At 39.9% G+C, this 57671-nt stretch carries 51 protein-coding genes (1 of these 51 running past the window's edge); 6 read left to right on the top strand and 45 right to left on the bottom strand.

Annotated features, from left to right (window positions below):
• The 3 genes in view from hydE to hydF are tightly spaced (at most 13 nt apart) and all read left to right on the top strand, a layout consistent with a single transcriptional unit that may run on beyond the window.
• Nucleotides 1-441 carry the end of a [FeFe] hydrogenase H-cluster radical SAM maturase HydE gene (gene hydE, locus NHH15_RS05770; RefSeq protein WP_262065710.1) on the top strand. It extends 600 nt beyond the left edge of the window, so the window shows 441 of its 1041 coding nt (coding positions 601-1041); the start codon falls outside the window, past its left edge; it ends in the stop codon at nucleotides 439-441.
• Nucleotides 442-454: 13 nt separating this feature from the next.
• Nucleotides 455-1876, top strand: a complete 1422-nt coding sequence (gene hydG, locus NHH15_RS05765; protein ID WP_262065709.1) for a [FeFe] hydrogenase H-cluster radical SAM maturase HydG — start codon at nucleotides 455-457, stop codon at nucleotides 1874-1876.
• Nucleotides 1877-1886: 10 nt separating this feature from the next.
• Nucleotides 1887-3077, top strand: coding sequence for a [FeFe] hydrogenase H-cluster maturation GTPase HydF (gene hydF / locus NHH15_RS05760; RefSeq protein WP_262065708.1), 1191 nt, complete (start codon nucleotides 1887-1889; stop codon nucleotides 3075-3077).
• A gap of 2 nt (nucleotides 3078-3079) precedes the next feature.
• Here hydF and NHH15_RS05755 read toward each other — a convergent pair whose 3' ends face one another.
• From NHH15_RS05755 to NHH15_RS05660, 20 genes are all read right to left on the bottom strand, one after another.
• On the bottom strand, nucleotides 3080-4126 hold the full coding sequence (locus tag NHH15_RS05755; protein WP_262065707.1) for a type IV pilus twitching motility protein PilT: 1047 nt from the start codon (nucleotides 4124-4126) through the stop codon (nucleotides 3080-3082).
• A 16-nt stretch (nucleotides 4127-4142) separates the two neighbouring features.
• Nucleotides 4143-5819, bottom strand: coding sequence for a GspE/PulE family protein (locus NHH15_RS05750; protein ID WP_316044069.1), 1677 nt, complete (start codon nucleotides 5817-5819; stop codon nucleotides 4143-4145).
• Nucleotides 5820-5829: 10 nt separating this feature from the next.
• Nucleotides 5830-6507, bottom strand: coding sequence for a hypothetical protein (locus tag NHH15_RS05745; RefSeq protein ID WP_262065706.1), 678 nt, complete (start codon nucleotides 6505-6507; stop codon nucleotides 5830-5832).
• On the bottom strand, nucleotides 6508-7977 hold the full coding sequence (gene pilM / locus NHH15_RS05740; protein ID WP_262065705.1) for a type IV pilus biogenesis protein PilM: 1470 nt from the start codon (nucleotides 7975-7977) through the stop codon (nucleotides 6508-6510).
• A 20-nt stretch (nucleotides 7978-7997) separates the two neighbouring features.
• Nucleotides 7998-9200 carry a type II secretion system F family protein gene (locus NHH15_RS05735; RefSeq protein ID WP_262065704.1) on the bottom strand — a complete coding sequence of 401 codons (1203 nt, stop codon included), beginning with the start codon at nucleotides 9198-9200 and terminating at the stop codon, nucleotides 7998-8000.
• A gap of 33 nt (nucleotides 9201-9233) precedes the next feature.
• Nucleotides 9234-9989, bottom strand: a complete 756-nt coding sequence (locus tag NHH15_RS05730) for a prepilin peptidase (protein ID WP_262065703.1) — start codon at nucleotides 9987-9989, stop codon at nucleotides 9234-9236.
• A gap of 3 nt (nucleotides 9990-9992) precedes the next feature.
• On the bottom strand, nucleotides 9993-10424 hold the full coding sequence (locus NHH15_RS05725) for a hypothetical protein (protein ID WP_262065702.1): 432 nt from the start codon (nucleotides 10422-10424) through the stop codon (nucleotides 9993-9995).
• Nucleotides 10425-10447: 23 nt separating this feature from the next.
• Nucleotides 10448-10879: a prepilin-type N-terminal cleavage/methylation domain-containing protein gene (locus NHH15_RS05720; RefSeq protein ID WP_262065701.1), complete on the bottom strand. Its 432-nt coding sequence runs from the start codon at nucleotides 10877-10879 to the stop codon at nucleotides 10448-10450.
• Between the two features lie 141 nt (nucleotides 10880-11020).
• Nucleotides 11021-11563 carry a prepilin-type N-terminal cleavage/methylation domain-containing protein gene (locus NHH15_RS05715; protein WP_262065700.1) on the bottom strand — a complete coding sequence of 181 codons (543 nt, stop codon included), beginning with the start codon at nucleotides 11561-11563 and terminating at the stop codon, nucleotides 11021-11023.
• Between the two features lie 14 nt (nucleotides 11564-11577).
• Entirely contained in the window at nucleotides 11578-11886 is a 309-nt protein-coding gene (locus tag NHH15_RS05710; RefSeq protein WP_262065699.1) for a type IV pilus modification PilV family protein, read from the bottom strand.
• On the bottom strand, nucleotides 11883-12428 hold the full coding sequence (locus NHH15_RS05705; RefSeq protein ID WP_262065698.1) for a hypothetical protein: 546 nt from the start codon (nucleotides 12426-12428) through the stop codon (nucleotides 11883-11885). Before NHH15_RS05705 ends, NHH15_RS05710 begins: the two co-directional genes overlap by 4 nt.
• Nucleotides 12397-18810, bottom strand: a complete 6414-nt coding sequence (locus NHH15_RS05700) for a type II secretion system protein (protein WP_262065697.1) — start codon at nucleotides 18808-18810, stop codon at nucleotides 12397-12399. The genes NHH15_RS05705 and NHH15_RS05700 overlap by 32 nt, the downstream gene beginning before the upstream one ends.
• Before the next feature lie 124 nt (nucleotides 18811-18934).
• Nucleotides 18935-19867, bottom strand: a complete 933-nt coding sequence (gene pfkB, locus NHH15_RS05695; protein WP_262065696.1) for a 1-phosphofructokinase — start codon at nucleotides 19865-19867, stop codon at nucleotides 18935-18937.
• A gap of 11 nt (nucleotides 19868-19878) precedes the next feature.
• Entirely contained in the window at nucleotides 19879-20925 is a 1047-nt protein-coding gene (locus NHH15_RS05690) for a galactitol-1-phosphate 5-dehydrogenase (RefSeq protein ID WP_262065695.1), read from the bottom strand.
• A 12-nt stretch (nucleotides 20926-20937) separates the two neighbouring features.
• Nucleotides 20938-22455, bottom strand: coding sequence for a xylulokinase (xylB, locus tag NHH15_RS05685; protein ID WP_262065694.1), 1518 nt, complete (start codon nucleotides 22453-22455; stop codon nucleotides 20938-20940).
• Nucleotides 22456-23448 carry a LacI family DNA-binding transcriptional regulator gene (locus NHH15_RS05680; RefSeq protein WP_262065693.1) on the bottom strand — a complete coding sequence of 331 codons (993 nt, stop codon included), beginning with the start codon at nucleotides 23446-23448 and terminating at the stop codon, nucleotides 22456-22458.
• On the bottom strand, nucleotides 23448-24299 hold the full coding sequence (gene fba, locus NHH15_RS05675) for a class II fructose-1,6-bisphosphate aldolase (protein WP_262065692.1): 852 nt from the start codon (nucleotides 24297-24299) through the stop codon (nucleotides 23448-23450). Before fba ends, NHH15_RS05680 begins: the two co-directional genes overlap by 1 nt.
• Before the next feature lie 489 nt (nucleotides 24300-24788).
• The gene (locus NHH15_RS05670) at nucleotides 24789-25229 is read right to left on the bottom strand and encodes an RbsD/FucU family protein (RefSeq protein ID WP_262065691.1); all 441 of its coding nucleotides are present in this window, start codon (nucleotides 25227-25229) and stop codon (nucleotides 24789-24791) included.
• Nucleotides 25230-25244: 15 nt separating this feature from the next.
• On the bottom strand, nucleotides 25245-27047 hold the full coding sequence (locus NHH15_RS05665; RefSeq protein ID WP_262065690.1) for an L-fucose isomerase: 1803 nt from the start codon (nucleotides 27045-27047) through the stop codon (nucleotides 25245-25247).
• 14 nt (nucleotides 27048-27061) lie between these two features.
• Complete coding sequence (locus NHH15_RS05660) at nucleotides 27062-28543, bottom strand: rhamnulokinase (protein ID WP_262065689.1); 1482 nt, start codon at nucleotides 28541-28543, stop codon at nucleotides 27062-27064.
• 118 nt (nucleotides 28544-28661) lie between these two features.
• Here NHH15_RS05660 and NHH15_RS05655 point away from each other — a divergent pair, with 118 nt between their 5' ends.
• Nucleotides 28662-29507 carry an AraC family transcriptional regulator gene (locus tag NHH15_RS05655; protein WP_262065688.1) on the top strand — a complete coding sequence of 282 codons (846 nt, stop codon included), beginning with the start codon at nucleotides 28662-28664 and terminating at the stop codon, nucleotides 29505-29507.
• Between the two features lie 41 nt (nucleotides 29508-29548).
• Here NHH15_RS05655 and NHH15_RS05650 read toward each other — a convergent pair whose 3' ends face one another.
• The 23 genes from NHH15_RS05650 to sdaAB form a co-directional block, all read right to left on the bottom strand.
• Nucleotides 29549-30619 (bottom strand): substrate-binding domain-containing protein, encoded by a 1071-nt coding sequence (locus tag NHH15_RS05650; RefSeq protein ID WP_416386575.1) that lies wholly within the window; start codon nucleotides 30617-30619, stop codon nucleotides 29549-29551.
• Between the two features lie 115 nt (nucleotides 30620-30734).
• The gene (locus NHH15_RS05645) at nucleotides 30735-31736 is read right to left on the bottom strand and encodes an ABC transporter permease (RefSeq protein WP_262065686.1); all 1002 of its coding nucleotides are present in this window, start codon (nucleotides 31734-31736) and stop codon (nucleotides 30735-30737) included.
• A 10-nt stretch (nucleotides 31737-31746) separates the two neighbouring features.
• A complete protein-coding gene (locus NHH15_RS05640) occupies nucleotides 31747-33243 on the bottom strand; it encodes a sugar ABC transporter ATP-binding protein (RefSeq protein WP_262065685.1) in 1497 nt (498 codons plus the stop codon).
• A 15-nt stretch (nucleotides 33244-33258) separates the two neighbouring features.
• The gene (locus tag NHH15_RS05635; protein ID WP_262065684.1) at nucleotides 33259-34245 is read right to left on the bottom strand and encodes an ABC transporter permease; all 987 of its coding nucleotides are present in this window, start codon (nucleotides 34243-34245) and stop codon (nucleotides 33259-33261) included.
• A gap of 377 nt (nucleotides 34246-34622) precedes the next feature.
• Nucleotides 34623-35621, bottom strand: a complete 999-nt coding sequence (locus tag NHH15_RS05630) for a substrate-binding domain-containing protein (protein ID WP_262065683.1) — start codon at nucleotides 35619-35621, stop codon at nucleotides 34623-34625.
• Nucleotides 35614-37413 (bottom strand): sensor histidine kinase, encoded by a 1800-nt coding sequence (locus NHH15_RS05625; RefSeq protein ID WP_262065682.1) that lies wholly within the window; start codon nucleotides 37411-37413, stop codon nucleotides 35614-35616. The genes NHH15_RS05630 and NHH15_RS05625 overlap by 8 nt, the downstream gene beginning before the upstream one ends.
• On the bottom strand, nucleotides 37410-38999 hold the full coding sequence (locus NHH15_RS05620) for a response regulator (RefSeq protein WP_262065681.1): 1590 nt from the start codon (nucleotides 38997-38999) through the stop codon (nucleotides 37410-37412). Before NHH15_RS05620 ends, NHH15_RS05625 begins: the two co-directional genes overlap by 4 nt.
• Nucleotides 39000-39010: 11 nt before the next feature.
• Nucleotides 39011-39994 (bottom strand): aldo/keto reductase, encoded by a 984-nt coding sequence (locus tag NHH15_RS05615; protein ID WP_262065680.1) that lies wholly within the window; start codon nucleotides 39992-39994, stop codon nucleotides 39011-39013.
• A 77-nt stretch (nucleotides 39995-40071) separates the two neighbouring features.
• The gene (locus NHH15_RS05610; protein WP_262065679.1) at nucleotides 40072-40509 is read right to left on the bottom strand and encodes a MarR family winged helix-turn-helix transcriptional regulator; all 438 of its coding nucleotides are present in this window, start codon (nucleotides 40507-40509) and stop codon (nucleotides 40072-40074) included.
• Nucleotides 40510-40531: 22 nt separating this feature from the next.
• Nucleotides 40532-41587: an NAD(P)H-dependent flavin oxidoreductase gene (locus NHH15_RS05605; RefSeq protein WP_262065678.1), complete on the bottom strand. Its 1056-nt coding sequence runs from the start codon at nucleotides 41585-41587 to the stop codon at nucleotides 40532-40534.
• 12 nt (nucleotides 41588-41599) lie between these two features.
• Complete coding sequence (locus NHH15_RS05600) at nucleotides 41600-43276, bottom strand: acetyl-CoA carboxylase carboxyltransferase subunit alpha (RefSeq protein WP_262065677.1); 1677 nt, start codon at nucleotides 43274-43276, stop codon at nucleotides 41600-41602.
• A complete protein-coding gene (locus tag NHH15_RS05595; protein WP_262065676.1) occupies nucleotides 43267-44622 on the bottom strand; it encodes an acetyl-CoA carboxylase biotin carboxylase subunit in 1356 nt (451 codons plus the stop codon). Before NHH15_RS05595 ends, NHH15_RS05600 begins: the two co-directional genes overlap by 10 nt.
• Nucleotides 44623-44631: 9 nt before the next feature.
• Complete coding sequence (gene fabZ / locus NHH15_RS05590; protein WP_262065675.1) at nucleotides 44632-45060, bottom strand: 3-hydroxyacyl-ACP dehydratase FabZ; 429 nt, start codon at nucleotides 45058-45060, stop codon at nucleotides 44632-44634.
• Nucleotides 45061-45069: 9 nt separating this feature from the next.
• A complete protein-coding gene (gene accB, locus NHH15_RS05585) occupies nucleotides 45070-45495 on the bottom strand; it encodes an acetyl-CoA carboxylase biotin carboxyl carrier protein (protein WP_262065674.1) in 426 nt (141 codons plus the stop codon).
• A 13-nt stretch (nucleotides 45496-45508) separates the two neighbouring features.
• Entirely contained in the window at nucleotides 45509-46750 is a 1242-nt protein-coding gene (gene fabF / locus NHH15_RS05580; protein WP_262065673.1) for a beta-ketoacyl-ACP synthase II, read from the bottom strand.
• A gap of 12 nt (nucleotides 46751-46762) precedes the next feature.
• On the bottom strand, nucleotides 46763-47503 hold the full coding sequence (gene fabG, locus NHH15_RS05575; protein ID WP_262065672.1) for a 3-oxoacyl-[acyl-carrier-protein] reductase: 741 nt from the start codon (nucleotides 47501-47503) through the stop codon (nucleotides 46763-46765).
• Nucleotides 47490-48404, bottom strand: a complete 915-nt coding sequence (fabD, locus tag NHH15_RS05570) for an ACP S-malonyltransferase (RefSeq protein ID WP_262065671.1) — start codon at nucleotides 48402-48404, stop codon at nucleotides 47490-47492. Before fabD ends, fabG begins: the two co-directional genes overlap by 14 nt.
• Nucleotides 48397-49335: an enoyl-[acyl-carrier-protein] reductase FabK gene (gene fabK, locus NHH15_RS05565; protein ID WP_262065670.1), complete on the bottom strand. Its 939-nt coding sequence runs from the start codon at nucleotides 49333-49335 to the stop codon at nucleotides 48397-48399. Before fabK ends, fabD begins: the two co-directional genes overlap by 8 nt.
• Before the next feature lie 20 nt (nucleotides 49336-49355).
• Complete coding sequence (acpP, locus tag NHH15_RS05560; RefSeq protein WP_262065669.1) at nucleotides 49356-49580, bottom strand: acyl carrier protein; 225 nt, start codon at nucleotides 49578-49580, stop codon at nucleotides 49356-49358.
• 60 nt (nucleotides 49581-49640) lie between these two features.
• Nucleotides 49641-50570: a beta-ketoacyl-ACP synthase III gene (locus NHH15_RS05555; RefSeq protein ID WP_262065668.1), complete on the bottom strand. Its 930-nt coding sequence runs from the start codon at nucleotides 50568-50570 to the stop codon at nucleotides 49641-49643.
• Between the two features lie 149 nt (nucleotides 50571-50719).
• Nucleotides 50720-52006, bottom strand: coding sequence for an ATP-binding protein (locus NHH15_RS05550; protein ID WP_262065667.1), 1287 nt, complete (start codon nucleotides 52004-52006; stop codon nucleotides 50720-50722).
• 123 nt (nucleotides 52007-52129) lie between these two features.
• Nucleotides 52130-52999, bottom strand: coding sequence for an L-serine ammonia-lyase, iron-sulfur-dependent, subunit alpha (sdaAA, locus tag NHH15_RS05545; RefSeq protein WP_262065666.1), 870 nt, complete (start codon nucleotides 52997-52999; stop codon nucleotides 52130-52132).
• A gap of 13 nt (nucleotides 53000-53012) precedes the next feature.
• Nucleotides 53013-53687, bottom strand: coding sequence for an L-serine ammonia-lyase, iron-sulfur-dependent subunit beta (sdaAB, locus tag NHH15_RS05540; RefSeq protein ID WP_262065665.1), 675 nt, complete (start codon nucleotides 53685-53687; stop codon nucleotides 53013-53015).
• Between the two features lie 108 nt (nucleotides 53688-53795).
• Here sdaAB and NHH15_RS05535 point away from each other — a divergent pair, with 108 nt between their 5' ends.
• Entirely contained in the window at nucleotides 53796-54917 is a 1122-nt protein-coding gene (locus NHH15_RS05535) for a DUF4317 domain-containing protein (RefSeq protein WP_262065664.1), read from the top strand.
• A gap of 9 nt (nucleotides 54918-54926) precedes the next feature.
• Nucleotides 54927-56333 (top strand): DUF1266 domain-containing protein, encoded by a 1407-nt coding sequence (locus NHH15_RS05530; protein ID WP_262065663.1) that lies wholly within the window; start codon nucleotides 54927-54929, stop codon nucleotides 56331-56333.
• Nucleotides 56334-56398: 65 nt separating this feature from the next.
• Here the strand turns inward: NHH15_RS05530 and NHH15_RS05525 are convergent, their stop codons facing one another.
• Together NHH15_RS05525 and NHH15_RS05515 are read right to left on the bottom strand one after the other, a co-directional pair.
• On the bottom strand, nucleotides 56399-56683 hold the full coding sequence (locus NHH15_RS05525) for a type II toxin-antitoxin system HicB family antitoxin (protein ID WP_262065662.1): 285 nt from the start codon (nucleotides 56681-56683) through the stop codon (nucleotides 56399-56401).
• A gap of 287 nt (nucleotides 56684-56970) precedes the next feature.
• Nucleotides 56971-57671, bottom strand: a 701-nt coding sequence (locus NHH15_RS05515; protein ID WP_262065660.1) for an RNA-guided endonuclease InsQ/TnpB family protein, incomplete at its 5' end; no start/stop codon positions are given.

The following is a 57671-nucleotide window of genomic DNA, read 5'->3' as shown; positions in this document are numbered from 1 at the left end:
ATGGTTGGTTCCCCTTATCAAACCAATGAGAATTTAGCAGAAGATATGCTCTTTATTAAAGCACTAAATCCTCAAATGCTTGGAGTTGGACCATATATCACCCACCCTGATACACCTTTTTTCAATATGCCCTCAGGAACGCTGCACCAAACTCTTTTTATTTTGTCGCTGCTGCGCATTATGATTCCGGAAATATTGCTTCCCTCAACTACAGCTCTCGGCACTCTGGGAGAGGATGGCCGGATTTTAGGAATCAAGGCTGGTGCCAATGTGGTAATGCAAAATATTACACCGAAGGAAGCCCGTGTAAATTATACTCTTTATAAAAATAAGGAAAGAGCCGGTGATATTGACATTCGATTGGATAGTCCATTTTTTAAAGCATTAAAAAAGGAGGGTTATTATGCCGTAACAGATATCGGCGATTCACTAAATACCTAGGAGGAAATGAAAAATGTATGATGTAAACTCGAAAAACGCCCAAGATTTTATTCATCACGGTGAAATCTTGGAAACCCTGCAATACGCAGAGGAAAACAAGGATAATCTGGAGCTGATAAGCAAGCTGATCGAAAAGGCCAGAAAACAAAAAGGACTTACCCATCGTGAGGCTTCTGTACTCTTAGCCTGTACAGATGAGGAGAAAAACCAGGAAATATTTAAACTGGCAAAGGAAATTAAAGAAAACTTCTATGGCAACCGCATTGTTATGTTTGCCCCTTTATACCTTTCCAATTACTGCATTAATGGATGTACTTACTGTCCATATCATATGAAGAATAAGACCATTCCACGGAAACAATTAAGTCAGGAAGAAATCGCAAAAGAAGTCATTGCACTCCAAGATTTGGGACACAAACGTCTTGCCCTGGAAGCTGGTGAGGATCCCGTCCACAACACCATGGACTATTATTTGGAATCCATCAAAACCATTTATGGTATCAAGCATAAAAACGGTGCTATACGTCGGGTTAATATCAATATCGCCGCAACTACTGTAGATAATTACCGCTTGCTGAAAGAGGCGGAGGTTGGTACCTATATTCTCTTCCAGGAAACCTATAACAAAGAGAATTATGAGCTGCTTCATCCAACTGGTCCAAAAGGCAATTACGATTATCACACAGAAGCTATGGATCGGGCTATGGAAGGTGGAATTGACGATGTTGGACTTGGTGTATTGTTTGGTCTTGAACAATACCGCTATGAATTTGCCGGACTTCTTATGCATGCCGAGCATTTAGAGGCTGCTTTTGGCGTTGGTCCTCATACCATAAGTGTTCCACGACTCAAGGATGCTGATGACATTGACGCAAGTGAATTTAAAAATGGAATCGATGACGATACCTTTGCTAAAATTGTTGCTTGTATCCGCATTTCTGTCCCATATACTGGTATGATTATTTCAACCAGAGAAAGCCAGTCTGTTCGAGAACGCGTACTCAAGCTTGGTGTTTCTCAGCTTAGTGGTGGTTCGAAAACCACCGTTGGTGGATACAATGAGGAGACCGAATCCGAAGGGGATTCTTCCCAATTTGAGTTAAGTGATACCAGAACCTTGGATGAAGTTGTACAGTGGCTGATTCAGATGGATTATATTCCAAGTTTTTGTACTGCGTGCTACGGCCTTGGCAGAACTGGAGATCGCTTTATGAGTCTGCTGAAAAGCGGACAAATTCAAAACTGTTGCCATCCAAATGCCTTAATGACTTTACAAGAATATTTGATGGATTACGCTTCTCCTACGACAAAAGCTTTGGGAGAAAAATTGATTTCGAAAGAAATTGCCAATGTTCCCAGTGAAAATGTACGAAAAACTGTAGCTGAAAATCTGCGATTAATTCGGGAAATGAATCGTAGGGATTTTAGATTTTAAGGAGTTTTCTATGAGCATGCAAAATACCCCCGCCTCTGAGCGGATTCATATTGGAATATTCGGAAAAAGAAATGCTGGAAAATCAAGTCTTATCAATGCTTTAACCGGTCAAGATTTGGCTATCGTATCTGATGTAAAGGGAACAACTACTGATCCAGTTTTGAAAACTATGGAGCTGCTGCCTTTAGGCCCAGTTGTCATGATTGACACACCTGGGCTTGATGATACAGGTGTTTTAGGGGAAGAGCGTATCAAAAAGACTTATCAGATTCTTAACAAAACAGATATCGCACTGCTTATTGTGGATGCTTCTGAGGGCTTCTCTTCAGAAAACCAGCAGATTCTTAACCGTATAAAAGAAAAGGAAATCCCATATCTGGTTGTGTATAATAAATCTGATTTACTCCCGGAAGAGACTCCATTACCTATTGAATCTTCTATTTTAGTGAGTGCCAGAAATCAGGAAAACATCTTCCAGTTAAAGGAAAGAATTGCCGCTCTTCTTCCTGATGAAAATAGAGACAAGCCCATCGTCCGGGATTTGATCAATGAGAATGATGTTGTCGTTTTAGTGGTGCCTATTGATTCTGCTGCCCCAAAAGGACGCCTCATTCTGCCCCAGCAGCAAACCATACGGGATTTATTGGAGGCAAATGCCCTTCCCATAATTGCGAAAGAGAATACTTTAAGGGAAACCCTTGCTTCTTTACAAAAAGATCCTGCTTTAGTCATTACGGATTCCCAGGTTTTCCAAACAGTAAACAACATTCTTCCTTCTCGTATTCCTCTGACTTCCTTCTCTATTCTTTTTGCTCGTTATAAGGGAGATTTGGATGCATTAGTCGAAGGTGCTGACGCATTAGATTCTTTAAAAGATGGGAGTCATGTCTTAATCAGCGAAGGATGCACTCACCACAGGCAATGCGATGATATTGGAACGGTAAAGCTTCCACGGTGGTTAAAGGAATATACCGGAGCCAGCCTGCAGCTTAGCTTTACCAGCGGAACCGAATTTCCCATGGATTTATCTGCCTATGATTTGATTATTCACTGTGGTGGATGTATGCTGAATGAGCGGGAAATGAAATACCGGATTCGCTGTGCAAAGGATAACCACGTTCCCATTACGAACTATGGAACAGCCATTGCAAAAATAAAAGGGATTCTGGCAAAAAGCCTGAAACCCTTTGAAAATCAATAATCTTATAAGAATTGCTCTAAGTCTTTTTTATCATTGGAATATTGATATGCCTCCTGAATTGAGATGAATCCCTGGTTCACCAACCGGATTAAGTCCTTATTCAAGGTGTGCATTCCATAGGCCTGTCCAGACTGCATAATTGTGCTCATCTGGTGGGCCTTATTTTCTCGAATTAAATTCAATGCTGCATCCGTTCCAACGAGAATCTCTGTTGCCGGAACCCTTCCCTGTCCCCCCTGGGTCGGAATCAGACACTGGGTCACAATTCCTTTTAAAATTCCAGAGAGTTGTGTTCGAACTTGATTCTGTACATCTCCCGGACAAGCATCAATAATTCGGTCTACACTTTGAGCCGCTCCCGTTGTATGAAGGGTAGCCAATACAAGGTGACCGGTCTCTGCTGCCGTAATAGCTGCTCCGATCGTTTCATAATCCCGCATCTCCCCCACTAAAATCACATCCGGGTCTTCCCTTAATACGGCACGAAGGGCTGCTCCAAAGCTCAAAGTATCGATACCAACCTCTCTTTGATGGATAATGGATTTATCCCCCTCAAAAACATACTCAATCGGGTCTTCTATGGTCACTATATGCTGTGCCTTTTTCCGATTGATGTAATTGACAATTGCTGCTAAAGTGGTGGATTTCCCACTCCCTGTTGGCCCTGTTACCAAAACAAGCCCTCGAGGCTGATTTGCCAGCTCCTCCAAAACCCTTGGAAGATTTAATTCCTCCAGATTCGGAATATGATCATTGAGCAATCGTATCGTAGCCGCAATCCTTCCTTGTTGATAGAATACATTGACTCTTTGCCGGAAACCTTCCTGGCTTCTTGTAGCAAAATCCACTTCATGTCCTTCTGCCATATATTCCTTCTGTCTCTGGTTCATCATTTCAAGTATGATTGCTTTTGTCTCTTCATTTGAAAACTCAAACCCACTTTCTGCCAGCGTTCCATTTATGCGGAAATAAGTTTTCAGTCCTTCTGTTATATGTATATCAGAGGCTCCCTTTTCTCTGGCACTCCTTATGATGTCGTCTATTCTCATCTTGTATCTCCTTACCTTAGGAATAATATGCAATCTTTAATAATTCTTCTACTGTTGTAACTCCTTCTGCCACAAGCTGCTCTGCTCTGCTTGCCAGAGTATACATTCCTTGTTCCCGAATCCCGTACTCCACAATTTCTTCCACACTGGATCCTGCTGTAATCATTTTCCGCACCTGCTCATCAATCATCAGAATTTCATGAATCGCAATTCTGCCAGAGTACCCTGTGTTATTACAGCGGGTGCATCCATGAGCTTCTTGTACCACCTGGATTTCATCCCTTAGGAAGGCTCTTTCTCTTTGACTTACCGGCCTTTGGGTTCCACAGTGTTTACATACTTTTCGCATCAGACGTTGCGCCACTACTCCTACCAGAGAACTTGCAATCATGTAGGGCTCCATACCCATATCAATCAAACGAACTACTGTAGCTGCCGCATTATTGGTATGAAGGGTTGAAAGCACCAAATGTCCTGTAATGGCTGCACGTATTGAAATTGCCGCCGTTTCAGAATCTCTGGTCTCTCCTACCATAATAATATCCGGATCTTGTCTCAATAGCGCACGAAGTCCCACTTCAAAGGTTAACCCTGCCATGTTATTGGTCTGCATTTGATTGATTTTCGGAAGATTTTTCTCCACTGGGTCTTCAATCGTTGATATATTCACCTGTCTTTTGGAAAGCTCCTCAAGCACCATATACAAGGTAGTGGTTTTACCGGAGCCAGTGGGTCCTGTAAGGTATAGGATTCCATTGGGAGACTGAAGCATAGAAGAAAACTTCTCATAATCTTCATCTAACATTCCATAGGTTGCCGGATAATCAATGCTTCCTCTGGATGCCAAAAGTCTCAGGACTGCCTTTTCTCCAAATACCGTTGGTATCACAGACACACGCACATTTACATAGGTATCTCCAATTTTTGTTTTGAAATGTCCATCCTGAGGAATACGTCTTTCTGCAATATCCAGATCAGATATAATTTTTATTCTTGCAATCAGAGATGCATGAAGAGACTTCTGCAATGTAACGTAATCTACAATCGTTCCATCAATACGCATCCGGATATTGGATTGGGTTTCAAAAGGTTCTACGTGAATATCACTGGCATTGACACTATATCCCCTTGCAACTAACGAATTCAGAAGATTGACAATAGGGGCATCCCCATCCTCTTCATTAATATCCAAATCGATTTCATCGATTTCCACCGAAGTTGTATTGGCTTTTTGTGCCGCCCGTTTTGCAGAAACTTCTGAATAAAAGTAGTTAATCGCCCCTTGCAAAACACCTTTTTCAGAAAGTACTGTCTCCAGATCCATTCCGGTTACTTGCTTTACATCCTCAAATCCATAAAAATCCAAAGGATCATTGGTTGCAACTGTTAAAGACTGCTCATCTTGTTTAATTGCCAGCATATGATATTTCTCCGCCAGCTGTTTCGGTATTTTTGCTACCGCTTCAATGTCCACTTCATAATTACCCAGATCTACAATGGGTAAATCAAAACGTTTAGCCAATGCCTCTAACGTCTGTCTTTCTGTTACAAATCCCAGTTCAATCAAGATTGCTCCAAGACGCTTCCCTCTATTTTCCTTTTGATAAGCGAGGGCCTTTTGAATCTGTTCTTCGGTTATATAACCACTTTCCTTAAGGAGCTCTCCTATCGGTATATTTTTAATATTTGCCACGATTTTTCCCTCATTTCACCATGTATAATTCCAGATTAATGGTTTGCTTATCATCCTCTGAAACACTAATTTCTGTTACCTGCATTTTCTTCTCAGTTTTTGATATTCCATCAATCAAATTCCAAAATCCATCTACGCTCCCGGCAACCGTCAGTTTTACCTTTGCTCCGTAGACTTCCTTCGTCTGGGTAATTGCTCCCTCTGGTTTATCTGCCGTTACAGCATCCTCCTCTTCATAAGTATCGGTTTCACTCGAATCTTCTGCTTCTGCCGCAGCCGCTTCTTCTGCTGCTTTTACAGACTGTGCCATTTGTGAGTCTTGAAAAGGTATCACCCAAAGGGGATCCGTTGGCATTTCTATTTGCATATCTTCAATACGAAGTCCTCTGTCTATGACCATTTTGGTAATTGCTTTATCGATGTCCTGGCTTTCCATTAAAGGATAGAACTCCTCTTGTACTTTTGCCACTTCTGCTTCTTTTTTTCCAAGATTTTTTTGGACAGCCTGGTGTCTTGCTATCCGTCCTTCCATCTCGCCTTTTACCATCTCTTCTTGCTGAACCTGTTCTCCTTTTTCAAATCCTTTTGACCAAATCGGCCAAACCACAAAAAAGCCTAATATTGTAACAATCACAAAGCATGCCAAAAAGGAAAGGAGCTTTTTATCTTTTTCTGTAATCGTGCTCATTTATTCTTCTCCCCTTTCTGTCAAATAGCAGCTAATACTCATAGTATATTCATTATCACTCTCCATATAAGTGTAACCGGAATACTCGATTGTGCTAAACAGGTTCGTGTTTTTCAACGCTGTTACGTAGCCGTTAACTGCTGTAATCTGTTTTGCTTTTACATCCAGAGTAAGCTTTCCTTCTTCTGCAAGATATCCTACGATTTGTCCCGAAATATCACCGGTGTTCTTGCTCAGGATTGTATGGACAACACTCTGGTTTAAAAGAGGATAAGATGAAATCATTTCTTTTGTTAAATTCATTTCATTTTCCTTTGAAGCGATTACTGCAAGTTTGCTTTCCAGCTCAATTACTTCGTCGGATTTTGCACGATTTGACGGGTCTGTCGTATATTCCGCCACCTGGTTGTACTTATAACTGTTCACACCGTAAATCACACCACCTATACCCACACCAATGAGGCATATAATCAATGCCACAATTCCTGGCAGCATAAGTCTCATTTTCTCTCTTTCCTTAGAAATCGACTCCCGGTTCTTTTTATAGGTATTCAGAAGGTTGATGTCTTTCTTTCTGGGAATCAAGGCTCCATATGGGTAGATATAGTCTGCCAGCTTTTCGGTCTTTCCGATTCCTTTCACCTCTGATGCCACATCCAATGGATGAATTTGCAGATTCATCTCTGCTTCATCTGAAATCTCTCTAAACAGCTGAATTTCATTAGCAGTAGCCCCACAAACCAGCATTTCAGTAATTGGGATATCCATTTTCATCGATCCATAGAATTGCAATACCGAGTTCGTATGACGAATCACCTCTGTTCCAAATTCTCTGGAGCCGGGAGCGGCGAACACTCTTCGATTCATTGAATACTTGTATTCTCCCTCTACCCAAAGTATACTTTCGAGATTTGCTCCGTCTACCACTTGTACAATGCAGCTTCTACGATTTAACTGTTTTAGATTCTCCAGGGATTTTACAGCCGCACCAATGCCATTGATGATACCAGACAGCTTAATTCCAAGCCTTTGAAACAATTCAATATACTCCGTTACAAAGTTTCTTTCTGCCATAACACCCAAAAGCTCTTCCACGTTTTTATTGCCACTTTTTGTTTTTGGCATCAACATGTAGTCATAGACAGCCTCTTCATATCTTTCTACATCGGAAAACTCTAAGGGCAGCATTTGTTCCAGCTGCTTTTTTGATCCGCCTGCCAGAGTCAGCTGCTTGGAAACAAACTTACTGCTGTGGACTACAAGAAAAACATCTTTCACAGCGAGCTGTTCTTCTTTCCAAATAGTCCGAAGCTCTTCTTCTAAGTCTTGATGATTCGTAATAACACCATTAATCAAGCTTCCTTCTGGAATATTTCTGGTAATCTCTTTCTTTATTTCAATGTTTTTACCGCTTCCTGCTCCCACGATAATCCGAATAATATTATTGGATAAATAAATTGATGTTGACATACGTTTTATCCTTCCCTTTCCTACATTCCCATACTTCCAATTGCATCATATGATCCCATTAACGGAAGCATTACGGATATGATAATTGCCCCTACAATAATCGCCATAATAATAATCATAACCGGTTCTATAAAGGTCATCATTCTTCCAATTGCCATCTCTGATTCATAATCTAAATCGTTTGCAATTGAGTCTAGCATACTGTCTAAGCTTCCTGTCTCTTCTCCCACCATAATCGAAGAAATCAGTTTTCCAATAAAACCATTTATTTCTGCCAAAGATGTGGATAGATTTGCACCGCCTCTTACCTTGGCAATTACGGACTCAAACTGTCCTTCTATGTATGCATTTCCAATTGTAGTAGAAGCAATCGGCAAGGACATTGTAATGGGAAGTCCTGCTGAATAAAGAGAGCTCAAGGTTCTTGCAAATCTGGCCGTATAAACCACCTTCAAAAGTTTTCCAAATAGTGGTAAATGGAGTTTGAGCTTGTCCTTTTGATATTTTACTTCTGGAACTTTAAATAAGATACGAATCAAGTAGATTAGCAGTGCTGTCCCAAGGATAATTACCCACCAAAACCTTTGGACCACGCTGCTAATTCCCATCATAAGCCTGGTAATCCAAGGAAGCTCTCCCATGGTATCAAATAATTCCTTAAACTGAGGGATTACAAAGACAAACAAGATCATTACCACTGCAACAATTAAAACTCCTAAGATACACGGATAAATCATGGCGTTTTTCATCTTTGTCTTCATTCTGCTTTCTTTTTCATAGTGGATGGCCATTCGTAATGCGACCTTATCCAGTTCTCCACTTGCCTCGGCAGAACGATACATATTGATAATCAACGGCGGAAATGCTTCTCCCTGATCCTCCATGGCATCCGAAAGAGTTGTTCCTTGTCTTACACTTGTTAAAACCTCATTATAGATGCTTTTGTATTTCTTTTTAGTTAACTCGTCTCCCGAAATAATTCCAAGAGCACGTACTAAAGAAACACCTGCTTTGAGCAATGTTCCAATCTGTCTTGAAAATTCTGCCAGAACTTGGGTTGGAATCTTTTTTTTATTTCCTTTTGCTCCTCCCAAAGTAAAAGACAAGACATATAGATTCTGCTGTCTCAGCTTCTCATACAAGGCTTCTTCTGTAGCTGCTTCCATAATACCACTTACCTTTTTCCCAGAAGCATCGGTTGCCTTAAATTTATATTTTGCCATATTTCCCTCCAGTTTCCTCTGCTAAATACTTGATCACAAGGACCATATACTTAAATAAACTCTCAAGATCTCCCCGCCCCACAAAAAGGCCGCGCCTACCCCAATACAGAGGAAGGGGCCAAAGGCAAAATGATCTTTTCGGTTCACTTTTTTTCGAATCAATAAAACGATGCCATAAATTCCTCCCATCAGCACTGCAAGAAACAATGCCAGAAGGGACATTTTCCACCCTAGTAAAATGCCAAAAGCGGCCATCATTTTTATGTCTCCCCCTCCAAATGCTCCTGGGACAATCAAGGTGATAATCAAAAGAATCAAAGCCGCTGAGAATATCCCAATGATTCTCTCATACCACATCAGACCTGGGAAAAGCACCCATGAAACAAGGCTCAAAAGCAATCCAAACACTACAAATCCATTTGGAATTTCCATCGTGTCTATGTCCACGAAAGCAATCAAGGTCAAAAGAGCAAAAAGAACAAACACAAAAAGGGTTTGAATACTCCATTTATACAAATAAAAAAAGTAGACGGAGAATCCTCCCCCCAACGCTTCAATTAACATATATCTGGAAGAAATTTTTTCTTTACAGTATCTGCATTTCCCACCTAAAAATATCCAGCCAAAAACCGGTACCATATCCAAAAAGTTCAGCTCATGCTCACAGCTGGGACACATGCTTCTTCCACTTACATAATTCATCTTTCTTGGAACCCGATAAATTAAAACATTCAGAAAGGAGAATACTGATGCTCCCATCATAAAAATCAATAGGTATATAATTGCCATAGTTTAGCCTGCCTTATTCTTCAGTATTGTAAATCCCCTGTAGTATACCCGGTATGCATTCAGATAATCATTATCTCCCTCTACAATAACTTGAAATCCGTTCTTTGAATAGTAGAATTTTATTTCCCCATTATTCTTCGGATAAAAATAAATCAAATTAATTTTCACATTTTCGTCCATGTGCCAATTCAATTCTTCTTCTGCCCACTTTGAAATTCTTTTTGTCTGAGCAGAATCAACAATATATTCATCCTCACCGATTGCCTGAATACTCAGCAAATTCAGACACAGCTGTATACTTTTGGCCTGGCCAAGCACAGTACGGGCTTCCTGCCTCAAACCAAAATAAGTGGCAGCGGCCCCAACCGCTGCCACACTCATGACAATTATCAATATATATCGTAAAAAACTTTTAATACTGATATACTTTTCCACTCATTCCACCAATTCTTATAAATTTATTTTACTTCCCACTTGCTATCCTTATACGTTGCTGTCTTTCCACCTTGTGTATAGGCAAATGCACTAATCTGCTTCTTGGCATCTAGCGTTACCGTTGCTGAATAAGTCTTTTTAATGCCTGCATTTTCATATACCTCGCCAACAAAAGTATCTGCTGCGCCACTTGAGTTAATTGGAATCTCACCAGATGGAACATCTTTTTCTTTATCCTCAGATACAAATTCTGCAACTGTAGTCTGAACTGCATTATAAACTGCACGTCCTTCTGACATAAGTTGGCGGTCTTTTGCTTTATCCATCCACTTAAGTGCTGATGGTACTAAAATCGCTGCCAAAATACCAATAATAACAATTACAACAATAAGCTCTACAAGGGTAAAACCTTTTTTGTTTTTCATCGCTTTTTTAAATCTGTTTAATACTTTCATTCTTTCTCCTCCATATCATCCCAATGCCTCTAAATGCAATGTATCCTAATAAATTTATGCTATCATATTTTTTTTGATTTCACAATGCTTTATGCGCATTTATTACATAAATTACATTTTATTCATAAATACTTTATATTTTTATCGGAAATCCATATTTATTGCTTCTAAATTATAAAATGTGATTATTTTTTTCGTTGTGTACTCAAAACCTGTCTTTTCGTTTTTCAGCTTAAGGGTAACAGATACTCGATTCTCTCTCTCCTTTTCAAAGCTTAAAGATTCAATCCGATTATTCATATAAGACTTTTTACCGTAAGACCAGTCAACATTTTCATCTCCTGTATTGTATTTCAAATTCAATAATCCCTCATCCGTTACAGAAAGTACAACGGGAATCCCATTCTTATCTGTAAATTCCGTCATTCCATTTTGACTTCTTATGGCAATATCACTCCCTGACTCTAAAGGGCGTTTCGTTGCCGGTGCCAGTTCCGATATAACGGTATCCAGAATCGTTCTGGATACAACTTGAGCATTGGACAAATTTTCTACTCGATATTCCACCCGTATTGAGCTTGCAATAACTCCTGTCGTTATAATCATAATGATACCAATTAATGCAAAGGTGACGATAAGCTCTACAAGAGTAAATCCCTTTTTACTTTTCAATCTCTTAATCATGTTCTCATCCCCTGCTATTTAAAGTAATAAACTGCCAATTCCTCTGTCTCCTGCTGATACGCATCTCCCTCTAATGAAAAACTCTTGGTTTCCTCGTCCTCCAGATAAATTTTATTCCCTGCATTTAAGATACTGCTTCCTGCTGGATCATTCGTATAATACTCATAGAACGCTGCATCGGATCTTTTATTCAAGCTGTTTGCCACCTGAATCGTCTGCACAGCAGAGTAAATCGATGTCGAAAAAATAGATAGCCCTATCATCAAAACAGCAAACGCAATAAGAACAGATACCATAGAAGAACCTTTTCTATTATTTATCATCTTGATTCCTCCTTTTCCCAGCGCCACGTTGCATCCTCATTATCATACCTCATAATATAGCTGGTTTTAATAATGTATTGCTCTTCATCCTTCTTTGCTGTCATCGTAATGAAAAGCTTAATACCTGCGTAATCCTCCAGCTCCTGGTAATTCTGATAGTCATCTCCTGACCACTTCATCTTTACATCTACCGTATAACCTTCTGTTAAATCCTCCATAGAGGTGAGTCCATTTGTAATTTTCAAGCTTCTATCTTCGTCATTTTTCCATGCTTTTGATGTAATCTCTGTCTTTATATATGTCTTTATTTCTGTTTCCTCATCTGAGACCACTTCCTTTGTTATGGTCTCATTAAAGGAAACAACCATAGTTCTTAATCTTTCGTGTATCACATTTTTTCTGGCAGACCCTAGCAAGGTAGACGCAGAAAGCAGGATTGTAAGACTTAATACAACCAGGATTGTCATGACCACCAATACGACAATCATGGCATCCCCCTTTTTATCCTCTCTAAGGGAGTGGATTGTTTTTCTGATTTTCATAAGGCAACTCTCCCTGCTCCTTTTTCCATTTAAACGGAAGGTATATTTCTTCTGATTCAAAAGCTCCATCCGAACGTTCTTCTGGCTTTAATTCTCGTAGCCTCAATCCTAATTCATCACTATTATAGCGGTTTATCTGACGTATCCACTGACTTCTTTCGGATTCTATAAAGTTAGGATTTACACTTTCCTTTTGTCTTACTGTCACATTTCCCGTGTACAAATATTCATTTGCAAAGTTCTCTTCACCAATCTGGATCCACCTGACATCTGGCAACAGAATACGATAATAAACCTCGCCATTTCTTGTTATCTTTTGAACCTTAATGCTTTGCATATCCAAAGTACGCTCTTCATCCAAGGGAAGTATATATCCATAATTCTTGATTTCTACTTCTTCCAAACGTATTGGCATCTCATCTTTTTCATATTGTTCTTGTGTCACATATTCCGGGGAAACATCCTGAAAGTTTCGTTTCACTAAAACCCATTTTCCCGTTTCTTCATCCCACTCACGAACTGTAACGCTGCCTTCTGCATCGTCAATCTCCAGATAATAGTCACCTTCAACAACATCCGGCATCAAATCACTTGGATATCCGAGACTGGTTATATAAGCTTCATATTTACTTGTGTCTGTATTATGCTTCCATAAAACCCCGTCTCGCCATATGTGAATTGGATTTTCTCCTGACAATTCCGGATAAACATCTTCGTATTCCTGAGGAACTAATTCCAACGCATCCATACGTACTTTTGGTAACGTGAAACGATACTCTTCTTCCTCTATCAAAATCCCAATCTCTTGTCCAGCCTGCTCAACTGGAATGCCTGTGATTGAATAACTTCCCTCCAGGGTAAATGTATCCTCTATCAATGTATCACCAATAACAATTTTCACTTCTCTGCTTACTGGGTTTCCTTCTTCATCAGTAAGAGTCAGCTGTACCCCTTCATTTGTAAATTCCTCTGTAGAAAGAACTGCTGCTTTTGCTGTGACCATTACATTTAACTGAAGCTCTGGCTCGGGTTCCATTGGTTCATTTGGTTCATTTGGTTCCACTGGCTCAGTTTCCGGCTCTGCCGGTTCTGCCGGCTGCTCTACACTTCCTTGATTTTCTTCTTTTTGTTTTATCTCAGGAATTAAATCCTTGGCCTCAATTGGGAGAACACTTTCGGTAACACCTTTTAGGCTTTCGGTTAATGGCTCCATCAGGCTCCTCGTTTGATAGTAGCTTTTTATTGCCTCATCGATTCCTACGTATAACTCTTCTCCTGTCAGTGAAGGCGCTTCCGGATCCACATCCATCCCTTTAAGGATAAGGATATCCTCAGCTTTTCCATCAAACTTACTGCCATTTCCTACAACCACTAAATGAGTCTCCACCGTGTCTGCGCTCATTCCTGTGTTGAAATAGTAGCTTCCCTCTACAATGATTCCGCTGTTTTCAGTGAGGGCAGAATAATATGGGGTTGTGTTGTCAGAAACAACCTCTGTTATGGTAGGAATCTGGAAAGAATCTTGTATCTTTACATTATGATCAATCGTTCCCAGCAGAGTGGGCTGTGCTGTACCTTTCCCATAGTTACGGCACTGGATTACTTCCAGAGCACCTGAGCTTTGTCCAACCAATCCTCCTGTAAGATTCACATCACCTGTTACATTTCCATAATTAATGCTATTTTCCAAGATCAGCTGGGTTTCAGCTGGATTCTCATTATACCCAATGACCCCTCCTGCATTTTTCTTAGCTGCCTGTACATCATTTCCGTTAATCAATCCTTCCATTTTTCCACTGGCTTGATTATACCCAATCAAACCTCCAACACGATTGGTTCCGGTAACACTCCCTTCTTTGGTTACTATATTGGAGAATTCACCAGCATTCCAGCCAATCACTCCACCTACATTGTAAGTTCCTAGAACATGAAGTCCTTGAACCGGTGTTTTTCCATTCCCAATGCTTAAAGTGCCTTCTGTATGGTTCCGTCCAATGTATCCACCTGTAGCCCCATACAGTGCTGAACTTACTGTATTTTTTCCTTCTATCACGGTGCTGCTTTCTACGACATATCCTGACACTTCTCCTGCGTTTTCTCCTACAATACCACCGACATAGCCACCCACATAGTTTTCTCCAATGGAGGCATTTTCTACCTTTATATTTTCCTTTTTATTGCTGACATTACTTAAAACACCTGTATTTCCACCAATAATACCACCTAAAGGACTTGTGAAATTGTGGTTGGAGATTGAGTAGTTCCCGCTCACTACATAGTTTTTGCCAATTCCATAGTTGGAAACAGTTCCATCATTTTGTCCAACCACGCCTCCTACCATGCTAAAGCCTTGAACAGTATTTCCTTCCAGCTGGATGATTTCTTTTTGAATTTGCTGGAGTACTCCTGTCTCTGTATTATAGCCAATTACACCACCTACATTTGCCACACTTCCAGTTCCCGTTTGTGTTATGGTAGACTGATCCACTCGATACCCCAAAACAGAAGATGCATTTTGCCCGATTAGCCCACCAATATTCGATCCACTTCCCTGAACACTAATATCAAAGATACTGACTAATCTTTTCTCCTTATTTTTAGCACCGTCTTCCAAATCACCCTCGTTCCAGCCGATGATTCCACCTACATTGTGAACACCTTTTATTTCCAGTCCCATAACGAGAGTTTCTGTTTTCTCGTCTCCAATGCTTAGACTGGCACCTACATGATTTCTGCCTACATAACCTCCTGTAGCACTATAGCTTTTTGAGCTCGCCTGGTTTTTTCCTTCTATTGCAACCCCTTCACCCACTTCATATCCTGAAACTTTTCCTGCATTTTCTCCTACAATTCCACCGACATAGCCACCCACAAACTCGGCTCCAATCGACGTATTTCTAACCGGTATAGCAGTTTTTTTGTTGTCTACATTTTCCAAGGTTCCCGTGTTTCCACCAGCAATACCACCTAATGGACTGGTGTAGCTGTTTGACGGGCTCGTATAATTTCCCTTGACAATATAGTTTTCTCCTACTCCATAGTTTTGTAAGAGTCCATCATTTTGTCCAACCACGCCTCCTACCATGCTAAAGCCTTGGACATAGTTTTCTGTAAGTTGATAGATTTCCTTTTTGATGGGCTTTAACTTTCCACTCGTTGTATTGTGTCCAATCATCCCACCTACATTCGCCACACTTCTTGTTCCCGTTTGCTCAACATGGGAAGTATGCACCTGATATCCTTCTATCGTTGTTGCATTTTGTCCAATTAGTCCACCTACATTCGAATCCGTCCCAATGACCCTCATACTGCTGATTACTGTGTTGGCATTTCCTTTTGCAAAAGTTCCTTCATTCCATCCAATAACTCCACCAACATTTGACACTCCATTTACAGTCAAGCCATTGGCACCAATGTTTCCATCGCCTATTGTGAATTCTCCTCTGTTTCTTCCAACCATACCGCCCGTTGCAGAATTGGTCACTCCCGGATTCCCATTTCCAGTGATGGTTGTTCCTTCTGTAACAGTATACCCTGAGGCTTTCCCCTCATTTTCTCCTACGATACCACCTACGATATCCATTCGATTTCCCTTGTTATTAATCTGCGGTTGGTCCACTGCTCTTATTTCCCCACTGCTTTCAAGGGTTCCACTATTAATCCCGATTACTCCACCAAGAACACGGTAATAGCCTGAACTATTGAGAGGATAACTTCCATCTATACTGCAGCTGCTGTCAACCGTATAATCCCATACAGAGCCAAAATTTTCTCCAACAATACCTCCTGCTGCTGCAAACCCAGAAACATATACATTTTGCAGTACATTGGGTCTGTTCGCTCCTGGTCTAACAGTTCCATTGGCATTGTTTTTCCCAACCAATCCTCCTACTCCGCCGCTTAGATAAGTTGACGTTCCGCTTACATCTGCATGATATAAGTAATATCCTTCAACAAGAGAATCGTTCTGTCCAATAAGCCCTCCAATGTTACTACCTATCCCGGTAACAGAGATATTATGTATATCGATTCCACTTCCATTGGCCAAACTTCCTTGATTATATCCGATAATTCCCCCTGCATTGTGAGGACATTCTATAACATAGTTGGAAAGTTCTGTATTTCCATCTCCAACCACCACCGTCCCCAGGGCTTCATTTCGTCCAACGATTCCCCCTGCTGCACATGCCGTTGCTCCTGCGCTGACTGCTGTTCGAATGGTCACATTGCTTCCGATGGTATAGCCTGATACACTACCAACATTTTTTCCTGCAACTCCTCCCATTACAGCACTGTCCGTTATGCTAAAATCAACAAGCTTTATCTCATCTATTTCTCCCTCAACACGAATAGCTGCACCTTCAAGATTTTCTCCTGCAATTCCTCCCGCCGTAGAATTCCCGGTTCGTTTCCCTGTAATACTGGTTGAGCCCTTAAAAGAAATATTGCTGATTGTTCCCTTATTTACTCCAGCAGCTCCCCCTATTCCTGTATTACCATTCACACTGCAATTCTCTAAGATTCCGGTGCCTTTTTGCGTTTTAATGGTTCCATCATTTTGTCCCGCAATCAAACCTGCCACCTGATAATCAGCAATAACATGTACATTTTTCTCATAACCATTTTCAATGGTTCCATTATTAATCCCTGCTACTCCTGCCACCCAGCTATGAGCCTCTACCTCTACATCTTCCAGATAGTAATTTTTGATCAGTCCATTATTCGTGGAGGCAATTGCACCTGCATAGTGCTTTTGAACATTGGTGTTTCGATGGACATAGAAGTTTTTTATATGGATATCTTCTATTGCCCCATCATTCGTCAAAAAGAGCCCCATTCCATGGCGATCACTCTGTGCCACCATAACGAATGCACTCAAAAAATAAAATTTATCTTGTCCATCTTTCTTGACATTGAATCGACTGTTACTCTTTAATATTGGCAGATGTGGAAATGGCTGATTCTCCTTATAATTCTCTTCGTAGGAAATCACAACTTTATCCGCCCCATTATTACTGTCATACACACGCTTTTTCTTTATAATCCCTGCTTCACTTGCCCAATCAATATCCCCGGTTTGTACGTATGTATTTCCACCTTCACCTTTTTTCATTTCCAGGAATCTTATGTTAAAGAGATGTCTCGCATTCGACATGCTGCACTCTTTTGCATCATCTTTTTTACTGACACTTTCCATGATAGGGTTTTCCAGATTTGTATCCTTTGCCTCTCCTTTTGCATTAAGAGAGTCAAATGCAGCTACTGTTACATTAATCTTTTCATTCTCTTCCAAACCGAAGCGGATAATACTAAATGTTTCTTTAAAATCCTGAGGCTTTGCATTTTCCGGCTTATCATTATTGTTGTAAGAATGGTAGCGCGCCAAAAGTATACTGCTGGCTTTCAAATCCACTGCATCTAACAGGAGACCGATTTTTTTATCTGTGGTTATATAGGCTCTGTACTTATAGTCAACAGACTCCTCTTGTCCTTGCTTAATAACATTCCCTTGTGCATCATAAAATCTGGTTTCACAGGTAACCGTTACTTCTCCCGTTCCATTTGGAAGCTTACTGGATACCTTGTTAATATCATTCAACCTAATATCCATTACCTTTTTACCAGAATTATCATTGACCTCTAGTAAATATCCATAATCCCTGGGATTTAACTTTTGGGAGTTTTCAATCGAAAACTCTACATATAAGCTCTCCTCATTTATCAGAACTGCCTCTTGGATATCCGGTACATTTCGATTGACCGGAGCTGGATTCGTCATATCCGATTCATAGTAACCAAGTAGCATGTCTTTTCGTACTTCGTATTCTCTATTTGGAACACTTACTCCAATAATCCCATCTTCACCTTTTGATGTGCTTTCATCAAAAGAGTCAGCCTTGTCACTGTAGCAAACCGAATAAACCACACCTTCCACCGGATCCATTTCGATTCGTACTGCGCCAGATGTATAGATTGCTTTATCGTATATATAATCTTTTGTAAGTTTATATACCCAGCTGTTCTTTAATTCATCTCCTGTTAACTCGGCAGGAATCTGAACGTAGTAGAGGCGTTCCTCTGCATTTGCTGCTCTGGAAATATCTGCCCCGGCTTTTCCAGCGTCTTCACTTTCCTTTAATTCCGTTTCTAATTCTTCAAGTCTTCCATTTGATTTGTAATAAGATAATTGTGATTGTGCTGCTGTAAAGAGTTCCTTTGCATAGGAATTATTACGCTTAAATGACGCATATCTTTGATAATGTACAAGTCCAAACACAGCAAAAGAAAGTAGAATTACCATGATTGTCATCACCACAATCAACTCTACCTGTGTAAACCCTTTCCTATTTGTCTTTTGTTTTAAATACATGCCCTTTTTCATAAACTTCACCGAAAACACTTTTTTTTACTTTTAAATATTTTATCATATAAAACAAAATAAATACACCTAAAACCCGGTTTTTCCCGCTGATTTCAGGTGCATTTTAATGTTTTATTCACATTCTTTATTTTCTTTTTACAACTTTTACTTCTCTGTAAATCTTTTTTTGATCCTGGAGATGGAAAAATCCTGTTTTCTCGTGCATAGCCGAGGCCGTAGAAACCGAACTGGCCATTTTTAATGCCTCCTCGTAGTCCCATCCCTTATCAAAGGAATATGCAAAGCCTGCAATCATCGCATCTCCGCACCCTACCGTGTTGACAGCATCTATCTTTGGTACAATCGCCTGATAGCCCCCCTCTTTGCAAGCCATTAAAGAACCTTCACTGCCGAGGGATACAACCACCACTTCAATCCCTCTTTGTTGCAAATCACATGCCGCTTCAATGATCTCATCAATACAGTCGCATTTTTTTCCTGTCAGTGCCCGGATTTCGTCAATGTTCGGTTTAATCATCGTCGGCTGCGCCTTAATTCCTTCGTCCAGTAAAGGACTACTGGTATCTAAGATAACCTTTTTATTCATCTCCTTCGCAATCCCAATCATTTGATTATAAAAGTCGGCTGCTACTCCTTTGGGTACACTCCCGGATATGGTTACGATATTCGTTTCCCGAATTGTTTCTGTAAACGCCTTTAGAAAGTCCTCCTGCTCTCTCTTTGAAATTTCTACTCCCGGTTCCAAAAACTCCGTTTGCATCTTCTTTCCTTCATCCCAAATATTGATACAGGATCTGCTTTCTCCCTTCAGAGAAAAAAACTTACTGGTAATACCCAGCTTTTCCACCTCTGACACAATATACTGTCCGGCAAAGCCGCCGACAAATCCAGTTGCCCATACCTCCGTTCCCAGTATCTTCAAAGACTTCGATACATTAAGTCCCTTTCCTCCTGGAGTATATTCGCACTCTATTACCCGGTTTACTTCTCCTTCTTTAAACTCCTCTACCACATATCTCTTATCTATGGCCGCATTCAGTGTAACTGTTACTATCATCTGGAATTCTCCTATTCATTATATAACAATATTTTTCCTTGAACCAATCCAGGAGTTTTAAACATCTGAAATGCCTCGTGGGCTTGACTCATAGGTATTTTTTTATAGATAAATCCCGGATCAAACTTTAACTGTCCTGTTTTAAAGTAATGGGCAGTCAACTCCCACTCTTTCCCTGGAAATGGAGCCGAGTAGCTCATCCATGATCCCGTTAGCTTAAATTCTTTTCGATTCATATTTTCCCACATTTGGGGGGTAAAGCTTAAGTCTACATGGGGTGTACCAATAAAACATACGTAAGACTTATTGCCGGCGATTTCAAAAGCTATATGCATCGTTGCCGGCTGTCCTGCTGTTTCAAAGACATATCCGTATCCTTTTCCTTCCGTCAGTGCAAGAGCCTCCTCCATATAGTTTTCTTTTGATGTATTAATGACTGCATCTGCACCTAATCGTTTGGCAAGCTCCAGCCTTTCATCACTGATATCAAAGACTACCACTTTTTTAGAGCCAAAGATTTTTGCCCATTGCATGGTAAACATTCCGATGGTTCCACCACCCAAAACTGCAACGTATTCTCCTCCTTGATAGTCATTACAGGTAACTCCGTGAAGTGCAACGGTAGAAGGTTCAAACATCGCCCCTTGTTCGTAAGGAATAGAAGCGTCAAAAACAACTGCATTTGCCTCCGGAATCACAACGTAGTCTGCATTACTTCCTTGTACCCTTGACCCAATAAACGTGTAGTTCTTACACAGAGAGTAGTTTCCCTTCTGACAATCCTCGCATTTCATACAAGGAACGAGCGGCGCTCCTGATACCCGATCTCCGACTTTTGTCTTTGTAACACCTTCTCCAACTTCTACTACATCTCCTGAGAACTCATGTCCCAGTACGATGGGATAAAAATGTACACCGTTATGAAGAACTCTTGGAATATCTGATCCACAGATTCCAGACATTTTAACTTTTACTTTCACTTCTCCTGGACCTGCACTTGGTTCTTCAACTTCCATATATTTTACATCTTCATTTGCTACAACTACTGCCGCTTTCATGTATGATACCTCCTAATCATCCATCACTGTTTTTAGATTTTTATATATTTCTATATACTTATTATAGTTTCTTTCATATATTTCTTTGTTTCTTTCGTTCGGTTCATGGCTTCTCGTTTCTTTCACTGTAAGTGAAACCGCCTCTTCAAAATCTTTATACAGCCCAACTCCAACTCCTGCTAAAATACAGGCTCCTAATGTCGTCGCTGCATCAGAAGAAGGAACCACAATCGGTTTCCCTGTAATATCCGACTTGATTTGCGTCCATAAAAGTGAGTTCGCAGATCCACCTATTGCCTTCATTACCTGCACTTCTACTCCAGCCTCTTTTGCCACTTCAAGGTTATGGCGAAGGGAAAATGCCACCCCTTCCATGGAAGCTCTGATCAGATGTCCTTTTGTCTTTGAAAAATCTAATCCGTAATAGACTCCCTTTGACTTTGGATCCCATATCGGCGAACGCTCTCCTGCCATGTAGGGAAGAAATACGAGCCCCTCGCTTCCGGGAGGTACCACTTCTGCCAGATCATTAAATTGAACCAACGCGCTTTTTCCCAGTTCTTTCTTCCTGGAATCTTCATACGCACCGAATTCACGATGGAGCCAGCGCATAACACCACCACCACCAGTAGTTCCGCCTTGCAAAAGCCATTTATCCGGGATCACGTGAAATCCTAAAATCAAACGGAGATCAGAATGGTACTCATCCATACATATACTCATTCCACCAGCCTGTCCACCTTGTTCCTGGGTTTCACCAGGATGAATCACTCCTGCTCCAAGAGTTCCACAACAAGCATCCAATCCCCCTGCCACAACTGGTGTACCCTCTGCCAATCCTGTTTCCCTGGCCGCTTTTTTTGTTACCTTTCCTACAATCTCATGACATTGGTATATCCTTGGCAGGAAAGACATGGGAATGCCCAACTTTTCAGCCATTTTTTCGTCCCATTCTCCTGTGCGCATATTGAAACAGTGTAAGCCATACCCCTGTGACAAATCTTGAGAATAACAATCTGTTAGCTTAAACACAACAAAACTATTGGACTGCAAAATCTTATCAATTTTTTTGTAAATCTCTGGCTGCTCTTGCTCATACCAGAGAATTTTAGGAGTTGTGTAGGATGGCTTAAAGGGATTTCCACAGAGCTGAAACATTTCTTTCTCAGATATTCTTTCTTTTACTTTCTGGCATATTTCATCCGCCCTGGTATCCATCCAGATTGGAGTGTTACAAAGTACTTGCCCACTTTTGTCGATTGGAATAGCAGACCAGCTTTGCCCATCCACCCCAATTCCTGCAATTTCCTCTGGGGAGATATTGCACTTTTTGAACAACTCCTTCGTCGAGTGGCAAATGGCCTCCCACCATTCATCAGGGTTTTGCTCTGCCCATCCTTCCTTTGGATAGTAAACAGGGTAATCTCCGGCTCCGCTTTCAACCACCTCACCTGACTTATCAAATATCGCCACCTTACATGCACTGGTTCCAAGATCAATGCCCAATAAATACTTTTTCCTTGACTCCATTTAAATTGACTTCCCTTCAATAAACTCCGTTTCCAGCTTCCATATCTTTCTCTTCCCGTTGCCATCACCTTGCAGTCGTTTCAGTATTAATTGTGCTACAGCCTTTCCCATTTCTTTTGTTGGCTGTGCAACAATAGATAACTGTGGATTACTTGCATAAGCAAACTCTTTATTGTCATACCCTATAAATGAAAGTTCCTGTGGAATCTTGACTCCTCTTTCATTTAATTCAATCATAGCTCCCAAGGTCATTTCATAGTTTGATACAAAGACTGCTGTCATATCTGGTCTCGTATCCAAGAGTCTTGCCATAGCCTTTGCACCTCCTGAAATCGTAAAATCTCCACAGGAAATCAGGGATTTGTCTACTTGCAATCCTCTCTCTTTTAGTGCTTTGTGATACCCTTTTATTCGCTCTTTTGATGTATAAATATCAGATGGACCTGCAATCAATCCAATTTTCTCGTGCTTTTCCTCTATCAGCCTTGCAATCCCATCTTTTACAGCCTTTTCATTATCCACCAGGACGCAGTCACAATCGACTCCATCTATTTTTCGGTCGATTACAACGACTGGCTTATTATGCTCCAGAAATCGTTTAAGCCCTTTGCCGTTTGTGGATGTCGGCATAATAATTAAACCATCCACTCTTCTATGAAAATGAAAGTCCAATGCTTCCTCTTCACGCTTTTCATCGGAACGGCAGTCACATACAATCGTAGCATAACCATAGTTTCTCAGGATATCTTCTACTTCTGTAATAATCTGGGCACAAAATATCATATCCAGCTCCGGAATGACAACTCCTATCAACTTCGTATGATTCGTCTTTAATCCTCTTGCTACCTCATTGATTTCAAAGTTTAACTTCTTGATAGCAGTCTCTATTTTCTCTTTATTCTTCTCTCTTACATTTCCCCCATTGAAATAAGAGGATATTGTGGCCAGCCCAAGACCCGTCTCCCTCGCCAGATCTTTCATTGTCGCAGCCATTACTTTGCTTTCCCTATGCATCCGCAAACCTTCATGCGGTTTGTTACCTGTTCTTTTACTGCTGCCATGCTTACTGTTCCATATTTCTTTGGATCAAAGGTTTCCGGTTTTTCTTTTGCCAATTTTTTCATTGCATCTGTGTATGCTACCCGAAGCTCTGTTGCAAAATTCACCTTACACATTCCCCGTTGTACACATTCCCTTACGTCTTCGTCACTTAAACCGGATGCACCATGAAGAACGAGAGGGATGGAGACTACCTCTTTTACCTTGGATACAAGCTCCTTGTCAAGTACTGGCTCTCCCACATAGAAACCATGAGCTGTACCAATTCCGATTGCAAGAGAATCGACACCCGTTCTCTCTACAAACTCTTTTGCCTCCATAGGATCTGTGTTGGCATTTCCATCTGATACCAAATCATCCTCTTTGCCACCTACTTTTCCCAATTCTGCCTCAACGGGAATTCCTTTTGCCTTTGCAACATCAACAACTGCCTTTGTCTTTTTAATATTTTCTTCAAAAGAATCATGGGAGCCATCAATCATTACTGAAGTATATCCTGCATCCATTGCTCCAATTGCAAGATTATAGTCTGTTCCATGGTCTAAGTGGATACATACCGGGACACTTGCACTCTTTGCTCTTGCAGCTACCATTGCGGAATACATTTCTAAGGATGCGTATTTTACTGTGGATGGTGTAGTTTGAAGCATAACCGGTGCGTTATTTTCTTCTGCCGCTTCAATGACTGCCAAGACCATTTCCATGTTTTCTACATTAAAAGCACCTACTGCGTACCCGCCCTTTTGCGCTTCTAAAAGCATTTCTTTTGATGTTACTAATGACATATGTTCATCCTCCATTTTTGATTTAACCGAAACGTTTCGGTTTTGATTATATCATACTCTTTTCTTTCTCTGCTGTCAATATAAAACATGGTCTATGTTAATCCTTCTTCATCCTCTTTTTAAAACTTTCCCACCGGTCTTTTGTTCCAATACCCAAAAAGCATTCCACGAAAAATACATATATCATATACAAAGTAAAACAGATTACTATTCTAAATATATTGCTTATTATCTTCATGCTATAATCCTTTCTCTTCTCTTTTGACCGTAAAATTCTTATGTATAGAGTATATTATATCGACTATTAACACAATTATTTCAAACTTAATTTTTCATTAATTTTTATTTTATCCAGAATCACATTTATATCTTTTTTTAATTTCAGTCAATACTTTGTATTAATTGATACATTTTATGTGTTTAATAATAGCCTAGGCTATATATCGGAAGTTTACAAACACCGACTTTATCTCCTAGGCTATATTATATCTACTCTACCACTACACCTTTTTGAAGCATAATATTTGCATAGAGTGCTTTTTCACTTGTTGCAATAATTGCATAAGCTGTTTTTGATTCATCATAGAATTTAAATCTTTCGATATTGCCAATGCAAGAGTCTCCTCTGTCATCATGTTTTGCAACAATATCTTTATATTCATCCCAGATTGGAGTTTCTACTGTGTCACCCTTCATAACTTCCATTAAGCTGACAGGATGCTCTACATAGGTGTCTAACGGAAAAACCTTTAAGATTGCATCTAAGATTTCCGGTACTCCATGTCCATCACAACGGATTACAATCCCATCTTTCCCCATGCTTTCTGCCGGGAAATTTCCATCTGCAATTACCAGACGATCACTGTGTCCCATTTCACAAAGAACCTTTAAAAGCTCGGGAGAAATAATCTGTGGTATTCCTTTTAACATTTTTCCTTTTCCTCCTTAGCGAATTGTCTTATATAATGGTCCGTATGCCTGGCAAGCTCTATAATCCTGTCCTTCTTTATCAGATCCAAATGCATTCCATGCTGATGGTCTAAAGATTGTATCTTCATCTACATTATGCATATTTACAGGAATACGAAGCATTGAACAAAGAGTAATTAAATCTGCTCCAATGTGTCCATAGCTGATTGCTCCGTGATTTGCACCCCAGTTATTCATTACATCATATGCAGTCTTAAAATATCCTTTTCCTGTTACTCTTGGGGCAAACCATGTACAAGGCCATGTATAGTCTGTGCGTTTCCAAAGCGTATCTGTTACTTCATCTGGAAGCTTTACGGTCCATCCTTCTGCAATCTGTACCACAGGTCCAAGTCCCTTTACAAGATTCAAGCGAATCATTGTTACAGGCATTTCTGCTTCTGTAACAAATCTTGAAGAATATCCTGCACCTCTGAAATACCCATTGTCTGCCGGATTCCATGTGGTGGCTTTCAAGATTGCTTCCTGATCCTCTGGTGTCACATCATACCATGGTTTAATCACATTGTTTCCATCTGCGTCCTTAGCCTGACCATTTGCATCTAAGCAAGCTGCTCCAGAGTTGATTAAGTGAATCATTCCATCTGCTTCTTTTGCTTTTCCTTCCAATTCATAGCCTGTTGCTTTCTTTACTGCTTCAGGGCTCCAATAAGTACGCACATCTGCAAATATCTGTGCTGAATTGGTCAACAGCTTTCCAAACATCATTCCAAGACCGTTTAATACGTCATTTTCTGTTGCAAGGATATATGGCTCTCTTGCTCCTGTCCAGTCAAAGGATGTGTTAAGAAGGGCTTCTGGATAATCACAGTTTGGATAGAAATCTGTCCATTGTCTTTGTCCCTGGAAACCTGCTGCAAGAGCATTGTGTCCAACCATTTCTTCTTCACAGCCCTCTGGTAAATCCTGATTGCCATTCATTAAATCTTTGATGATACACATCATCTTTACAACAAATTCCCAGTCCTCATCTTTTTGCTCTCTGGTTCTTTGTAATTCTTCCGGATTCTTATCAAATCCCTCTATACATTTTTCCTTTGTCCACTTAAGTGCTTTTTGGAATTCTTCCTCATTGTAGATTCCTTCTGTCATACGGCGAATAATTTCCACCTCATCCACGGACTCCACACGCATTCCTAAATACTCTTCAATAAATGCAGGATCAATGATTGATCCTCCGATTCCCATACATATAGAACCAATTTGAAGATAAGATTTACCACGCATTGTTGCTGCTGCTACTGACGCACGACCGAAGCGAAGAAGCTTTTCTTTTACGTCCTCTGGAATCGCGGTATCATCTGCTTCCTGAACATCATGTCCATAAATTCCGAAAGCTGGAAGACCCTTTTGTGCATGGGTTGCAAGTACAGAAGCAAGATATACTGCTCCAGGTCTTTCTGTTCCATTGAATCCCCAAACCGCCTTAATTGTAAGAGGGTCTGCATCCATTGTCTCAGAGCCATAGCACCAACAAGGTGTAACGGTGACGGTAATGTCTACACCTTCTTTTCTAAATTTATCCGCACAAGCTGCTGTTTCTCCCACACGGCCAATGGTCGTATCTGCAATCACAACCTTTACTGGTTCACCGTTTGAATATTTTAATGTCTCCTCGTACAGTGCTTTTACCGATTTCGCCATGTTCATGGTTTGTTCTTCTAAACCTTCTCTTACCTTAAGTGCTCCTCTTCTTGCGTCGATAGTTGGTCTGATTCCTATTACTGGATAATCTCCAACAAGTCTTGATTTTGCCATTTTTTACTTCCTCCTTAATTATGAATGATGATTTCTTTGAATTTACAATATGCTTCTTCCCACTGTTTTGTATTTTGGGGAGTATATTCTTTTGTATTCTCAGAGTTACGGATGATTTCTCTTGCTCTTTTTAGATTCTCAATCTCACCTAATGCCATCAATTGAACTGCAATATTTCCTAGCGCTGTAGCCTCAATTGGTCCTGCAATCACTTTTTTGTTATTCGCACTTGCTGTCATCTGACACAAAAGGGCACTTTGTATCCCTCCTCCAATCATGTGGATTTCCGGATACTTCTTCTTTGTACAAGCCTCTATCTGTTCCAAAGTATAACGATATTTCAGGGCCAGACTCTGATTAATGCAACATACCACGTCTCCTACCGTCTCTGGAATCTTCTGACCGGTACGGGCACAAAATTGTTGAATTCTTTTTGGAATATTTCCTGTGGAATTAAACTCTGGTGCATCTGGATCAATAAAGCTTTCAAAGGGCTTCACCTTAGCCGCCATCTCTTCCAGCTCTCCGAATCCATATTCAACGCCTTCCCGCATCCATTGTCTTCTGCTTTCCTGCACAAGCCAAAGGCCAATAATATTTTTAAGCAAGGTGGTCGTTTCCCCATATCCACCTTCATTACTGACATTGTATTTTAAGGAGTCTTCATTTATAATTGGTTCTTCTAATTCTGTTCCAAACAAGCTCCATGTGCCGCAACTGATAAATAGAAAATCCTCTTTCTGGGTTGGTACTGCTACCACTGCACTTTGTGTATCGTGGCTTGCAACTGAGACTACTTTCGCCTTCTCTAATCCCAGCTCCTCACATATGTCATCAGATATCTCTCCAATTTCTGTTCCACTTGGAACAATATCTGCTAAAATATGCTGTGGAATTTGAAGTGCAGATAGGATTTCCTCCGACCAAACCTTTTTCTTTGCATCCATTAATTGTGTCGTAGTTGCCATTGTATACTCAGCCTTCTTTTTTCCAGTTAAAAAATAGTTGAACAAATCTGGCGTAAGCAAAAGGGTTTCTGCTCTTTCTAATAGCCATGGTCTTTTCTTCACCAAAGCATACAGCTGAAAAACTGTATTAAAATTTTCGAACTGGTTTCCTGTTAAATGATAAATTTCTTCCTTTGGTATCTTCTCAAAAGCCTCTTCCTGCATCCCAATCGTTCGATCATCCCGATAATGAACTGCATTTTCCAAAAGCACTCCATGCTCATCTAACAGACCAAAATCCACTCCCCAGGTATCAATCCCCAGACTTTTGAATCCGCCTTTTTGCTTTGCTTTGAGCATACCCTGTTTGATTTCATAATATTGTCTTAATGTGTCCCAGTACATCGTTTTCCCCACAATTACCGGGTCATTCGAAAATCGATATACCTCTTCCATTTTGATTTTGTCATCTTCTAAGTAGCCAATAATTGCTCTTCCACTTGATGCCCCAAAATCAAATGCTAAAACTTGATTTTTTGTTTTCGCCACAAGCTTCCTCCTTATTCAGATTTCACCATCGTTATCTCCTTGAGTATAGCATTGTCCTTTGTCTCTTTCTTGTGTTATAATGATTAAAAGTATAACGATATTCACCCGAGGAGATATTATGCAGTATTTGAATTATCTGGAACGAAGGACAAGGGGTACCACAGACTTTCCTGTTGATTACCATCATGTCACTTCCAATCATCCCCAATATCATATGGCTTTGCATTGGCATATGGAATATGAAATTATTCGTATTCTCAAAAATACCTTCCGCCTTACCCTGGACGAAACAACCTACGAAGTATCGGAGGGTTCCGTGGTGTTTGTTCCTTCTGGTCTGCTCCACGAAGGCACCCCTTCTGACTGTGTTTATGAGTGTATTGTATTTGATATGAATATGCTGATTAGTAGAAATGACTCTTTTAAGCAGCTGATTAAAAGCATTCATAACCACGACCTGGACTTACGCCATGTGTTTGACTCATCCTATAAAGATATTCACAACATTATCTGGACCATGTTTGATGCCGTTGCTTCAAAAAATCCTGGTTATCAAATGATTGTAGAGGGATCTCTTTATCTGTTCTTTGGGACGATTTTTTCAAAACAATACTTTAGTCCTGTGCAAAATAAAGGCCTCCACTCTCAAAAACGGATTCTACAGCTTAAGGTGGCTTTAGAATACATTGAATCCTCTTATCAAAATTCAATTACACTAAAAGAAATTGCAGATACTGTCCATATGTCTCCCAAGTATTTCTGTCGCTTCTTTCAGGATATGACGAAACGAACACCAATTGACTATCTGAATTACTATCGGGTAGAACGGGCATGCTATAAAATATTGACCACAGATGATTCTATAACCGATATTGCCTACAACTCTGGATTTAATGACTTAAGCTATTTTATAAAAACCTTCAAAAAGTATAAAGGCGTAACACCGAAACAATATCTAAAGTAAAACGAGGATTGTCATTACGACAACCCTCATTTTTTTAGATATTAGTCATATAAGTTCTGAGAAATTTCTTCTGAATCCATATTGTCAGATGTATACCATTGACAACCTGTATCTACGTCCGAAACGGATTCTCCTCTTGCTGCCTTTACACAAAGATCAACTAATGTCTCTCCCATTGATACTGGTGCTTGTGTAATTGCACCGATAAATACTTTGTCTTTCACTGCTTTCTTAATGTTCTCACCTGAGTCAAATGCAATACCAATAACCTTGTCATCTCCCTCACCGAATTTGTCAAGATTTGCATTTCCTGTGATCATAGCTTCACCTGAATGTTGGTTTGAACCATAGATACAGATGATATCTTTTTTATTTAACAATGTCTGGCAATCAACTGCTGATAGCTCGTTTGTTACCTGAGAAGGTACCACTACTTCAACAATTACATCGCCTTCTTCACTCTTCTTATCTTCAATTCCAGAGTCACCAACATACTTTTCATTTCCTGTAATTGAAATTGTTTTTCCGTCAGCTTCTACTAATTCACCTAACTTATCAATAAATCCAAGTCCACGATTGATGATAGATTCTGCTGTAGCATCCTGAGCCATAACTCCAACTCTTACCGGACCATCTGCGTTTTTAATACGATCTCCAAGTGCTGCTTTATACCCTTCCTCTGCTGCCATTTCTCCTGCTGCATAGTTATCGGTAGAAGCATTTGCAAGAATAGCGCCATCTGGTGCTCCGGGAACTCCTGAGTCAAATCCAATGATTGGAATGTTTGCTGACTGTGCTTGAGAAATAGCATCTAAAAGAGCGTCTGTATCAAGTGCTGCCAGTCCTAGAGCTGCAGGTTTCTGGTTAATTGCACTTTGGAACATCTGAACCTGGTCTGCAATATCTGATTCTGAGTTTGGACCTACAAAGTTAATGGTTACTCCAAGTTCCTCAGCTTTTTGATCTGCACCCTTTTTAACTGCTTGCCAGTATTGATGCTGGAATCCTTTTGAAACGATTTCAATCTTTTCACCACCTGTTGCAGCTTCCCCTGCTGCATCGCCTCCGTTACTTGATTCATCTGCTTTTTTGGATCCACAACCAACTAACATTGTTCCAACAAGTGCGACACATAGAAGTGCGCTAATTACTTTTCTTTTCATCGTTCTTCCTCCCTTTTTGGATGAATTTTATTTATTAATTCACATCTTGAGTGAAATTAATATCCTATTTTTTTGTGTTCTTCAAAATATCAACAAACACTGCAATCAATAATACAATACCTGTAATAATCTGCTGCCAGTTTGCTTGTAATCCGATAAAAGGTAACCCTGTCTTTAAAAGGGACATTACGAATACTCCCAAAAGAGTTCCTCCAACCGTTCCCGCTCCACCAGTCATAGATGTTCCGCCAATAATCGCTCCTGCGATTGCATCCAGCTCTAATCCTGCTCCTGTTCCAGGTACGACCGCCTGAAAGGTTGCTGCATAAGCAATTGCTGCAAGACCTGTGAAAAATCCTGAAATCAAGTAAGCAAGTGAGTGCCATTTCACTACATTAATTCCAGATAACCTGGTTGCTTCTTTGTTACTTCCTATTGCGATAATATAACGGCCTGGTCTTGTTTTATTCAAGATAATAGACATAATAATAACGATAGCAATAACAATGATAAAACCTATAGGAATCATATTTCCACCCACATTGATTTTGAAAATACTTCGAAACCAACCGTTTGGTGTTCCCGCCTGTGGCCAAGTAATACTACTTGCACCTGCCATAATGGAGCCCAATCCTCTTGCAACCATCATAGAACCAAGAGTTGCAATAAATGGCGGTAATCCTAAAACTGCTACTGAGATTGCATTGAAAACCCCCAAAAACAGTCCAAAAGCTATGCAGACCAGCATTCCCACTGCCACTGGTAAATCAAAATGGCCTACAACGTATCCTCCAACCAGACCGGCTGCAATTGTTCCTGTTCCGATTGATAAATCCACTCCTCCAGTAATGAGTGCAAATGTCACACCAATCGCCATAAGACTCACATAGTAAGAGTAATCAAAAATACTAACTACTGTAGAGTATTGACGAAAGGCCGGACTTAATATACTAAAAAATATCGCAAGGAGTATAATCACACCTAAGACAACAATTTTTTGAGTTCCAATCATTTTAACAACCGGATTATTTGTAAAGGCATTTCCTTTTTTAACATTCTTTTCCATTTTACTCCCCCTACCCTTCTCTTCTTGTAGCCGCATGCATAATAGTCTCTTGCGAAGCTTCTTCGATTGACATTTCTCCTGTCTTTCTTCCTTCGCACATTACCACTACACGATCGCTCATTCTAAGTATTTCGGTCATTTCAGAGGAAATCATAATAATGGATTTACCCATTTTTACCAATTCATTCATTAAATGATAAATTTCACTTTTCGCTCCAACGTCGATACCTCTTGTTGGCTCGTCAAAAATCAGAATTTCACAGTCACGCACCAACCATTTTGCTATAACAACCTTCTGTTGGTTTCCACCAGAAAGATTTACAACCAATTGTTCTACAGATGGTGTCTTCGTCTTTAGCTGTTCTACGTACTTCTTTGCCACATCCGCTTCTTTTTTCTTATCAATAAAGATACCTTTCATAAAATGATCCAAAGAAGCCATAGTGGAATTTTCTGCAACCGTTTTCTCGACTGCAATTCCAAATCTCTTCCGGTCTTCTGATAAGTATCCAATTCCATTTTGAACCGCATCACTGGGAGATTTAATATTTACCTTTTTTCCATTAATAAAAATCTCTCCACTATCAATTGGATCTGCTCCAAAGATTGCTCTGGCGGTTTCGGTTCTTCCTGCCCCCATCAATCCTGAAAACCCTAAAATTTCACCTTTGTGTAGTTTGAAACTCACATTTTTGACCATCTTACCTGCATTCAAATCTTTTACTTCTAATACCACTGGAGCACCTGACGGAACATTACTTGCTGTCTTGGGATCTTCATATATAACCCGGCCAACCATCATGTTGATGATGTCTTCTTTTGTGCTTGTCTCCGTATCGATTGTGCCCACATATCCTCCATCACGCATTACCGTAACTCGATTGGTAATCACTTTAATTTCATCCATACGATGAGAAATATAGACAATACCCAGTTGTTTTTCTCTTAAGTCTCTAATAATCTTAAACAACTCCTCAATCTCGGATTCTGTCAGCGCTGCAGTTGGTTCATCAAATACAATCACCTTTGATTCATGGGAAATTGCTTTTGCAATCTCGCACATTTGCTGCTTTCCTACCGTAAGATTTCCCATTTGCTCCGTGGGATCTATGTCGATGTTGAGCTTATCAAACAACTCTCTTGCTGCTTTATTCATCTGAGAATCATTGATGATTTTTCCACTCATTTTCTCTCGTCCGATGAAAATATTTTGAGCAACTGTCAAATGACTCAGCATGTTTAACTCTTGATGTACAATCATGACACCGGCTTCCTGTGCCTCTTTTGGATTTGTGAATTCGACTTCTTTTCCCTCGTAAGTAATCGTTCCTTCATCTTTTTTGTAAATACCTGTTAACACCTTCATTAAGGTAGATTTTCCTGCACCATTTTCGCCCATTAAAGCGTGTACTTCCCCTTTTTTCACTTCAAGCTCTACATGATCAAGGGCATGTACTCCCGGGAAGGATTTATCAATACCTTTCATTGTCAAAATTACTTCTCCCATGATTTCACCTTCCTTTTAATTCTTTCTTTTATGGCTGCGAACATTTGCGTATACTGCTACCAAAACAATCAAACCTGTGATAACGTACTGCCAGTCCTTCTGGAATCCCATTGCAAGTATTCCTTCCTGCAGGAGTGCAATGATTAATACGCCGATAAACGTTCCACCTATAGAAGCAGTTCCTCCACTCATAGCGGTTCCACCCATAACACAACCGGCAATTGCTTCGTTATTGTAGGTATCACCAAGCCCTGGCTGTACGGTTGAATATGCTCCTACAAAGATGATAGCTGCCATTCCAGCCAAAGTTCCACAGATAACATATGCAAGCATTTCCCACTTTTTCACATTAACACCGGACAAACGAACGGCTTCTTTATTACTTCCAATACATAAAATATAACGTCCGGCTTTTGTTTTATTTAAAATAACTGCACAAATAACAGATGCTATTATTAATACTACTAATCCAGTAGGAATCTGCGTTCCATCACTTGTCATAATCTTTACAAGTTTTCGAAACTCTCCATTTTCTTGTACCGCCTGTGGCCAGCTTACAGATTGTGTCTTCGTAAATACGGAACCAATTCCTTTTGCCAACATCATACTCGCCATAGATGTTATGAAAGAAGGTAAGTTCCAATAGGCTACTAAATATCCGTTTAAACATCCAAACAAGGTTCCCACTAAAATGGAAATCAATAAACATAAAATAAGGGGCAGACCATTCTGTGTCAGTAGATATCCACTGATAAGCGCCGCACAAAACATAACCGGTCCTATGGAGAAATCAATTCCCCCTGTTGCAATTACAAATGTAACTCCTAACGCTAAAAACCCTAAAAAGTACGCATAGTTAAGAGCACTTAAGATACGGTTATAGCTCAAAAACGTAGGGCTAAGAATTGCGAATATTCCATACATCAACAGCAATACCACAAACAATACCAGTCTGTTAAAGCCAACCTTCTTGATAAAAGCATTGTTTTTTAACTTTTCCAATTTTCACTCCTCCAATTCTTTAAACTAGACTTAGTATAATTTTTTTGGAGTTTTTATAAAATTGAAATATCTACAAAAAAAGGTTAAAAAATTCCACTACGGAGTTTTTTAACCTTTTTTCGTTCTGTAAATTACCATAACACCCTCGGTCAGGCACTCGAGGCGTTGCAGGCACCTGACCGAGGGTGTTATGGCAACTTATAGTTGCGAAAAATGTTGGTGTACATTAGTTGGAGCGGCATCCTGGCGATTCATGTCCAACATGGAGCCAAGCACTCTGGGCTCTAAGACTAAATGTATATAGTAGAAAAAGCACTATAGCGGGTGCCTGCAACGTCTCGAGTACCCGATATAGTGCTTTTTCTACTGTTTTCTTTTTACTCCTGCCCGGACACCGGGTAAAGAAGTCTCTGATTCTCATCTAGATACATGTTTCCTCTATTGATTAAAACACTTCCGGAATCCACATAGCTTTCTACGTTTTTCCCTTGCAAAGCCTTGATTCCTTGTTCGACTGCCAGATATCCCATGTTAACTGGTTTTTGAATAATAATTGCATCAAATATATTCTGTTCCAAAAACTGTATTTCTTCTATGGAGCTATCGAAGCCTACCATATTGACTTGTCCTGCCAGTCCCAAATCTCTTATTGCCCTGGCAGCACCTACTGCAGAATACTCATTCAATCCCATAATCAAATCAATTTCAGGATACCTCTCCATCATTTCAATTGTTAAGCTGTAAGCTTTTTCATAGGTGGAATCACAGAAAACAACCTCCCGGATTTTTTCTTCAAATTCCCCCAAGCCTTCTCGCATACCCGCTTCTCTTTCAACAGCAGTTGATACCCCTTTGATGTGTCCTACCATACCGATTTGAGAATCTTCATCCAACAATCTTTTGGCATATTGACCAATATTAACCCCTGCCTTATAATTGTCTGTCGAAACCAAACTGACACCAATATCTTCTGTTATTGTAGAATCCACCAATACTATTTCAATGCCTTTTTCTTTTGCTTTTTTTAAGGAAGGTGTAATCTCCTCTGTACTGGTTGGCGCAATAATAATCCCATCTGGTTCTTCCAGAATCGCATTTTCCAACTTTTCAATTTGACCTTTTATATCATCTTCTGAATAAGTACCATACACCGAAAGATTAATATTGTATTCTGATGCCCCCAGCTTTGCTCCTTCAATTAAGGAAGTCCAAAACCCGTTCAGATTGTCCAATGTTTTGGGGATTAAAACAAAATGATACTCTCTATTTCTTTCATTCTCCTGTCGATACTCTCCAAAAGCATATATTCCCATTACAATGAGAAAAAGAAGAATACTTCCAATTCCGATTATATTTGTTTTAACTTTTCTACTCATATCTTTTCTCTCTTTCAATGGGAACACAAATCCTTGCCTTTGTCCCGATTCCCACCTTGCTTTCATATGAAATCCCATAAGCCTCACCGTAATAAAGCTTTAGTCTACGCTGTACATTGTTCACTCCTACACCGTTTCTTTTATAGTCCTTTTTCTGATCATCAAAGATATGTTCCAGTGTTTCTTTCTCCATTCCTACGCCATTATCCTCAATCTCGATATACGCATTTCCACCCTCAATTCCACCTATAATTTGTAAATTCCCTTTGGTATCTTTCACCTTCAAGCCGTGATAAATACTGTTCTCTACCAAGGGCTGTACTGCGAACTTAATAATTGGTATCCCTTCTATTCTCGGATCGATTTGAATCTCAAAATCCATTTTATCCTTATAGCGCATTTTTTGAATCGTCAAATAATTTTTTACGTATTCAATTTCTTCTCGAATGCTGACTTCTTCTTTGTCATTACTAATTGCCTGACGGAATAGGCGGGCAAGGGCTGACGTCATCAAAACCACCTCTTCATTTTTCTTAGCCTCTGACATCCAGATAATAGAATCTAAAGTATTATACAGGAAATGAGGGTTGATTTGTGCTTGAAGAGCCTTTAGCTCATTCTTTCTCTTTTCCTTTTGCTCATGAACATTTTCTTCCATCAGATTTTGAATTCGCTCCGTCATAATATTAAAGGATTTCGTCAGTGACCCCAGTTCATTATTGGCAATTACTTCCACATTGGCTTGCTCAAATTGTCCCCTCTCTACCAATATCATAGAATCTTTTAACTCCCGGATTGGTTTGGTAATCTCTCTGGAAATAAAGCTTGAAAGAATAAGTACTCCTGCCAAAAGTAAAAACATCGCCAAAAAATAAATCAATTGTGTTTGGGTATTATTTTTCAATAAATCTGATGCATACGTAGCTCCTACCACACTCCATCCAGTCTTTGCGGAGATTGACTTCGTATAAATAATACTGTCATCTCCAGACTCATTTATAATATAGGAGGCATCACTCCTCATTATTTGGTCGATATTTTCTGTCTTCAATCCTCCATACATAAGTTGCTGCTTGGGGTGATAAACAACATTTCCCAATTCATCCAGTATAAAAACGTAACCCTTACTTCCAATGCGGTTTCGGTTACATAAATCGCTGATGGATTCATAATTTAAATCCACAAAAAAGACACCTTCTCTTTTTCCTGTTTGATTATTGATTAATGCCTTGCTTAAGGTAATCACCCACTTATAGCTGCTTGGAATAACATTTTGTACATGAGATGATGAGATGACTTGACCACTTCTTGAAGACAATGTTGTCTGATACCATCGCTGATTTTTTATATTTACGTAGTCGCTTAATGTATCCTGACCATCATTAACAATATATTTACCATTATTCCCCACTGCCGCAATATTGGAAATATCATCACGACTGTTCTTTATGGTCTCAAATTGGGAAACAATTCGGTTCTTATTTAGTTGCTCCTCTTCCGCTGCTTCTTCATTGCTAAAAAGATATGCTGATACCTCCGATCCATTCGCAACAACGGCAGCTATATTTTCCATGCTCTCAATATAGGAATCAATATTGTCATTCACCTGCTTTGTAATGCTGGAGGTTGCTTCCACTGAGTTTTCAAAGGCAACATTTTTCGTATGACTTAAGGCAATAAATAAAAAAATAAGCATGGCAAGCACCATGAGAAGTGAGAACGACACCATCATGGTACTTTGCGTGCTTCTGAATTTTCGAAATATACTTTTTTTAAGGCTTTCTCTTTTCATGCCGAATGCTCCTTGGCATAGTTCTTTGGCGTTGTTCCTGTAAGTTTTTTAAAGGCAATATTAAAATAATGGGGATCACTAAATCCTACTTTCTCCGCAATCTCATAATTTTTGAGACTGGTCTCTCTTAAGAGCTGCTTTGCCTTTTCCATGCGAACTCCATTCAATACTTCCAAAAAGGTTTTGCCTGTTTTCTCCTTGAAAATTGTGCTGAAGTGGCTCGTACTAATCTTTAAATAATCACAAACTTCCTGTAGTGTCAAATTGGGATTCCCATAATTGGAATGTATAAAATCCAGAGCAAGCCCCGTCTGCCGTTCTTTGCTTGAATAAACTACCTGGGCAACAGCTGAAAGAGCGTGAACGATATATTCTTTTAATACCTCTGTCGCACTTTCCAAATTTCTCGCACCTGATATTTTTGATATGTCATCATCTCGAAGCTCAAAACATTCATTAATCTCAGATATACTTTCATATATACGGCATTGAACCTGATGAAGATATGCAATTGTTTCATTTTTACTGATATCATTCGTCTGTATCCATAGCCTTAATTGTTCTAAAGTAACGAGGGATGCATCCTTGTTTCCTTTTCTGATTTCAGTAAGCATCAAAGCTAAAATATCATCCAGCTCTACGCTATTCTTTTTAAAATCACTTTCTACACAATCAAAAATTACACCATTTCCTTTCGTGTACCGATAGGTTAAGCTATTGATTGCACTTCCATAAGATGTATCCAATTCATTTAAGGAAAAGACCAATTCGCCGATTCCAACAGAAAGGGATAGACCTGTGGTTTCCCATACCTTATCTTGAATCTCTTTTGAAATTCTTTTTACTTCCTTTTTGTCCTCTTTTACGAGATTCGTATAAAAAAGGATATAACTTCTATTATCGGTATCTTGAGACACAATTCCTGATTTATTACGACCCACAATTTCCTTGGCTATATTGTTGGTTACAAAAGCCATCAAGGCACTTTCTTTTTTGGTCTCCTCATCTACCTCATATAAATCAGAATAGATATCAATATCTAATACTGCCACACGATAAGCACTGCCCTTAATCTCAATTCCATATTCCAGCAGCTCTCTCAAGCATGTTTCCACCTGCTGCGTTCCTTTGATTAAATTGGTTAGAATCTTTGATAGAATTACATCTTCATTTTTCGTGTAATTTTTATAAACCTTAGTCAACTGATGACTCTTATTTAGTTTTTCCTTTATCCGTAATAAGGTTTCTCTCAACTCTTGTCCTGTGACCGGCTTTAACATATACTCCGATACTTGATACTTAATTGCCCGCTTCGCATACTCAAAATCATCATATCCGCTAAAAATTATAATTGCCGTATCCGGATGTTCTTCATACAGATACTTGCTCAACTCCATACCATCTACGTAAGGCATGCAAATATCTGTTAAAACAACGTCAACAGGATGCTCTTTCAAATATGAAATCGCATCCTTTCCATTTTCACAGTCTTTAACTAATTCAAACCCCAATTCATTCCAATTCATATTATCTCGTATCGCTTCACGTACTAAAATCTCGTCATCTACCAATAATATTTTATACACAATAACCTCCGTTACTGGACGATTACCCCTTCTTCGTCCCATAAATCATGCCAATCTTTTGCTCCTTCCCACAGGAACACCTGACCTTTTACAAGGCGATTGCCTTTATCCAGAGTTGAAATCTTTTTCATTTCCTCTTCTGTCAGCATATCTTTTTCAATACACTGCAGATTACTCTGATAATTCTTTGGTGTTGTTGAAAACGGAATGGGAAGCTGTCCTCTTTGTACCGCCCACTTAAGGGCAACAGACGCTGGATGTATTCCATGATTTTCTGCTATCTGTCTCATTTCTGGCAACTCCAAATCCGCAATATCGTTTGGATCTATGTCTCTTTCTGGTCTTCTTGGTGAACCCATAGGCATATATGCTATCGGCAGCATTCCTTGTGCTTTTGTATAGTTGAATAACTCTTCCTGCTGAAAACAAGGATGTAATTCCATCTCATGGGCTGCTGGTTTTATGTTGAGTTTTGGCAATACCTCTTCAAATTTAGGAATTGTCATATTAGAAACTCCTATATTTTTCACAAGCCCCTCTTCATAAAGCTCTTCTATTTGACGGTACGTATCACAAAATTCATCGATACTAAACGGTCTGGAATCTGCACTTCTTGCATCCACATCACATCCCGGTGCGTGATAATTCGGGAAAGGCCAGTGGATAAAATACATGTCTAAGTAACCACATTGTAAGTCCTGAATCGTTTTTTGGCAAGCTGCTTTTACATCTCTATGCATATCGTTCCATACTTTGGACATAATAAATAAATCTTTTCTTTCCACAACTCCTTCGTCAGTCAGCTTACGAAAGACCTCGCCAATTTCCTTTTCGTTTCCATATACTGAGGCACAATCAATCAATCGGTAACCCGCCCGGATTCCTCCTTCAACAGCTTCTGCTACTTGAGCCGGTGTAAAGCGATCTGAACCAAATGTCCCCATTCCAATTGCAGGAATTTCATTTTCATTCCCCAGTTTCATCATTTTTGTCATTTTTTTGTATTCTCCTTTCTCAAACCGAAACGTTTCGGTTTTGCTTACAATAATATTACTTCCTGGGAAGTAGATTGTCAATAGGCATTAAAAAAATCTGTTAGAGCGTCCAGGGTTTTTACCAGCACTGGTATTTCCTCTTCTGATAGTTTCTCCAAAATTGCCTCTGTCATTTTCTTATGATATTCTTCATGGTGCAAGAATGCCTGAATACCTTTTTCGGTCAGTTTTACATATACAACCCGCCGGTCAACTTCGCTTCGTTTTCTTACGACATACTTTTTATTTACAAGGCTGTTCATGGCAGTAGTTAAGGAGCCAACTGTAATATTGAGCTTCTTGGCAATCTTACTCATATTGTTGCCTTCTTCAAGGCCAATGGCCTCAATTACGTGCATATCATTGTTGGTTAAGTCCGTAAAGCTGCTTCCTGTCAGAGCCTTTTCCTCTAGCTCCATAATTTCATTAAACAAACCAACCAATGTTTGATTAATTGTCTTATACGCATCATTCATTCCAATCCCAGCCTCCTTTCATTTAGTCTATTATAGCACTAATTACATCCTTAACTGTAGTAATTTTTGTCGCTTTATATCCATACTCTCCCGAGAAGATTAATCCATTTTCCACATCTCCCGTTACTGCTGCTACAAGTGTATCTGTAATACAATAAGGTATGTCTGATGGATTGCACTTTGCAAGACACCCGTGACATGGAGTATGAGGTATTTTTTCACCTTTGTTGACTCGTTCCAGAAATTGGTTTTTTATTGCTCTTCCCGGCATTCCTACCGGACTCTTTGTCAGAACAACATCCTCTTCATCTGCTTGAATAAAGGCTTCTTTGTAGGAAGGATGAGCATCACACTCTTCTGTTGTAATAAACTTTGTCCCAACAACTACTGCGTCTACACCTAAGGAAAAAGCAGCATCTGCTGACTCTTTATCCTCGATTCCACCCCCTAAAGCAACTGGAATCTTTTGATTATAAGCTATTTCATAATCCTTTTTCAATTCAAGAATTCCTTTTACTTCTGCTTTGTAGGTCTCATCATTCATTTGATCTAAACTCTCTTTCGAAAATCCCAAATGGCCTCCTGCTTTTGGACCTTCAATCACTAATAAATCCGGTATCCTCTTATACTTTCTATCCCAGAATTTTAGCAAAACCTTTGCCGATTTGATTGTAGAGACTACTGGCGCAATTTTTGTCTTTGCAGCTCCCACATACTTTGGAAGTTCCGTAGGAATTCCTGCTCCAGATATAATAATATCCGCTCCGGCTTCCACTGCTGCCTTTACATGCTGTGCATAATCTTTTAAAGCAACCATAATATTAAAGCCTATCACACCCTCCGGTGCAATTTCTTTTGCTTTTTGAAACTCTTTTAAGATTGCTCTTTCGTTTGCTTCTTTTGTATTTGTATCGAAATCCGGTTCTGCAAATCCGATTTGTGCAGTGGAGATAATCCCCATTCCTCCTGCCTTTGCCACAGCTCCTGCTAAAGAAGACAGGCTGACACCTACGCCCATTCCTCCCTGGATTACAGGTATTTTCAAGCTTAATTCTCCAATTCTAACTTCCTTTGCCATTCCTTTATTCTCCTACATATTTCTGAATCGTTGGTATCTTTGTGTCTCTAGTTCCTCTGCTGTCATAGAAGAATATTTACGTAAGAACTTTTCCATTTCCCGGTTCAGTATTTTTATCACTGTGTTCAGATTTAAAATCGTAAAATGTCCTGGTTCTTCAATTACCTTCTCTACTATACCAAGATCAAATAAATCCTTTGCTGTCAGTTTCATCACACCTGCTGCTTCTTTTGCTTTTCCGGCGTCCTTCCACAAAATGCTGGCGAATCCTTCTGGTGAAAGTATCGAGTATATGGAATTTTCCAACATCCATACCTCATTTGCCGTTGCCATAGCTAATGCCCCACCACTTCCGCCTTCTCCTATTACGATAGAAAGGACTGGAACTTTTAAATCGGACATATCAAAAAGATTTCTTGCAATGGCTTCCCCTTGTCCTCGTTCTTCTGCTTCAATTCCACAAAATGCACCTGGAGTATCAACAAGACATAAAATCGGACGATTGAATTTTTCTGCTTGCATCATGAGTCTTCTTGCTTTTCGATAGCCTTCCGGAGATGGCATCCCGAAGTTCCTTCTGATATTCTCTTTGGTATCTCTTCCTTTCCCCTGAGCGATAACGGTTATAGGCATTCCTTGGAAGCTTGCAATCCCTCCGATTATCGCTGCATCATCTCCATAAAGGCGATCTCCGTGAAACTCAATAAAGTCTGGAAACATTCCATGAATATAGTCTTCTCCTACCGGTCTGTCCTTCATCCGGGACAGAAGCACTCGATCCCAGGGATCTGCTAATTTATTTTGGAATTCTGTTTTTACTTCTTCCTCTTCGATTGTAAAAGTAATTGTCTTTTTCTCATGCATTCTCAGAATTTCACTGAGGGTCTCTTTCATTGCAGAACGTTCCACAATTTCGTCAATAAATCCATGTTCTAATAGGAATTCGCTTCTCTGAAATCCTTTGGGGAGCTTTTGCCCTAAGGTTTGCTCAATAACTCTTGGTCCTGCAAAGCCAATTAAAGCCTTTGGTTCTGCCAGAATAATGTCTCCCAGCATAGCAAAACTTGCAGTTACTCCTCCTGTAGTAGGGTCTGTCAAAACACTTACATAAAGCCCTCCAGCTTTTGAGTGACGCTTAAGCGCTGCACTGGTTTTCGTCATCTGCATAAGGGAAACGATTCCCTCCTGCATTCTGGCACCTCCCGAACAGGCAAATAGAATAACTGGTAATTTTTCCTTTGTCGCCTTTTCTATGGCTCTTGTAATCTTTTCACCAACTGCCCATCCCATACTTGCCATCAGAAATCGACCATCACAAACACCAAGAACTGTTCTTTGTCCATTTATTTGGGCTTCTCCTGTTACAACTGCTTCTTTCAGATTTGTTTTTTCCTGAAGGGATAATAGCTTTTCTTCATAGCCTTTATAATCCAGTGGGTTTTTTGTTTCTAAATCCCAGTCCCACTCTTGAAAGCTTCCTTCATCTGCAATCATTTCAATCCTGCGATATGCATGAACACGAAAATAACCCTTGCAATGAGGACACGTATAAAATTCTTTTTTAACATCTTCTGTAATAATCGCAGAACCACACTTGTTGCATTTTTTAAGAAGTCCTTCTGGTACTTCCGAATTCTTTCCAGAGATGGTTGTATACTTAGTTTTCTTAAACATATTTGCTAATCGCATAGAATTTCACCCTTATGTTTTTCTATAAACTCAATGTCAATATTACCTGCCTGAAAATCTTCATTATTTAGAATCTCATACTGGTAATCCACATTTGTTTCAATTCCTTCAATAATTACCTCTCCAAGAGCGCTTCGCATCTTGTGAATCGCTTCCTTTCGATTCTTTGCCCATACAATTAATTTTGCAACCATGGAATCGTAATAAGGGGGAATCGTATATCCACTATATATTGCAGCATCAATTCGAATTCCTTTCCCCCCTGGAAGATACATGTCTGTAATAGTTCCTGGTGATGGAGCAAATCCTTTTCTTGGGTTTTCCGCATTGATTCGACATTCTATGGCGTGTCCCGTCAGCTTAATGTCATCTTGCGTGTAGGAAAGCTTATTTCCCGACGCAATTTTTATTTGTTCCTTTATCAAGTCAATCCCTGTAACCCACTCGGTCACAGGATGCTCTACTTGTATTCTAGTGTTCATCTCCATGAAATAGAAGTTTCCATTTTTTTCTAATAGAAACTCAATCGTACCTGCATTCTCATAGCCAGAAGCTTCCGCTGCTCGTACAGCCGCTTCTCCCATTTTCTGTCTCAGATCTTCATCCAGTGCAATAGAGGGAGACTCTTCAACCATTTTTTGATGATTTCGTTGGATGGAACAATCTCTTTCTCCCAAGTGAATGACATTTCCATAATTATCTGCCAGTATCTGAAACTCGATATGCCGTGGGTTCTGAACAAAATGCTCGATATACATTGTAGGATCCCCAAAAGCATTCTTTGCTTCTGTTTGTGCTGTATTAAAGCTTTGAACAAATTCCTCTGGAGTATGTGCTTCCCGCATACCTTTTCCACCACCACCGAGAGCTGCTTTTATGATAACAGGATAACCAATTTCTTTTGCCAGCTTTTTGCCTTCCTGAGCATCATAAACTGCCTCCTTAGTCCCTGGAATCACCGGTACATTTGCTGCCATCATGGTTTTTCTGGCCTCTTGCTTATTGCCGAGTTTTTCAATAACCTTGGACTTCGGTCCGATGAAAATAATGCTGCACTCCTCACAAAGCTTTGCAAACTTTGCATTTTCTGATAGAAAGCCAAATCCCGGATGGATTGCATCTGCTCCAGATACAATCGTTGCACTAATGATTTTATCCATGCAAAGATAACTCTGATTCGACGGTGCTTCTCCTATGCAGATAGCCTCATCTGCCAGTTGCGTATGGAGAGCTTCTTTATCTGCCGTAGAATAGACGGCAACAGTTTCGATACCCATCTCACGACAAGCGCGAATAATGCGCACCGCAATTTCACCTCTATTTGCAATTAAAACTTTCTTAATCATGCTTCTCCCCTATCCAATCATAAAGGTTAGTTCTGCACTTGCGACAACTTTTCCATCTACACTTGCAATTGCTTCACCAACACCAACAGGTCCTTTTACCTTAATTATTTTTGTTTCTAATTTTAATTTATCTCCTGGAACTACTTGTCCCTTGAATTTACATTTATCAATTTTTCCAAAAAATGCAATTTTTCCTTTGTTTTCTTCCTGAGACAGAATTGCAACTGCTCCTGCCTGTGCCAGAGCCTCAATCGTCAAAACTCCCGGCATAACTGGTTTTTCTTCAAAATGTCCTTTGAAAAAATCTTCCCGGTAAGAGACGCACTTATAGGCCGTACAGTACTCACCTGGTTTATAATCCTCTACATAGTCCAACAATAAAAAAGGATGTCTGTGGGGTATAATTTCCTTAATTCCATTAATATCCAGATAATTCATTTTTCCCTCCTACTGAAGACGGAACAATGGCTGTCCGTATTCCACCATTTGTGCATTTTCTACCAAAATTTCTTCAATTACACCATCTATATCGCTTTCGATTTCGTTCATAAGCTTCATTGCTTCTACAATTGCCAAAACCTGTCCTTTTTCCACACGGTCTCCAACTTTTACAAATGCATCCATATCTTCTCCCGGAGCCGCATAAAAAGTTCCTACTAATGGAGATGTAATCACTTTTCCAACTGTTGTTTCCACTGCCTCTGCCGGCTCAGCCACCGGAGCGCTCACAACTGTCTGAGGAGCCTCTACTACTTGAACTACTCCACTATTTTTTGCTAACTTTACAGAAATATCATTTTCCTCATATTTAAACTCTGTTAAAGAGGAATCGGATACTGCCTTTATTAATTCCAATAGATTTTCAAACTTCATTGTAGACTCTCCCTTAGTTTTCTTCGTATTTTTTTACCAATAGTGTGGCATTGTGTCCACCAAATCCCAAAGAATTGGACATGGCATATGTGACATCTTTTAATACGGGAGCACCGATTGCGTAATTCAAATCCAATTCCTCCTCCGGCACTTCACTTCCCATAGTCTGGTGGATAAATCCATCTTGAATTGTTTTAATGCAAGTAATAAATTCCACTCCTCCTGCTGCCCCTAATAAGTGTCCGATCATAGATTTTGTAGAGTTAATCACAACATCCTTTGCGGCATCCTTAAACGCAAGTTTAATCGCTCTTGTTTCAAACAAATCGTTAACCGGTGTACTCGTTCCATGAGCATTAATATAATCCACTTCCTCTGGTGAAATCCCGCCATCTTCCATTGCATATTCCATTGCTTTCGCCGCACCGCCTCCATCTTCAGCAGGGGACGTGATATGATAGGCATCGGCTGTGGCACCATAACCTACAACTTCACCGTAAATTTTTGCATTTCTTTTCTTTGCATGTTCTAATTCTTCTAAAACAACTATTCCTGCTCCCTCTCCTATGACAAAGCCATCTCTGTCTTGGTCAAAAGGACGAGAAGCCTTTAACGGATCCGTAGCCGTTGATAGTGCCGTCAATGCTGCAAAACCTGCCACTCCAATTGGACAAATAGAAGCCTCTGCCCCACCTGCCAAAGCAAAATCTGCATCTCCATATTGAATGGCACGGAAAGCGTCTCCAATACAGTGTGTTCCAGATGCACACGCACTGACAACATTGGTACATTTCCCTTTAAACCCTGTTTGAATCGATACATTACCTGCTGCCATATTGGAGATCATCATTGGAACAAGTAAAGGATTTACCTTACCTGGCCCTTTCTCCAAAAGCTTAATATGACTCTTTTCCATTTCTTGAAGGCTTCCCACTCCAGAACCTACTATAACAGCACCTCTGTAGGGATCTTCCTCACTAATTGAAATGCCAGAATCTTCTACTGCCTCTTTTGCTGCTGCAACTGCATACTGAGAAAATGTATCCATACGTTTTGCCGATTTGAAATCCATATGCTCCTTTGCAACAAAATCTTTTACTTCTGCTGCAACTTTGGCTTTATAGTCAGTGGCATCAAACTTCGTGATTTCACCGATTCCAACTTTACCTTCTTTGACGCTTTTCCAAAATTCTTCCACATTATTTCCGATAGGAGTAACTGCTCCAAGACCGGTTACGACCACTCTTCTTTTCACTCTTTTTCCTCCTTATATGACCATTCCGCCATCTACATTGATTACCTGTCCCGTAATATATTTATTGTCCTCCGATGCCAAGAAAGCTACGGCAGCTGCAACATCTTCTCCACTTCCTAATCTTCCCAGAGGTACTTGTCCCAGAGTTGCTTCCTTAACTTTATCTGATAAAACCTCTGTCATATCTGAGGCAATGAATCCAGGTGCTACCGCATTCACCAAAATCCCTCTGGATGCCACTTCTCTTGCAGTTGCTTTTGTAAGACCTATGATCCCAGCTTTTGATGCCGCATAATTTGCCTGGCCTGCATTTCCCGTTTCACCTACAACCGAGGAAATATTAATAATCTTTCCGCTTCTTTGCTTCATCATCTGTCTGATTGCAAAGCGGATTGTATTAAACGCTCCTTTAAGATTGATATTAATAACTTGATCAAATTCTTCTTCTGACATTTTCATAAGAAGGTTATCTTTCGTGATTCCTGCATTATTTACCAGAATATCAATTCTCTTATAAGTTTCCAGTATCTCTTTAATGAAGGCTTCACATTGGTTAAAATCTGCTACATTGCATTTCATTGTAACTGCATTTCCGCCTTCACTTTTAATCTCTTCTTCTACCTTTTTCCCACTCTCGAAAGAGCCATTGTAATTGATAATAACGAAGGCTCCATCCTTTGCCAAACGTTTTGCAATTGCTGCACCAATTCCTCTAGAAGCCCCTGTCACAACTGCGACTTTATTGTATTCCATTCTCAACATCCTCCCATTTGGCAATATTTATCACTTTAATATCTCTATTTATCTTTCTAAGGAAACCATTTAGTGTCTTTCCCGGACCAATTTCATAAAATGTATCCACACCATCTGCAATCATTTTCTCCATACTCTGCTGCCAGCAAACAGAATCACTGACCTGTCTTTCCAAAAGTCCTCTTGTCTCCTTTATGTCATGAACATAATCCGCCGTTACGTTTGTCACGTAAGGAATGCTTAGCTCATGGAAATTTGTTTGATCCAATTCTTTTCTTAATTCCTGGCCTGCCTCTTTTAAAAATGGCGAATGAAAAGGACCACTTACGTTTAATAGAATTCCTCTTTTTGCTCCTGCCTCTTTTAGGGCATCGACTCCTGTCTGAACGGAATTTTTTTCTCCCGTAATGACGATTTGCCCTGGGCAATTATAATTCGCCACGCTCACACCGTCGATATCCTTTATTGCTTCATTTACTTTCTCAGCATCTAATCCAAGAATGGCCGCCATTGCACCTTCTCCTGAGGGATAGGCATGCTCCATCAAAATCCCTCTTTTTCGAACCAGTTTCACTGCATCCACATCCTCTAATCCGCCTGCCACAGCAATTGCGCAATACTCTCCTAAGCTTAACCCAGCTGTCAAATCCGGCTTAATACCAGTTTTTTCCATGAATACTCTTGTCATTGCAAGACAAGTTACAACTAAAGCTGCTTGTGTATATTCTGTAACGTCAAGTTTTTCATTTTTTTCAAAGCAAAGTGCCTTCAGATCCAGGTCCAGCTCTTTGCTGGCTCTATCATAAAGGTCCTTGGCGAATTGGCTATTTTCATAAAAGTCTTTACCCATTCCAGGAGTTTGTGCTCCTTGACCTGGATAAATAAATGCAATCTTACTCATAAAATTTCGCTCCTTTAATCAACCCATCTGCTTCCACTACCAGCTTCTGTACAATCTCTTGACAGGACATCCTCTCTTTTACTAAACCTGCAATCTGCCCAGACATAACACTGCCTGCTTTTACATCTCCTTCAACTACAGCTTTTCTGAGGCCGCCAAGAGTGAGTAACTCAAGCTCTTCAAAACTTGCACCTTTGTTTTCTAATTCAATATATTTCTTTGTCATATCATTTCTAAGGGCTCGAACCGGATGGCCTGTACTTCTTCCCGTAACCCTTGAATCAATGTCTTTTGCCTTTATAATTCTTTCTTTGTAATTCTCATGAACTTGTGCTTCATTGGATACTACAAAGATTGTTCCTAACTGTATTCCCTTCGCTCCCAGCATAAATGCTGCCGCCATTCCTCTTCCATCGGCAATTCCACCGGCTGCAATCACAGGAATTGATACTGCATCCGCTACTTGGGGAACCAATACCATTGTTGTATTCTCTCCGATGTGTCCACCAGCTTCTGTTCCTTCTGCAACAACTGCGTCAGCTCCACATCTTTCCATTCTTTTCGCGAGGGCAACAGAAGCAACCACAGGAATCACTTTTATTCCAGCTTTTTTCCACATTTCCATGTATTTTTCCGGACTTCCTGCACCAGTTGTAACTACTTTTACACCTTCTTCAATCACTACTTTAGCCACATCATCTGCATGGGGGCTAATCAGCATGATATTTACACCAAAAGGTTTATCCGTAAGTTTTTTCGCCTCCCGAATTTGTTCTCTTACCCATTCCGGTGGTGCCGATGCTGCTCCAATCAGACCAAGACCTCCTGCATTGGACACCGCAGCAGCAAGATGATACTCTGCAACCCACGCCATTCCGCCTTGAATGATTGGATATTCTATTCCTAATAAACTGGTTACTTCTGTCTTCATAAAACTTCCCTCTTTCTTACTTATTTATGTGACTCAATGTACTCAATTACATCGTTAACTGTAGCGATTTTCTCCAAATCTTCTGTTGGAATCTCTACACCATATTCTTCTTCAAGTGCCATTACAAGTTCAAATAAATCTAATGAATCTGCTCCCAAATCTTCCTTGAAATTTGACTCAGGCTTTACATCTGCTTCTTCTACTCCCAGGTTTTCTACAATTATCTCTTTTACTTTTTCTAACATTTCTTTTTCTCCTTTTATGTACGTATGATTTTATCTATAACCATCGCCTCTTCGGCGTTGTTACCATGTAATAATGCTTGCTCCCCAGGTAAGGCCTCCGCCAAAACCTGCAATTACTATTTTATCTCCCTTTTCAAGCATACCTTTTTGATTAATTTCATCCAATAAGATTGGTACACTGGCTGCTGAAGTGTTTCCATACTCCATAACATTCATCGGGAATTTCTCCATTGGCTCTTTCAGTCTTTTTGCAACGGATTCAACAATCCTTTTATTTGCCTGGTGTAAAACATAGTATTTAATTTCTGATTTTTCCACCTGGTTTTTTTCCAAAACCTCTTCCACAACCGTTGGTACTTTCGAGACAGCAAACTTGAAAACCTCTCCACCATCCATCTGTACGTATGGACTTTCCTTTGGATATAGTTTGAGAGAATTGTGTTTGCTTCCATCCGTATGTGTGGCCGGAAGGTAATAGTTTCCTTCTTCTTCTTTTAATACGACAGCTCCAGCTCCATCACCAAATAATATACACGTCCCTCTGTCACTCCAGTCAACTATCGTAGAAAGTGCTTCGCTTCCTATTACCAATATACATTTATACATCTTGCTGATGATATAGGAAAGACCAGCATTATAGGCATACACAAAACCAGAACAAGCCGCCACTAAATCATAACAGGTTGCATTTTTCAGTCCTAAATTATCTTGAACCAGGCATGCAATACTGGGAATTTGCACTTCTGGAGAATTGGTCGCTACAATTACAAGGTCTACCTCCAAGGGATCTACCTTGGCATTCTTCATAGCATTTTCACCAGCTTTTGATGCCATTTCAGAATTTGTCTCTTCTTTCGCAATATGTCTGGCAACCACACCTGTCCGTTCTCGAATCCATTCATCAGAGGTTTCTACCATTGTAGACAATTCATTGTTATCCATTCTGTATTGGGGAGTATAAGACCCTGTTCCTTTTATTTTACCTACCATTATTATCCTCTTTCTAAAATTGGTTTTCTGTCTGTTTGATTACTTTGAGTCTCAATTACTTTGACTCTCAAAGTATATCATAGGAGAGGATTTTGTCAAGAAAATATAGAAAATCGGATGTTCTTCTCTTTCGAAGGACATCCGATTTTCTATATATTATGAATTGCATAAAGTGGTATATTTGTCATCCACTCCTGTTCTTTATAGTCTAGCATGGAGGTGCGAACAGCATAGTTTGGTTTGTATTTGTCGCAATATGCTTTCAAGCTTTTTGATTGCAAATTAGCTTCTGCTTTCACTTCAATTGGCACCACCCCACGTCCTTTTTGAATGATAAAATCAATCTCATTGTGTTCACTTGCAGAAAAATAGTAAGGAGTATAAGGGGTATCTCCCTCCAATTGTTGTAACACATACTGCTCTGTCAATGCTCCCTTAAATTCTGTAAAAATACTATTGCCTTCCAAAATAGAAAGAGCATCCAGCTCACTCATAGCACCTAGAAGTCCCACATCTAACAGATAAATCTTGAATGCCGAAAAATCCATATATGCTTTTAATGGCATTCCAGGTTTTTGTATGCGGGGAACTTTTTTTATCAGCCCACAATCTAAAAGCCATTCGATTGCCATCTCAAAGTCTTTTGCCCTCGCTCCCGTTTTGATATTACCAAAAAAGAATTTCTTATTTTCTTTTGCCAATTGCATAGGGACTGCATTCCAGACCATTCGAATTCTTGGTAGCTCTGTCGCTTCTGTGTGTTTTCCAAAATCATCTTCATAGAGTTCCAGAATCGTGTTTTGAAGTTCTCTTACCATAGAAAAATCCCGATTTTCCACAAAGTTTTCTACCACTTCTGGCATTCCACCAATGTAATAGTATTTTTTAAGCCAATCCACATAAACGCCGCTAAATGGCTGCATCATCTGATAATCCTCTTTATCAATCAAATCTGCTAAGGATTGCTCTCCAATTGCCAAAAGAAATTCACGGAAATTCATCGGTTCAATTTGCAAAGTTTCTACTTTCCCAACAGGGAACGATACTCCCGAGTGTATGGCAACTCCTAAGAGTGATCCTGCAGCAATAATATGGTATTCCGGCGCATTTTCATTAAAATATTTCAATGCCGAAATTGCCCGAGGCACCTCTTGTACTTCATCAAATAAAATCAGTGTTTTCCCTGGGACAATTGGTTGTTTCGTCTCTATATTAATCGCCATGATAATACGTTCTATGTCATAATCCAATTCAAACGTTTCTCGCATCCGCTGATTATTGTCAAAATTGACGTAGGCAACATTCTCAAAGTATTGCTCCCCAAAGGATTTCATCAACCAAGTCTTTCCTACTTGACGCGCTCCTTTGAGGATTAATGGTTTTCTGTTTTTTTTATCTTTCCATTTCAAAAGATTATCCATCGCAAATCGCTTCATTTCCATCACCTCCAGAACTTGTTTCTATTAGTCTAACACAAATCTGAAGGTAATTCTATCGATTTGATACACTTTTCTGAAGGACTTTTGCTTATCCTCTTACACTTTTCTGAAGGACTTTTTCTAATAGGTGGGAGCTTTTGAAATTTCTTTTCCCTTATCCGTTCCGGCAACACCCCCTGTTCCCGTTTCTTTCAGGGAAATATCCATCTTGTCTCCTACTTCCCGCATGGCATCAATCACCTGATCCACTGGTATCTGACTTATGATTCCCGCAAGTGACATATCCGCCGCACTCAGAGCATTCAATGCCCCAATCACATTCCTCTTAACACAAGGTACTTCCACCAGTCCTCCGACCGGATCACAAACGAGACCCATCAGGTTCTTCAAACTAATTGCACAAGCATTCTCTATTTGGCTAATATCTCCACCTCTTATATAAGTAATTGCCGCCGCAGTCATTGCTGCCGCCGACCCGATTTCTGCCTGACATCCCCCTAATGCTCCTGCCAAAAATGCGCGGTAAGCAATTACTTCTCCCACTCCTGCCGCAACATACATTGCCTTTACCATCTTATCGTCATCTACCTCATTCTCCTGAAAGTAGGTTACTAAAACTGCCGGCATTACACCACAAGCACCTGCTGTAGGTGCAGCCACAATTCTTTTCATACAAGCATTATTACATCCCATTTTAAGAGCATTAGTCATAACTTTACCAACAAAATCGCCACAGAGGGTATCTCCATTATTGACATACGTTTCCATCTGACCACCTTCTGGGCCTACCAACCCACTTCTGGACATAAGGTTCGGCTCATAAGCCACTAAATTTTCCTTCATAGATTCCCACATACTGGTCATCTCTTTAAAGGAGGCTTCTCTTGTAACTCCACGTTCCTTCATGTCTGCAAGCATAATTGCTTCCCAGAACTCTACCTCTTTTACTTTACAATAGCTGCGTACTTCTTCCATTGATTGAAAAGACATCTATGCTTCCCCCCTATTCCTTTTCTCCCGTCACATTTAAAAATGTAACACCTAATATTCCATCCAAACTTAACAGCCAATCAATTGCCTTAGGAGGAATCACCTGATCTGTCTCAATCACCATCACCGCTGTACCTCCCCTTTCGTTACGATACAATTGCAAAGTAGCTATATTGATTTGCTTCTGGGCAAGGGCATTTGCCACGTCCGCCACATGTCCCGGGGTATCCTCGTTATTCACAATCAAGGTGTTTTGCTCGGCTCTAAAATTCACCTCAAGCCCACCCAGCTTGTTGACCATAATACGCCCACCACCAATTGAACTTGCCTGAACGGTAATGTCCCTTCCATCTTTTCCATATAAAGTCATCAATACCGTGTTCGGATGAGCACTGCGAATGACTTTTCCCTCGATTGTAAACTCCATCCCCGCCTCTTTTGCAAGCTCAAAACTCTTTGGTATATCCAAGTTGTCCGGTCTCATCCCCAAAAGACCTGCAACCACAGCCCGATCCGTGCCGTGGCCTTTTCCCGTTGCTTCAAAAGAACCATGCAGATAAATTGTCGCCTTTGCTGGCGTTTCTCCTAAGAGCTGTCTGCATATATTTCCAATCTTAACAGCCCCTGCGGTATGAGAACTGGAGGGACCTACCATCACAGGTCCGATAATATCAAATATATTGCCCATACTTTTTACCTCTCTTTCTTCTATATATTATAAGGCTCGTTCTTCTCGTTTACAATGACAATTTCTTGTGTTAGAATTTAGAAAGTTGAGAAAAGGCAGGAATATAAAATGAATAAAAAAGAAGTATTAGAAGTAAAAAAGCAGCTCACTCATGAGCGCTGTACAATTGATAAAATATGTGGATGCTACGTAGATCATGAGAAGGTAAAGAAAGTGGAGTTTAATCGTTCTTTCCTCACTCTTCCGGAAGATGAAAGTTTTAAGTATTTTGACTTGTTCAAAAAAGTTCTTTCTGGTACCCTTGGAAAAAATCTTTTTTCTCTTGATTATTCTCTTGAAGATGAAGAATCTGGAACTCCTCACGATCTTCTCGTAAAATTAAATCGTTCGAAGCTGGAATCAGAAGAGCTTTTGGATGTTTTCTATGATTATGTCATTCAAAATTATCCCTATCCAGAGAACTATTTTATCGTATTAATTCATAGCAACTATGACGTCCCTGGGAAAGGCACGGATTCCTTGGAAATGCATGATGCCTCTGACACAGTATACAGTCATATTATCTGTGCTATTTGTCCTGTAAACCTAAGCAAAGCAGCTCTTAGCTATAATGCAGCAACGAATAATATCGAAGACCGTATGAGAGACTGGATTGTAGATCCACCATTAAACGGATTTTTATTTCCCTCATTTACAGACCGTAGCAGTGACATTCACAGTGTACTCTACTATTCAAAGCTACCCGAGGATATTAAACCTGAGTTTGTCTCTGGTGTTTTAGGAAGCAATGAACCTCTTACTGCAAAGGATCAGCAGTATGGCTTCGAAGCAATCGTCAGTGATACCTTAGAGGATGAAGCAGACTTTGAAACCATCAAAACCATTCATGAAACATTGAATGAAATGCTGGAGGAAGCAAAAGATGAACCAAATCCTTTGACCCTTTCAAAACCAGACATCAAACATATTTTAGAAAAGTCTGGAGTTCCAGAGGAAAAAATGGAGACCTTTGACCGGGAATATGAAGAAACCTTAGGAGATGATCATTCTCTTATGGCTACAAACTTAACCAACACAAAGAGCTTTGAGATTAAGACACCTGATATCGTTGTAAAAGTGAATCCTAAAAGAACAGATTTAGTAGAAACCCGAGAGATTGACGGCCGTAAATGCTTGGTCATTGCGATTGATGACCACTTGATGGTGAATGGAATTGATGTGAATAAATAGGAGCTGGAAATGAATCGAAAAAAAGTAATTTCTTTATTATTATGTGTCATAATAAGTTTTACAGGAATCTTGGGAGGCTGCACAAAGCAATCCAAAGAGCAGAGCTCGGAAGAAAATGCTATACTCGCAGCACTTGCTAAGGTAGAAAAAGAAAAATACAAGCCCTTAGCTTTTGGTCAGCAGCATATTGAAAGTGATACCGTTCAATGGTTTAACACCGCCTATGCAATTTTTACCTATGCGAACGGCAAGGATTTAGATTTGATTGGTGGCCTGGAAGAAGATTATGGCAATATGACCGAGGCAATTAAAATAAAAATGCAAGGCGAGCTGAAATCCGGATGGAAAATAACAAACCGAAAAACTGCAATTAAGCAGCTGCGTTGGCTTGTTACAGAAGGACACAGCAAAGTCTATGGTGAATGTTTGGATGAAATTAAGAAAGAAAAATTGACAGAAGCATCTATTCAGGATAATAGTTCCTATGACGACAAGAAAAAGGCACAGCTTTTAGTTGCCTTAGAAGTCCGGCAAATATTTCCTAAAAGTGGGATTAAAGGTTGGGATTATTCTCGTGCGCTACAGGTGATTGGAGATTGCTATCATGCCGGCTACTTAAATTTAAGTGAATGTATGGATATCTCTTTGCCAATTGGACAAGAATTGCAGGAACTCTATAGTAATTGGGAGGGCTTAGCAGAAAGCTATCTTTATGGCTACCAATTCTGGAGTGGCGAGTATCCAATCAACAATGGAGGTAAAACAGCCGCTCGAAAAGAAGCCTATGAAGAATTAAAAGCCTTGGAAGACAGCCCTTATGAACGCATTCCTTACGACTTGGATCTCGTCGTTACGTGGGATGAAGACACTGGAAATGCAGTGGTTCAAGAGGAGTTGGATGAGGCCGAGAAAGCAGAGGCCGAATATGAGAAGTCCATCGCCGAAGACGAAGCTGCAATTGCCCAATATCAGGATAAAAATGGAAACTATCCCATCCTTTGCAAGGATGATAAAAGCAAGAAAGCCACACTCAACATGTTAGATGACTTTACCTTATATCCCATGGTAATGGAAGATGCTACGCATCTCTATTTTGCCAATGACAATTTTCAAAGAGTCGAATACGATCTCTTGTCACAATATATAGAACCTGAAGAATTGCGCGCACAGCAATTTGAAATGTACGAACAAGATCCTTTTCACTGCAAGGATGTTGTAGAAGTCGATTTTCAAGAAGTAGCTGGGGAAATCTATTACTATGAATTCAGCTACCTGTATAATGATCTTCCATTCTACTCCTATGTAGCAATTCAAAAGGTTGATGATGCTTATTTAATGACACATCTTTATGGTTCTGTGGAAAATAAACATTCGCTGGAAACTATAAAAAAACTCTGTTTTGAGGTTGCTCAATAACCAAATACGAAGAGCTGGAAAGCTGTTGTAAATCAGCTTCCAGCTCTTTGCTTATGAAATTCTTTTTATCTTGATACACCCATTTTACTTATAAGGGCTTCTTGTAATGTTTTTGAAAGATTCATTCCTTCCTTATCGGCCTTTTGTTTCAACCAATTCGGAAGTGTAACATTTGTTCTTACAACCTTATTATCCATCTTTCTTCGATACTCATTAAAATCAACATCAACATAAGATATAAAACTCTTCCCATCTTCTGTAAACATCCCCTTTGTAATATCAATATTCTCAATATTTGATGCCATTGGTACTGACTCTCCATTCTTATTCTCTCCTTTTTTCTTGAACATCTTGCTCTCTTGCTCTCTCATCTATTTAGACTCGAAGAGGATGGGATTTCACAATCCTCTCTTCTTCAATTCATTTCTTGCTAATCTCTCATTTATTTCTTTGTGCCGCAGGACTGGTATCTTGTCTTTCCCCTTGCTGTATATATCGTGTTCTGCACCATGTCTTAGAAAAACATATCCACCTTCCTCAAGTCTTTTTGTGAACGACTCACCACTTAATTTCACTCCACGAAATTTGAAGTGGGAGCTTCTGGGGTTCTTACGAACCCGTTTAAGAAGTTTGATTACTAGGCAATCCTTATTCTTATGGGCGTGTCCACTTCGCCCCTACTGTATAGTCCATTTAAGGACACAACGCTACTTTTTCTTAGGATGTTTAATGCTCCATTTACATCGGCATTCAAAACAGAACCCTTTCCGGTTTGGTAGAGTCCTCGTTTGATGCGGATTCCACTAAAACTTGGTTCTAACGGAGTATCCTCTCCGTATATAGGGATGATGTCTTGGTCAAAAAAGGATGCTTTACTGGTATAGCTCTCTTCTTGTTCGGTGAAACCAATGCCATAGAGCTGACACAGATATTCCAGTTTATCCCGGAGCTTTCCAAAAGGAATGTTTACAAAGTTTTGATTGTTGATGGTTCCGATATTACAGTCCCTTTGAAACTCTTTGTGATAGCCCACTACAAGATGACCGATATCATGGTCTAAACAATAGTTGATAACCGTACGGGCAGTTTTTGCCATATAATCATTGACTTTGTTATTCCTGATGCGGGCAAGAGCCTTTTGCTGATTGGTGGTTTTCTTACCATACTTTTGCTTATCCTTAATACGCTGTAATCGGGCTGTGCATTTGTTGAACCACTGATTGAGAGATTTTAATTTCCGTCCATCAATGATGAAGCTCTTTCCTTTAGAAGTAACTGCTGCGACTAAGTTATTAATTCCAAAATCAATCGCCAGTGCATTGTTTTGATTTAAATTTC

This window comes from Aequitasia blattaphilus (assembly GCF_024721305.1).
GTDB lineage: Bacteria > Bacillota > Clostridia > Lachnospirales > Lachnospiraceae > Aequitasia > Aequitasia blattaphila.
Note: the sequence above shows the minus strand (reverse complement) of the source record. Positions and strands in the feature narration are given on the sequence as shown.

Bases quoted from the DNA above. Each gene is read 5' to 3' on its own strand.
- fabK (WP_262065670.1), bottom strand. From the start codon at position 49,335: ATGAAGACAGAAGTAACCAGTTTATTAGGAATAGAATATCCAATCATT.
- NHH15_RS05555 (WP_262065668.1), bottom strand. From the start codon at position 50,570: ATGGTAGGTAAAATAAAAGGAACAGGGTCTTATACTCCCCAATACAGA.
- NHH15_RS05670 (WP_262065691.1), bottom strand. From the start codon at position 25,229: ATGTTAAAAGGAATACCACAGATTATTTCTCCCGAGCTTTTAAAGGTT.
- pilM (WP_262065705.1), bottom strand. From the start codon at position 7,977: ATGTCAACATCAATTTATTTATCCAATAATATTATTCGGATTATCGTG.
- NHH15_RS05690 (WP_262065695.1), bottom strand. From the start codon at position 20,925: ATGAAAGCGGCAGTAGTTGTAGCAAATGAAGATGTAAAATATATGGAA.
- fabZ (WP_262065675.1), bottom strand. From the start codon at position 45,060: ATGAATTATCTGGATATTAATGGAATTAAGGAAATTATACCCCACAGA.
- NHH15_RS05665 (WP_262065690.1), bottom strand. From the start codon at position 27,047: ATGGCAAAATCAAGACTTGTTGGAGATTATCCAGTAATAGGAATCAGA.
- NHH15_RS05625 (WP_262065682.1), bottom strand. From the start codon at position 37,413: ATGAAAAGAGAAAGCCTTAAAAAAAGTATATTTCGAAAATTCAGAAGC.
- fabD (WP_262065671.1), bottom strand. From the start codon at position 48,404: ATGAGTAAGATTGCATTTATTTATCCAGGTCAAGGAGCACAAACTCCT.
- NHH15_RS05550 (WP_262065667.1), bottom strand. From the start codon at position 52,006: ATGAAGCGATTTGCGATGGATAATCTTTTGAAATGGAAAGATAAAAAA.
- NHH15_RS05535 (WP_262065664.1), top strand. From the start codon at position 53,796: ATGAATAAAAAAGAAGTATTAGAAGTAAAAAAGCAGCTCACTCATGAG.
- NHH15_RS05730 (WP_262065703.1), bottom strand. From the start codon at position 9,989: ATGGCAATTATATACCTATTGATTTTTATGATGGGAGCATCAGTATTC.
- accB (WP_262065674.1), bottom strand. From the start codon at position 45,495: ATGAAGTTTGAAAATCTATTGGAATTAATAAAGGCAGTATCCGATTCC.
- fba (WP_262065692.1), bottom strand. From the start codon at position 24,299: ATGTCATTAGTAACATCAAAAGAAATGCTTTTAGAAGCGCAAAAGGGC.
- NHH15_RS05605 (WP_262065678.1), bottom strand. From the start codon at position 41,587: ATGGCAAAGGAAGTTAGAATTGGAGAATTAAGCTTGAAAATACCTGTA.
- NHH15_RS05525 (WP_262065662.1), bottom strand. From the start codon at position 56,683: ATGTTCAAGAAAAAAGGAGAGAATAAGAATGGAGAGTCAGTACCAATG.
- hydF (WP_262065708.1), top strand. From the start codon at position 1,887: ATGAGCATGCAAAATACCCCCGCCTCTGAGCGGATTCATATTGGAATA.
- NHH15_RS05745 (WP_262065706.1), bottom strand. From the start codon at position 6,507: ATGAGCACGATTACAGAAAAAGATAAAAAGCTCCTTTCCTTTTTGGCA.
- NHH15_RS05680 (WP_262065693.1), bottom strand. From the start codon at position 23,448: ATGGCTGCGACAATGAAAGATCTGGCGAGGGAGACGGGTCTTGGGCTG.
- sdaAA (WP_262065666.1), bottom strand. From the start codon at position 52,999: ATGTCTTTTCAATCAATGGAAGAAGTACGCAGCTATTGTAAAGTAAAA.
- NHH15_RS05655 (WP_262065688.1), top strand. From the start codon at position 28,662: ATGCAGTATTTGAATTATCTGGAACGAAGGACAAGGGGTACCACAGAC.
- hydG (WP_262065709.1), top strand. From the start codon at position 455: ATGTATGATGTAAACTCGAAAAACGCCCAAGATTTTATTCATCACGGT.
- NHH15_RS05710 (WP_262065699.1), bottom strand. From the start codon at position 11,886: ATGATAAATAATAGAAAAGGTTCTTCTATGGTATCTGTTCTTATTGCG.
- NHH15_RS05600 (WP_262065677.1), bottom strand. From the start codon at position 43,276: ATGCGATTAGCAAATATGTTTAAGAAAACTAAGTATACAACCATCTCT.
- NHH15_RS05530 (WP_262065663.1), top strand. From the start codon at position 54,927: ATGAATCGAAAAAAAGTAATTTCTTTATTATTATGTGTCATAATAAGT.
- NHH15_RS05645 (WP_262065686.1), bottom strand. From the start codon at position 31,736: ATGGAAAAGAATGTTAAAAAAGGAAATGCCTTTACAAATAATCCGGTT.
- NHH15_RS05650 (WP_416386575.1), bottom strand. From the start codon at position 30,619: ATGTTAGTTGGTTGTGGATCCAAAAAAGCAGATGAATCAAGTAACGGA.
- fabG (WP_262065672.1), bottom strand. From the start codon at position 47,503: ATGGAATACAATAAAGTCGCAGTTGTGACAGGGGCTTCTAGAGGAATT.
- acpP (WP_262065669.1), bottom strand. From the start codon at position 49,580: ATGTTAGAAAAAGTAAAAGAGATAATTGTAGAAAACCTGGGAGTAGAA.
- xylB (WP_262065694.1), bottom strand. From the start codon at position 22,455: ATGGAGTCAAGGAAAAAGTATTTATTGGGCATTGATCTTGGAACCAGT.
- NHH15_RS05700 (WP_262065697.1), bottom strand. From the start codon at position 18,810: ATGAAAAAGGGCATGTATTTAAAACAAAAGACAAATAGGAAAGGGTTT.
- NHH15_RS05610 (WP_262065679.1), bottom strand. From the start codon at position 40,509: ATGAATGATGCGTATAAGACAATTAATCAAACATTGGTTGGTTTGTTT.
- NHH15_RS05705 (WP_262065698.1), bottom strand. From the start codon at position 12,428: ATGAAAATCAGAAAAACAATCCACTCCCTTAGAGAGGATAAAAAGGGG.
- pfkB (WP_262065696.1), bottom strand. From the start codon at position 19,867: ATGATAGTAACAGTTACACTGAATGCGGCCATAGATAAGAGATATGTG.
- sdaAB (WP_262065665.1), bottom strand. From the start codon at position 53,687: ATGGGCAATATATTTGATATTATCGGACCTGTGATGGTAGGTCCCTCC.
- NHH15_RS05640 (WP_262065685.1), bottom strand. From the start codon at position 33,243: ATGGGAGAAGTAATTTTGACAATGAAAGGTATTGATAAATCCTTCCCG.
- NHH15_RS05735 (WP_262065704.1), bottom strand. From the start codon at position 9,200: ATGGCAAAATATAAATTTAAGGCAACCGATGCTTCTGGGAAAAAGGTA.
- NHH15_RS05615 (WP_262065680.1), bottom strand. From the start codon at position 39,994: ATGACAAAAATGATGAAACTGGGGAATGAAAATGAAATTCCTGCAATT.
- NHH15_RS05595 (WP_262065676.1), bottom strand. From the start codon at position 44,622: ATGATTAAGAAAGTTTTAATTGCAAATAGAGGTGAAATTGCGGTGCGC.
- NHH15_RS05720 (WP_262065701.1), bottom strand. From the start codon at position 10,879: ATGAAAGTATTAAACAGATTTAAAAAAGCGATGAAAAACAAAAAAGGT.
- NHH15_RS05715 (WP_262065700.1), bottom strand. From the start codon at position 11,563: ATGATTAAGAGATTGAAAAGTAAAAAGGGATTTACTCTTGTAGAGCTT.
- NHH15_RS05630 (WP_262065683.1), bottom strand. From the start codon at position 35,621: ATGAGTAGAAAAGTTAAAACAAATATAATCGGAATTGGAAGTATTCTT.
- NHH15_RS05755 (WP_262065707.1), bottom strand. From the start codon at position 4,126: ATGAGAATAGACGACATCATAAGGAGTGCCAGAGAAAAGGGAGCCTCT.